Source organism: Pseudonocardia sp. (assembly GCF_035305885.1).
GTDB lineage: Bacteria > Actinomycetota > Actinomycetes > Mycobacteriales > Pseudonocardiaceae > Pseudonocardia.
Genome location: NZ_DATGOP010000068.1, coordinates 1 through 55,301 on the forward strand (window position 1 = coordinate 1; position 55,301 = coordinate 55,301).

The following is a 55,301-nucleotide window of genomic DNA, read 5'->3' on the forward strand; positions in this document are numbered from 1 at the left end:
GTCGGGAAGGCCGAGAGCTACCGGCGGGACGGCAGCAGGCACGGCCTGCCGGACGTGTCGCTGGTGGGGCACAACGCCATCCAGGGTTCGTTCCGGCTCTCGGCCTGACCCGTGTCGGGCATCGCTTCCGCGGCGATGCGCGTCCGCCGCGACCCGGGGGTCGCCCTCTGGGTCGCGGCGGGCGTGTGCTGGGCGGCGACGTTCTGGCTCGTTCTCGGCAGCGGCGGGCCGGGACACCACGCGGCGGTGGGCGGGCAGCCCGCCTGGCCGTGGCCGCTGCGGCTGGGCGCCCCGCTCGGCGCCTGGCTGGTCATGGTCGGCGCGATGATGCTGCCGACCGCCGTGCCGATGGTGCGGATGTTCGCCGTCGTGTCCGCGCGGGCCCCCGGCCCCGCGGTCGCGCGGCTGGTGTTCCTGGCCGGCTACCTCGCCGTGTGGACGGCGTTCGCCGTGGTCGCGCTGCTCGCCGACCGGGCGGTGCACGCCCTCGTGGCGTCGTGGGCGTGGCTCGCGGTCCGGCCGGGCCTGCTGCTCGGCGCGGTGCTCCTGGTGGCGGGCGCGTTCCAGTTCAGCGCGCTCAAGGACGCCTGCCTGACCGCGTGCCGCAACCCGGTCGAGTTCCTCTTCCGGCACTACCGCCGCGGGGGCGCCTGGGGATCGGGTCTGCGCCACGGCGTGTCGTGCCTGGGCTGCTGCTGGGCGCTCATGCTCGTCATGATCGGCGCCGGCATCGCCAGCCTCGCCTGGATGCTCGGGCTCACCGCGGTGATGGTGGTCGAGAAGACCGCGCCGCGCGGGGACCGGCTCGTCGCTCCGGTGGGGGTGCTCCTGCTCGTGGCCGGGGTGTCGTTGACGCTGTCCGCCCTGCTCTCGTGACGGCTCAGCTGGTGACGGCTCAGCTGGTGATGTCCTTGCGCTGGAAGCGCCAGACCGCCGCGGCGCCGAGGACCAGCGCGTAGGCCAGCGCCGAGAACGCGCCCCGGGTCATGTCGCCCCAGTCGACGGGGTCGCCGAGCAGGCCCGCCCACGCGTCGTCGAAGTGCGTGGGCAGGATGTCCCGCAGGCCCTCCAGCGCGGTGATCTGGTCGAGGATCCGCGACACGATCGACACCATGACGGCCCCGCCGACGGCGCCGAGCGGGGCGTCGGTGGAGACCGACAGCAGCAGCGCGAGCGCCGCCACCCAGCTCAGGTGGACCGCGAGGTACACCGCCCCGGACAGGATCCGCACGGTGCCCGGGCCGTAGTCGAGCGAGACGCCGGTGGGGCTCACCATGTCGCCCGCGCCGTAGGCGAGGGTGCCGACGGCGAGCGCGACGACCGGCAGCAGGAGCAGCGCGGCCAGCGACAGCACCGCCGCCACCACCGCCTTCTGCCGCAGCAGGCGGGCCCGCGGCACCGGCGCCGCGAGCAGGTAGCGCAGGCTCGACCACGACGCCTCCGCCGCCACCGTGTCGCCGAAGAACAGCGCGACGACCACGACCAGCAGGAACGACGACGAGGCGAACATCGCGAACACGGCGAAGTTGAGCCCGCTGGTGGTCGCGAGGTCGACGAGCGTGAGCGAGCCGGTGGGCGGCCCGTCGGGCGCGAGCTCGAACGCCACCCACAGCAGCACCGGCAGCAGCACGAGCAGGCCGAACACCACCTGCGTGCGGCGCCTGCGCAGCTGGCGCTCCAGCTCCACCCGCAACGGCAGGGTCCGTTCGGGCCGGAACGCGCGCCGCGTCACCGCCGACGGCGGCGTCCGGCGCGGCTCGGGCTCGGTGGTCGCGACGTCGCTCATGGCGTGCGGTCCTCCCCGACCAGCTGCAGGAACGCGTCCTCGAGGCGACGGCGTGGGCCGGCCGCGAACACCTCGACGCCCGCCGTGACCAGGGCCCGCACGGCCTCCGCCCGCGGCGTGCCGTTGAGCTCGGCGTGGACGCCGCCGTCGACCACCTCCACCGACCGGACGCCCGCGAGGTCGGAGAGCACCGACGCGGCCCGCTCCGGGGCGTCGACGGTGAACGTGGCGCCGCCGCCCGCGATGATCTCCTCGACCGTGCCGTCGGCCACCACCTCGCCGCGGTGCATCACGACGACGTGGGTGCACGTCTGCTCGACCTCGGCGAGCAGGTGGCTCGACACCACCACCGTCCGGCCCTGTGCCGCGTAGCGGCGCAGGACCTCGCGCATGGCCGAGATCTGGGGCGGGTCGAGCCCGTTGGTCGGCTCGTCGAGCACCAGCAGGTCGGGCAGCCCGAGCATGGCCTGCGCGATGGCCAGCCGCTGGCGCATGCCCTGGCTGTAGGTGCCGACCCGGCGGTCGAGCGCCGCGCCGAGCTCGGCGATCTCCAGCGCCTCGTCGAGGTGGGCGTCGGCGGCGGGGCGGCCGGTGGCGGCCCAGTACAGGCGCAGGTTGTCCCGGCCGGACAGGTGCGGCAGGAACCCGGGCCCCTCGACGAACGCCCCGATGCGCGCGAGCACCGGCGACCCCGGCCCGACCGGGCGGCCGAACGCGCTGATCGTGCCCGCGGTCGGGCGCACCAGGCCCATCAGCATGCGCAGCACGGTGGTCTTGCCCGCGCCGTTCGGGCCGAGCAGCCCGAGCACCACGCCCTTCTCCACGGTGAACGAGACGTCCTTCACCGCCTGGAACCCGTTCGAGTAGGTCTTGGCGAGGCCGGAGACGACCAGCGGCGGGCCGTCGGCGTCGGCGGGCTCGGGCTCGGTCGCCGCCCGCCGGCGCAGCCGGGTGACCAGCCAGGCGAGCGCGGCGATCGCGAGCACCACGCCGATCCCGACGAGCGGCGCGAGCGGCACGGTGGAGGCGGTGGCGCTGGCGCCGGGCACCACCGGCACGGTGAGGTCGCCGGTCACCTCGACCCGCCAGACCGCGGGCTCGGTCGGGCCGGCGAAGGCCGAGTCGGTGGTGGCGATCGAGACGACGAGCTCGTTGCCGGACTCCACGGGCGCCACCACACCGGGCAGCGCCACCGTGACCGTTGCGGGCGTGCCGTCGTCGGGGACCCTCACGCGCATCGGCGCGACCGCGCCCCCGAGCAGCGTGCGCCGCCCGTCCGGGGCCAGCTCGGTGATCCGGGCGAACAGCACGGCCTCGGCGGGCGCGGGCTGGCCCGGCACCCGAGCGACGCTCACCTGCACCCGCGGAGCGCCCGCGACCAGCAGCGACGCGGGCAGAGGGCCGGTGCGGAACGCGGCGGTCTGGCCGGGCGGGTCGGCGGCGAACGCGGAGATCCGCCCGGCGGCCGAGCCGAGGGCGCCCCCCATCCCGGGCAGCGAGGTGATCGCGGCCGGCCTGCCGCCCGCCGGGTGGACGACCTCCTGCGCCTCGCCCCGCAGCGGCAGCGGGGTGGTCAGCAGCGGCGCGGTGCCGGGCAGGCCGGGGTAGGCGGGTGCGGAGAGGGTGCGGCTGGTGGGCGTGTTCGCGCCGGCCCGCACCCCGCTCTGCACGACGTAGCTGAAGCCGGTGCCGGGGTCGTCCCCGGTGCCGGCGAGGTGGAAGGCGAACCAGTCGCCGATGCTGTCGCGGACCGCGTCGCCCGGGGCCGCGCCGTCGTGGCCGCCCGCGAACCACTCCACCTTGACGCGCCCGCCGGCCGCCGCGATCTGCCGGGCGGTCGCGTCGGCCTGGTCGAGGCCGAACAGCGTGTCCTGCTCGCCCTGCACGAGCAGGGTCGGTGCGGTGATCCGGTCGGCGACGGTGGCGGGCGACGACCGCCGCAGCAGCTCGGCGGTGGCGGGGGAGAGCTGCCCGGTGGTGGCGACCTCGGCGTAGGCGGCGCACAGCTGCGCGGTGAACCGGCCGCAGGGGGTGGCCCCGGTCGCCGGGGCGTCCGGCGTGTCCGGGGTGGCCGGGTTCTCATCGGACGGGTCGCGCCCCGCGGAGAACAGCAGCCCCGCCCAGCCGCTCTTGAACACCCCGTCCGGGGCGGCGATCCCGGCGGCGGGGGTGTCGGGCGGCGGCGGGTCGGCGGCCGCGGCGTTCGGGAAGAGCGACTGGCCGAGGTCGTTGTAGGTGATCACCGGGGCGAGCGCGTCGACGCGGGGGTCGTACCCGGCGAGCAGCAGCGCGAGCGCCCCGCCGTACGAGGCGCCGGTGACGCCGACCCGCGGGTCGCCCGGCCCGTCCTGCTGCACCTCCGGCAGGGACGCGAGCCGGTCGACGAGCGCCCGCGCGTCGGCGACCTCGTGGTCGGGGGAGTTGAGCGCGATCTGCCCGGTGCTGGCGCCGAACCCGCGCGCCGACCAGGTGAGCACCACGAACCCGCGTGCGGCGAGCGCACGGGCGTCGGCGTCGACCGATGCCTTGCTGCCGCCGAAACCGTGGGCGACGAGCACCGCCGGCGCGGGAGTCGTGGCGGGCAGGTAGAGCGAGGTGTCCAGCTCGACGCCGTCGGCGACGGCGACGCGTTCCTCGCTGACCCGGACGTCGGCCGGGGCTGCCCCCGTCAGCAGGAGCCCGGCCACGACCGCGAGGACGACGCTGAGGGCCACTGAGGACGATCGGGCGCCGCGGGCGGGGTGCACGAGACGACGTTACGGTGTGTGCGTCGGATGTGTCCTCAGTGCGCTCTCAGGGCTCCGCTCAGGGCGCCGCCGGGCCCGGGAGCGTCACCTCGTCGAAGTGCTCCACGCGCGGTTCGCCGTCGAGGAACGGGCCGATGAGGCCGCGCCAGCGCCCGAAGTTCTCCGACTCCCGGAACCCGACGGTGTGGGCCTCCACGCTGTCCCACTCGATCAGCAGCACGAACCGGCCGGGCGATTCGATCCCCCTGGTCAGGCGGGCGTTGCGGAAGCCGGGGGTGTCGGAGACGTAGCGGATGCCCTCGCGGACGGCCGCGGAGAACTCCTCCTGGGTGCCGGGCAGGACCGTGATGTCTGCGACCTCGAGGACCATCGGGGCATCTTCGCACGAGTGGAAACGCCGCGATCCGGGCACAGTTGCGGCATGGAGCACTTCGACATCGCCACCGTCGCGGAGCGCAGCGGCGACTTCCGGCGCGTTCTCTGGACGGGCAAGCACACCCAGCTCGTGATCATGACGATCCCGCCGGGTGGCGAGATCGGCGAGGAGGTCCACGAGGGGATCGACCAGATCCTGTCGTTCGTCTCCGGAACCGGCGAGGCGCGGGTGGGCGGCGAGACGAAGCCCGTCGAGCCGGGTGACCTGGTGGTCGTCCCGGCGGGCACCAAGCACAACTTCGTCAACACGGGCCCGAACCCGCTCGTGCTGTACACGGTCTACGGCCCGCCCGACCACGCCCCCGGTGCGGTGCACCGCACGAAGGAGGAGGCCGACGCCGCGGAGGAGTCCGGCGAGGACGAGCCGCCCACCTCCTGAGGCGGGCCCGTGGCGCCGCGGGGCGTGGTGGCGGCGGGCCACCCCGCGTCGGCGGCCGCGGGCGCCGACGCGCTGCGCGCCGGCGGCAACGCCGTCGACGCCGCGGTCGCTGCGGTCCTCACGTCGTTCGTCGCCGAGCCGCTGCTCACCGGGCTGGGCGCGGGCGGCTACCTGCTCGTCGCGCCGCCCGGGGAGTCGCCGCGGCTGCTCGACTTCTTCGTGGCGACCCCGGGCCGCGGCGCGGCGGGCGGTCCGGCGCCCATGACCGACGTCATCGTGACGTTCGAGGGCACCACCCAGGTGTTCCAGGTCGGCGCCGGCTCGTGCGCCGTGTACGGGACGCCCGCGGGCGTGACCGCCGCAGCCGAGCGGTTCGGCCGGATGCCGCTCGCCGAGCTCACCGCGCCCGCGGCCCGCCTCGCCCGCGCCGGGGTGCGGCTCAACGCGATGCAGGCGTACGTGTTCGAGCTGCTGCACGGCGTCGTCGGCGCGACGCCCGAGGCCGCCGCGCGGTACACCCTGGACGGGCGGCCCCCGCGGGAGGGCGAGCTGCTGCGCGACCCCGAGCTGGCCGACGCGCTCGACCTGCTGGGGGCGGAGGGGGCGGCGCCGTTCTACACCGGCGACGTCGCGGGCGCCGTCGCCGAGGAGGTGGGCGCCCGCGGCGGCGTGCTCACGCGCGCCGACCTCGCCGCCTACCGCGTGGTGGACCGCGCACCGCTGTGCGTCACCCGCGGCGAGCACGAGGTCTTCTCCAACCCGCCGCCCAGCGCGGGCGGGGCCAGGCTGGTGCGCGCGCTCGACCACCTCGGCGCGCCCGGCCGGGAACCCGACGCGGCCGCGATCGCGGCCGCGCTGGCGGCGGGGGCGGGCGACGGCCGCTCGCCGGGGTCCACCACGCACGTCTCGGTGCTCGACGCCGACGGCTGGGCGTGCTCGGTGACCTGCTCCAACGGGACCGGCTCCGGGGTGACCGTCCCGGGCACCGGCATCCACCTCAACAACATGCTCGGCGAGCACGACCTGGCCGTGCCCGCCGCCGTGGGCGAGCGGCTGTCGTCGGCGATGGCCCCGACCCTGGTCCGCCGCGGCGGCGCCACCGAGCTCGTGCTGGGCTCGGCCGGGTCGAGCCGGATCCACGCCGCCGTGCTGCAGGTGCTGGTGAACGTGCTCGACCGGGGCATCGCCCCGCAGGAGGCGGTGGCCGCGCCGCGGATCCACGTGGAACGGGGGAACGCCTACGCCGAGCCGGGGATCGACGTGGCGGCGCTGGAGGCCGCCGGGTACCCGGTCACCCGGTTCGCCGCCCCCAACCTGTTCTTCGGCGGCTGCCAGGTCGTCCGGCGCGACCCCGCCACCGGCGCGCTCGACGGGGGCGCGGACGCGCGCCGCTGCGGCGCGGTGGTCGTGGCCTGACGCGGCCTACTGCCGCTTGGCCCGCGCCCGCCGCTTCCCCTCGTGCATCGCCGCGACCCGCGCGATCGGGATCCCGTGCCCCTCCTGGAGCAGGTCGGCGGGCGGCCGCTGCTTCGCGGGCATCCGGTCCTGCCACGGGTCGGCGCTGCCGAGCAGGTCGACCGCCGTGCGGATCGTGAAGTCGCGGGGCGACACGTCGTCCAGGTCGTCCCAGGCCACCGGGAACGACACCGGCACGCCCGGCCGCACCCGCGGGCTGTAGGCCGCGACGACGGTGGCCCCACCCGACCGGGTGGAGTCGACGAACACCTTCCCGACCCGGTCCTGCTTGAGGTAGGCGGTGGTGGCGACCTCGGGGTCCACGCGCTCGGTGCGGGCGGCGAGCGCGCGGGTGGCCGCGGCGGCGTCCTCGAAGCCCACGTCGTCGGCGAGCGGCACGAACACGTGCAGCCCCTTCGACCCGCTCGTCTTCACGACCCCCTCCAGCCCGCTGTCGGCCAGCGCCTGGTGCACGAGCCGCGCCGCCCGCACGACGTGGGCGAAGTCGTCGCCCTCCGGCGGGTCCAGGTCGAGGATCAGGTACGTGGGGTGGTCCTCACCCACCCGCATCAGCGCGGGGTGGTACTCCACGGAGCGCTGGTTGGCGAACCACAGCAGCGTGCGCCGGTCGTCGGCCAGCGCGTAGCGCACCTCGCGCCGCGACGCCTCGGCCCACATCGTGGTGGTCTCGACCCAGTCGGGGGTGTACTTGGGCACGTTCTTCTGCATGAACGGCTGCTGGCCCGGCCGGATCCGGATCACCGAGAGCGGACGCTGCCGCAGCTCGGGCAGGATGCGGTCGCGCACCGCGTCGAGGTAGTCGACGAGGTCGCGCTTGGTGGCGTCGGCGCCGTCGAAGAGCGGTTGGTCCAGGTTGGTCAGCTCCACCCCGGCCCGCGTCTCGACGGTCTTCGCGCGGCTCACCAGGGCACTCAACCACGCCCGGCCCCGCTCAGCCAGGTGCCAGGTGGTGCAGCTCCACCCGGGCGAGGACCCCGTCGGCGACCTGCGCGGTCATCCAGGTGAACGTCGGCTGCCGCCGCCGGTCGGTGGGGGAGCCGGGGTTGAGCAGGCGCAGCCCGGTGTCCGCGGTGGTGTCCCACGGGATGTGGCTGTGGCCGAACACGAGCACGTCGACGTCCGGGTAGGCCCGGGCGCAGCGCTTCTCGCGGCCCGCGGCGGCGCCGGTCTCGTGCACCACCGCGAACCGGACGCCTTCCAGCTCGACCCGCGCCACCTCGGGCAGGCGGGCCCGCAGCGCGGGGCCGTCGTTGTTGCCGTACACGCCGACCACGCGCCGCGCCCGCGCCTCGAGCGCGTCGAGCAGGCCGACCGAGACCCAGTCGCCCGCGTGGAACACGACGTCGGCGGCGTCGACCGCCGACCACACCGGCGCGGGCAGGTCCTTCGCCCGCACCGGCAGGTGCGTGTCGGAGATCAGCAGCAGGTCCAGCGTGGCCCTCCGGCTCTGCGTTCAGTGCACGCCCACGAGGTCGACGACGAAGACCAGGGTCTCGCCGGGCTTGATCACACCACCCGCACCGCGGTCGCCGTAGCCGAGGTGCGGCGGGATGACCAGCCTGCGCCGGCCGCCGACCCGCATCCCGGCCACGCCGCGGTCCCAGCCCGCGATGACGCGCCCGGCGCCGAGCGGGAACTGGAACGTGGAGCCGCGGTTCCAGGAGGCGTCGAACTCCTCGCCGGTGGAATGTGCCACACCGACGTAGTGCACCTCGACCGTCCGGCCCGGGGTGGCCTCGGCGCCGACGCCGGGGGTGATGTCCTCGACGAGCAGGTCAGCGGGGGCGGGGCCGTCGTACGGGTCGACGTCGGGTCGTTGCAGGGCCACGGTCTTCCTCCTCCGGGAACGGGGCGTGCCAGCGTGCCAGACCGGCTCCTGCGCGGTAGACAGGGCTCCGTGACCAGGTCCGACGCGCCGCGATCGGTCCCCACCGCCGACGACCCCGACCCCAGGCGGTGGCGGGCGCTGTCGGTCACGCTCGTCGCGGGCTTCATGACCCTGCTCGACGTCAGCATCGTGGCGGTCGCCCTGCCGTCGATGCAGCGGAGCCTCGGCGCCGACCCGGCGACCGTGCAGTGGGTCGTGTCCGGTTACGCGCTCACGTTCGGGCTGGCGCTCGTGCCCGCCGGTCGGCTGGGCGACGCGCTGGGGCGGCGGCGGATGTTCCTCGGAGCGCTCACGGGCTTCGTGCTGTGCAGCGGGCTCGCCGGCGCCGCGTCGAACGTCGGGCTGCTCGTGGCGGCGCGGCTCGCGCAGGGGCTCGCCGCCGGCTCGCTGGCGCCGCAGAACTCGGGGCTGATCCAACAGATGTTCAGCGGCGACGAGCGGGGGCGGGCGTTCGGGCTCTTCGGCGCGACCGTGGGGGTCTCCACCGCCATCGGCCCCATCGTCGGCGGGTTCATCCTCGCGCTGGCGGACGGGCCCGACGGGTGGCGGTGGATCTTCTACGTCAACGTGCCGATCGGGGTGGTCGCGCTCGTGCTCGCGGCCCGACTCATCCCCCGCACCGCGCCGGTGGGCACGGGACGCATCGACGTGGTCGGCGGCCTGCTGCTCGGCGGCTGCGTGTTCGCGGTGCTGCTGCCGCTCGCCGAGGCCGACGCGGGTGGCCTCACCCGCCTGTGGTGGCTGTTCGTGGTCGCGGCGGTCATGGCGGTGCTGTTCGTGCGGTGGGAGCGGCGGGTGACCCGCCACCGGGGCGCCCCGCTGCTGGACCTGCGGCTGCTGTCCAGGACGCGCGGGTACGCGACCGGCGCGGCGCTCGGCACGGTCTACTTCCTCGGCTTCTCCGGCATCTGGATCGTGTTCGCCCTGTTCCTGCAGTCGGGGGTCGGCTACACCCCGCTGCAGTCCGGGCTCTCGGTGACCGCGTTCGCCATCGGGTCGGCGGTGTCGGCCGCGGTCGGCGGGCGGTTCGTCGAGCGCTTCGGCCGCCGGTTGACCGTGATCGGGCTGACCGGCGTGCTCAGCGGCCTGGGCGCGACGATCGGGGTCGTGCTCCTCGCGCCGCCCGCGGCGCTGACCGGGGCGCTGGCTGCGCCGTTGCTGGTCGCCGGGCTCGGCGGCGGCCTGGTGATCTCGCCCAACATCACGCTCTCGCTCCGCGAGGTGCCGGTGCGGATGGCCGGCTCGGCGGGTGGCGCCCTGCAGACCGGCCAGCGCGTCGGCGCGGCGATCGGCACGGCCGCGCTGCCCGGCGCGTACTACCTGGTGCTGGGCGCGGACGGGGAGAACCAGCAGGTCGCCGCGGCGGTCGCGCTCAGCGGTGCGGTGCTCTCGGTGTCCGCGGCGCTCGGCATCGCCGTGCGCGACCTGCGCAACGAGCGCCGCGCCCGGCGACGGCGGTGCAGCGAGGAGGAGACGCACAGCTTCGACCACCCCGCCCGCATCTGAGCGGTCACGCCCCGAGGGCCTGGCGCAGGAACTGCACCTGCAGCAGGAGCAGGTTCTCCGCCACGACCTCCTGCGGCGTCATGTGGGTGACCCCCGACAGCGGCAGCACGCTGTGCGGCCTGCCCGCGGCGAGCAGCGCCGAGGACAGCCGCAGCGTGTGGGCGGCCACCACGTTGTCGTCGGCGAGCCCGTGCACCAGCATCAGCGGTCGGGTGAGCGAGGGCGCGTCGGCGATCAGCGACGAGCGGGCGTACGCCTCCGCGTCGCGGTCCGGGAGGCCGAGGTAGCGCTCGGTGTAGTGGGTGTCGTACAGCGCCCAGTCGGTGACCGGCGCCCCGGCCACGGCCGCGTGGAAGACGTCCGGGCGACGCAGCACCGCGAGCGCGGCGAGGTAGCCGCCGAAGGACCAGCCGCGGATCCCGACCCGGGTGAGGTCGAGGTCCGGGTACCGCTCGGCCGCGGCGTGCAGCCCGTCGACCTGATCCTGCAGCACCGGCCCGGCGAGGTCCCCGTGGACCGCCCGCTCGAACTCCGGCCCGCGCCCCGGGGTGCCCCGCCCGTCGACGACCACGACGGCGAAGCCCTGGTCGGCGAACCACTGGCTGGTCAGGTACGAGCCGCGGGTGGCGAGCACGCGCTGGGAGTGCGGGCCGCCGTAGGGGTCCATGAGGACCGGGAGCGTGGTGCCCGGCTCGTGGTCGCGGGGAAGCAGCACCGCCGTGCGCAGTTCGCGCTCGCCGGCGCTGAGCAGCGTGACCCGCGGGACGATGCCGGGCGGGTCGGCGAACGAGGCGATGGTGCGCTCCGCCCCGTTCCGGTGGACGGTGGTGGTCGGGCCGTCGCTGTCGAGGTCCTGCCGGGTCACCACGAGCGTGCCCCCGGCGAGCCTTCCGCCGTGCACGCCGGGCTCGGTCGCGACCGCGGTGAGCCCGCCGGGCCCCCACGTCCACAGGCCGATCGAGGTCGGGTCCTCGCTCGCGCGGAACAGCACCACGTCGCCGTCGACGTCGACGACGTCGCGGACCTGCAGCGTCGGGGGCGTCACCGGTTCGCCGTCCACGACGAGGCGGTAGCCGCCGTCGACGCTGCCGACGGTCACGAGCGCGCCGGAGGCGGTGTGCACCGGCACGCCCGGGACGATGTCGACCCAGGTCGGGTCGGTCTGCTCGTGCACGGGGGTGGTCGCCCCGGTGGTCGGGTCGACGCGCAGCACGCGCAGGGCCCGCTGGTCGCGCGGCTGCACGACGATCAGCAGGCCGTGGCGGTCCCAGACCGCCTCGGCGAGGTACTCGTCGCGTTCGTGATCCCACCGAACCGGCACGGTCGTGCCGTCGAGCGAGATCACCTCGAGCGACACCCGCGCGTTCGGCGTGCCCGCCGCGGGGTAGGCGACGACGGACGGCTCGCGCTCGGGGTTGGCCGGGTCGGCGATGTGCCAGCGCCGCACCGGCGCGTCGTCGACCCGCGCGACCAGCAGGGCGTCGCCGTCGGGCGCCCACCAGTAGCCGCGCATCCGGCCCATCTCCTCGGCGGCGACGAAGTCGGCGAGCCCGTAGGTGACGTGCGGGGCGTCCGGCTCGGCGAGCGCGGTGGTGGCGCGGGAGGTGATGTCGTGGACGTGCAGCGCGCCGCCGCGGACGAACGCGATCTTGCGCCCGTGCGGGTCCGGGCGCGGGTCGATGACCCCGGCGGGGGTGTCGATCCGGCGCGTGGACAGCCCGCCGACGAAGTTGACGACGTAGAGCCGTCCGGACAGGGCGAACGCGGCCATCGTGACCGGCCGGTCGGTGGCGTAGCCGACCACGCCGCCCGCCTGCTCGCGGGTGCGTTCGCGGCGGGCGCGCTCCTCGGGCGGCAGGTCCTCCTCGTTCGCGCCCTCGAGCTCCCGCGGGTCGACGACGAGGCGTTCCTCGCCGGAGGTGAGGTCCAGGGTCCACAGGCAGGTGAGCGGGTCGGTGCCGCCGCGGCTGCGCAGGAACACCACCCGCTCGCCGTCGGGGGAGACGGTGAAGCCGCGTGGGGCGCCGAGGGTGAAGCGCCGGGTGCGGGCCTGCCGGCGCGGGAAGCTGTCGGTCACGGGGGATCAGTGTGGCCTGCGGCCCCGGTCAGTCCACGCAGGGCACGCCCTCGGCGACGATCACCGGGTGCTCGCTGGTCGGCACGGGGGTGCTCGTCTCGGGCGCGTCGGCCGGCCGCACGGTGAGGGGGTCGTCGTCGGTGACCGGGCGGGCCGAGGTGGGTGGCGAGGTGGACGGCACGGCCGACGGCGCCGAGGGGCGGGCGGTGGGCGCCGGTGCCGCCGCCGGGGCGCCCGGGCCGATCAGCCCGAGGACGAACGCGCGCACGGCGTCGCGGTCGATCTCCACGGCGATGCCGTCGACGGGGGTGCGCAGGTCGGGCCGCCCGGTGGGGATCGTGTGGAAGGCGAGTTGCTGGGTGGACAGCAGGCGCATCTGGGAGAGGACCTGGTCGAGGTCCCAGCCGCTGTCGAGCACCACGTAGCGGGTGGCGATGTCGACCAGCCGCTGCAGGCGCGCCGGGTCGGTGATGGTGCTGGGGGCGAGCACCCGCTGCGCCAGCCCGGCGGCGAACGCCTGTTGGCGGGTGATCCGGTCGAGGTCACCGTCCTCGAGCCCGTGCCGCTGCCGCACGAACGCGAGCGCGCCGGGCCCGCTCACCAGGTGGTGGCCCGCCGGCAGGTCGAGGCCGGAGTAGGAGTCGCGGACGGGGTTGTTCAGGCACACCGGCACCCCGCCGAGCGCCTCGGTGAGCTCGACGAACCCGGCCATGCCGATCTCGGCGAAGTGGTCGATCGAGACCCCGGTGAGCTGCTCGACGGTGGCGACCAGCGTGCGCCGCCCCGCCTCGCGGCCGCGCCGGTCGAGCTCGGGGCCCTCGATGCCCTGCGCGCGCAGGGCCTCCTGGGCGTCCTGCATGCCGCGCCGGTACGCCGAGTTGATCTTGTGGGTGCCGCGGCCGCCCGCGATCGGGACGAAGGAGTCGCGCGGGATCGAGATGGCGACGGCGCGGGCGCCCGGGTCGTCGGGCACGTGCAGCAGGATGATCGTGTCGGTGTGCAGCTGGCCCTCGTCCGGGCCCGCGTGCAGCGCGTCGAGCATCGCGGGCGGCAGCGGGTTGCCGTGCGCGTCCGTGCGCGCGTCGAGCCCGACCAGCAGCGCCGTGAACGGCTCACCCGGCCGGGTGGGTCGCGGGGTCGGGATGGCCGCGGTGCTGCTCACGACCCCGGTGTCGACCTGGTGCTGGAGCGACCAGGCGAACCCGGTGGCCACGAGGGCGGCCGCCGACGCCAGCGCGGTGACGGCGCGAACGATCGCGCGCGTCGTTCGTCTGGCGTCCATGTCACTCCGGGTCACTGCGATCGCACGGCGCCTCGACCGGTGCCGCGACCGCCCCGTGCTCCTGCCGCCGAGTGCGGCTGACGTCCACTGTAGTCACGCGAGGTGGGCGGGGACTGCTCCGAACGGTGCACGTCACAGGGGTCCAACGGTGCGCGTCACACGTTCGGTGACCAAATCATGATCAACACGCTATGGTCGCCGCCTACTCCACGTTCCGCCGCTCCCGGGGGGAGACACGTCGATGTCGATGCCGCGGAGGTCGCCGCGCGAAGCGCCGGTGCCGTCCTCGTCCGCGCTGCCGGGACGTGCCCGCCCGTAACGGCTCTCACCCGAAGTCGGATATGAACGGCAAGATCACAGCGCAGAACGGACGTTCCTGATGACCGCTCCCCATCAGTCTCCGCAGAAGACGGCGTTCGCGCAGCGACCGCTCCCGCAGGAGCCCCACCAGCCGCACCAGCCGGTGCGCCCGCCGGTGGTGCCCGGCCACCAGCTGCGCCCGTGGCCGGTGAACCCCGAGCAGCAGGGGCAGCAGCAGCCCGGCTATCCGGAGCAGTCCCACCGGCTCCCGGGCCGGCCGGAGCAGCACTACCCGGCGCCGGGCCGGCAGGAGCCGACGCCCGGCAGGCAGGCCGTCGAGGAGGAGCTCCGTCGGGCCCGCTCGCAGGCGCCCGCGGGCGAGGCCGAGCGGTCGCAGCCGATCTTCGTGCGGAAGAAGCGCTTCGAGGCGCTGGCGTGGACGACGGTGGTCCTCGGCGTCGTCGGCATCGTGGGCGGGGTCGTCGGCGCGCTCGTCGGCTCGCAGGTCCTCGCCCTGGACTACCTGACGATCGGGCTCGGCGTGATCGGCGTGCTGGTCGGGGTGGTCGCCCTGCTCGGCACGCGCAAGGTCGTCGCGGCCATCGGCACCGTGCTGTGCGCGGGCGCGATCGCGGTGGCCATGACCGCCCAGGTCGCGACGCCCGACGCCGAGGCCACCGGCGGCGGTGCGGACGCCGCCGCGCAGGACGTCTCGCTGCGCGACTGCGAGGTCGTCCGCCAGGACGGGGCGGTCGTCGCCCAGGCCACGATCGAGATCACCAACCGCACCGACCAGGCGCAGTCCTACAACATCAACGTGACCGTCAACGACCGGGGCGGGCCGCGCGTCGGCGAGTTCAACGTGGTCGCCACGAGCGTCGCGCCGGGCGAGACGCTGGTCCTGTCGGGGGCGCAGGCGAGCGGGTCGGTCAGCGGGCGCGCGCAGGAAGGGCCGGCCGAGTGCCGGGTCGCGAACGTGAACCGCCTGGGGCTGGGCGGCTGACGGACCCGGTCAGGCCGTCGTCGCCCGCGCGGTGTCGGCGGCCTCCAGCAGCGCCCGGGCGAGCAGGTCGGCTTCGTCCGGGCTGAACGACCAGCGCTCGTTGCGGCCCGCCGGGATGCTGTCGCCCCCGGCGGGCCAGACGACGACCTGGGCCTCCGCCGCGCCGTCGTCGTGCCGTGCCTGCTCCGGGATCGCGATCTCGACCTGGAGGTTCATCGCGAGCGTGGTGTCCTGCTGGATGCGCATCGGCCCACCATGCCCGCTCGCGCGCGTTCGCGCCCGGCCTCACCAGCCGCGGGCGCGCCACTCCCCCAGGTGCGGGCGTTCCGCCCCGAGCGTCGAGTCGTCGCCGTGGCCCGGGTAGAACCACGTCTCGTCCGGCAGCCGGCCGAAGATCCGCTCCTCGAGGTCGTCCATGAGCTGGTTGTGGTCCTCGAGGGTGGTGGTCTTCCCGTGGCCGCCCGGGAAGAGGGAGTCGCCGGTGAACAGGTGCGGGTGCCCGCCGGGGCTCGGGTCGCGGTAGACCAGCGCGATGGACCCGGGCGTGTGGCCGCGCAGGTGCACGACCTCGAGCTCGATCTCCCCGAACCGGATCGTGTCGCCGTTGTCCACCAGCTCGTCCATCGGGATCGGCAGCTCGGGCGCGTCGAGCGGGTGTGCGTACTGGCGGGTCTGGAACATGCCCGCCACCGCGCCGAGCGCCTGCCAGTGGTCGTAGTGGCGGTGGGTGGTGACGAGGTGGTTCAGCTCGGGACGGCCGTCGTCGGCGCCCACGAGGTCGGCGATCCGGTCGGGGTCGTTCGCCGCGTCGATCAGCAGCGCCTCGTTGGTGGCCCGGCACACCAGCAGGTAGGCGTTGTTGTCCATCGGGCCGACCGAGAGCTTGTAGATCGTGAGGGCATCGAGCTCGCGGCGGGCGGCGGGGCCGCCCGGGTCCACGTGACCGGTGTAGCTGTCGAGGACGTCCACCCGGCCAGACTAGTGCCGCCACGGCTCCGTCACGATCGGATCGCGGTGGGAGGCCCGGTTAGCCCGGATCGTTGACAGCGGAACGCGCGCTCGACAACGATCCGTCGACATTGTTCACCCCGGGGCATGACGAGTTCGACGAGGAGCTGTCTGCGATGGACCCCCACCCGCTCACCCGGCGACGTCTGCTCGGCCTCTTCGGTGCGGCGGCCACCGTGCCGGTCCTCTCCGCGTGCGGCAGCAGCGTCGGCGGCTCCGGCGGGGGCGGCGGGAGCGAGGGCGGCGGCACGATCAAGGTCGGGCTCGTCGTGCCCCAGTCCGGCGTCTACGCCGCGCTGGGCACGGACATGCAGCGCGGCTGGCAGCTCTGGCTGGACCAGAACGGCGGCCGGTTCGGCGACCGTGCGGTCGAAACCGTCGTCGCCGACGAGGGGGAGACCCCGCAGACCGGCGTCCCCGCCGTGCAGAAGGTCCTGCAGAGCGACGGCGTCGACGTGGTCGTCGGGCTGGTCAACTCGGCCACCGCGCTCGGCGTCCGGGACGCCATGGCCGAGGCCCGCAAGCTGCTGATCGTGACCAACGCGGGCGCGGAGGACGTCACCGGATCGGGTCGCACCCCCTACATCTGGCGGACCTCGTTCACCAACGGCCAGATCTCCGCCGCCATGGGCACCTACCTCGCCGAGTCCGGCTTCTCGGAGGGGGTCTACGCGATCGCTCCCGACTACGCCGCGGGCACCGAGGTCATCGAACACTTCAAGCGGACGTTCGAGGCCGGTGGCGGGCAGGTCGTCGGCGAGGTGAAGACGCCGTTCGGCACCACGTCGGACTACCAGCCGTTCCTCACCGCGATCCAGGACTCGGGGGCGCGGGCGACGTTCTGCTTCTTCTCCGGGTCGGAGGCCATCACGTTCGTGCGTCAGTACGCGCAGTTCGGGCTGGCCGGCTCGATCCCGCTCTACGGCTCCGGCTTCCTCACCGAGGGCAACGTGCTGCCCGAGCAGGGCGACGCCGCGCTCGGCGTGCAGAACACGCTGCACTACAGCGACCAGCTCGACAACCCGGCCAACCGGGCCTTCGTCGACGCCTACACCACCGCCCACGGCGAGGCGCCGAGCTGCTTCTCGATGGCGACCTACGACGCGGCGAACGTGCTGAACCGGGCCCTGCAGGGCGGGACGGCCCTCGACGGCGACGCCCTGGCGGCCGCGCTCGACGGCATCGGCACCGTGGACGACAGCCCGCGCGGCCCGTGGACGTTCGAGAACCAGACCCCGCGGCAGAACATCTACCTGCGCCGCGTCGAGGACGTGAACGGCCAGCTGGTCAACGCCGTCGTGCAGGACCTCGGTCCGCAGAGCCAACCACCGGCGGTCTGATGCTCGTCTCGGTCCTCAACGGGCTCGCCATCGGGTTCCTGCTGTTCATCCTCGCGGTCGGCCTGTCGATCGTGTTCGGGATGATGGACGTGCTCAACCTCGCCCACGGCGCGCTGTTCCTCGGTGGGGCCTACCTCGGCGCGGCGTTCTCCGGCAGCTGGGGCGGCTTCCTCGCCGCGCTCGGCATCGCGGCCGTGGGCGGCCTGCTCGCCGGGGCGGTGCTGTCGCTGATGACCGCGCCGCTGCGCAGGCGCTCCCACCTGGACCAGGCGCTGCTCACGCTCGGCGTCGCGTTCGTCGTGGCCGAGCTCCTGATCCTCGCGTTCGGCGACGACCCGCTGTCGGCGGCGGCCCCACCGGCCCTCGACGGGTCGGTCACGGTGCTCGGCGCGGTCTACCCGACCTACCGGCTCGTGCTGATCGGCGTCGGCGCGGTGCTGGCGGTCGCGGTCTACCTGGTGGTCGAGCGCACGCGGGTGGGCGCGCTCGTGCGCGCGACCGTCGCCGACCGGGACATGGTGGCGGCCATCGGCATCGACAACCGGCTCGTCACCACGGCCGTGTTCGCCGTCGGGTCGCTGCTGGCCACCACGGCGGGCGTGCTCGGCGGGCCGATCTACGGCGCCCGGCCGGGCCTCGACGCCACCGTGCTGATCCTGGCGCTCGTGGTGGTCGTGATCGGCGGGCTCGGCTCGGTGCGCGGCGCGCTGGTCGGGGCGCTGATCATCGGGCAGGTCGACACGCTCGGCCGGATGCTGCTGCCGGAGCTGGCCTCGTTCGTGCTGTTCGCGGCGCTCGCGCTGGTGCTGGTGCTGCGGCCGCAGGGGCTGTTCGGCGGGCCCGCGGCGGTGGGTGCGCGGTGACGGCGGTGCAGGCGCCCGCCGTCCCGGGTGGCGCGGCCGCGGTCACGCCGCGGGCGCCGCGCGGACGGGCGTGGATCGTCACGGTGGCGGTTGTCGCCGTGCTCGCGGCGGTGCCGCTGTTCCTCGCCCCGTTCGCCACCACCACGCTCACCCGCATCCTCGTGTTCGCGCTGTTCGCGGTGAGCCTCGACCTGCTCGTGGGCGTCACCGGCCTCCCGTCGCTCGGCCACGCGGCCTACTTCGGTGCGGGCGCGTACGCCGCGGGCTGGGTGTCGATCCACCTGACCGCCCAGGCGCCGGTACCGCTGCTGGTCGGGGCGGGCGTCGGGGCGCTGGCCGCCGCGCTCACGGGCTGGATCGCGGTCCGCAGCTCCGGGGTGTTCTTCCTGATGCTCACGCTCGCGATCGGCGAGGTCGTGCAGCAGCTGGGCAACACGTGGGAGTCGGTCACCGGCGGCGCGAACGGCCTCACCGGGATCCCGTCGGTGCGCGTCGCCGGGGCGCCGCTGGCCAACGCCGGGTTCACCTACTGGTACGTGCTCGCGGTGTTCCTGATCGGGTTCGCGCTGGTCTGGCTGGTGGCGCGGTCGCCGTTCGGGGCCGCGCTGCGCGGGATCAGGGACAACGAGCCGCGCATGCGGGCGATCGGCTACCCGACCTCGCTGTACAAGTACGCGGTGTTCGTGCTCGCGGGCGGGGTCGCCGGGGTCGCGGGCTCGCTGCTCGCGGCGCAGGCCCGCTTCGTCGCGCTGCCCGACATGGGCTTCGTGACCGCGGCGTTCGCGCTGCTCGCCGTGGTCATCGGCGGGGCGGGGTCGCTGTGGGGCGCCTGCCTGGGCGCGGCACTGGTGATCCTGGTCAGGGACGCGCTCGGGCCGAGCCTCGGCGGGCACGGCACGCTCGTGCTCGGCGCGGTGTTCGTGCTGGTCGTCTACCTGCTCCCGCGCGGGGCGGCGGGGGTGCGGCTGCCGCGGGGGAGGTCGTCGTGACCGCGCTGCGCTGCACCGGGCTCAGCCGCTCCTTCGGCGCGCTCAGGGCCGTCGACGGGGTGGACCTCACCGTCGAGCCGGGAGCGCGGCACGCGCTGATCGGGCCGAACGGCGCGGGGAAGTCCACGCTGTTCAGGCTGGTCACCGGCACCTTGAAGGCGCACACGGGCAGGGTGGAGCTGGCCGGGCGCGACGTCACCCGGCTCTCGGACGTGGCGCGCTGCCGGCTCGGGATGAGCCAGACCATGCAGCACGCGAGCCTGTTCGGGTCGATGACGGCGGCCGAGACCGTCGCGCTGGCCGTTGCGCGGCACGACGGCGGGCGGATCTCGCCGCTGCCGCGCCGCCGCTGCGCGGTGCGGGCGCGGGCCGACGAGCTGCTCGCCGAGGTCGGGCTCGCCGACCGCGGCGACGTGCCGGTGCCCGCCCTCTCGCACGGCGAGCGCAAGCAGCTGGAGGTGGCGCTCGCGCTGGCCTGCCGCCCGTCCCTGCTGCTGCTCGACGAGCCCGCGGCCGGGATGTCGCCCGCCGAGAGCGCGCGGCTGCTGGCGCTGCTGACCGCGCTGCCGAAGGAGATCACCGTCCTGTTCGTCGAGCACGACCTCGACCTGGTCTTCTCCCTCGCCGACTCGGTCACCGTGCTGCACCTCGGGCGGGTGCTGCTGTCCGGGAAGCCGGACGAGGTGCGCTCGAGCGAGGCGGTCCGCGAGGCCTACCTGGGCGCAGGGCGCCGGGAGGAGCTGTTCCTGCCATGAGCTTCCTCGAGGTGCGCGGGCTCGTCTCCGGCTACGACCGGGGCGTCGTGCTGCACGGCGTCGACCTCGACCTCGCCGCGGGCGCCGTGCTGGGGCTGCTCGGCCGCAACGGGGTGGGCAAGTCGACGCTGGTGATGACGCTGGCCGGCCTGGTGTCGCCGAGCGCGGGCTCGGTGCACCTCGACGGCCGGGAGCTCGCCGGGCTGCGGCCGGACCGGATCGCGCGCGCCGGGGTGGCGCTGGTCCCGCAGGGGCGGCGGGTGTGGGCGACGCTCACCGTGGCCGAGCACCTCGCGCTGGCCTCCCGGGGCCGCGGGGGCACCTGGACCGTCGACGGCGTGCTCGACCTGCTGCCCCGGCTCGGCGAGCGCCGCCGCCACCTCGCGGGCCGGCTGTCGGGCGGCGAGCAGCAGATGCTCGCCGTGGCGCGCGCGCTGCTGACCAACCCGCGGCTGGTCCTGCTCGACGAGCCGTCGGAGGGGCTCGCCCCCGCGATCGTCGACAAGATCGCCGAGGTGGTCGGCACGCTGCGCGCCGAGGGCGTCGCCGTGTTGCTCGTGGAGCAGGACCTGCACCTGGCGTTCGCGGTGGCGGACGAGATCGCGGTCATGGAGAAGGGCACCGTCGTGCACCGGGTGCCGACGCCCGATTTCCGCCGCGACCCGGACACCGCCTACCGCCTGCTCGGGGTGGCATGACCGGCGAGCAGCTCGTGGTGTTCCTCCACGCGCTCGGCGCGTGGCCAGACTCGTGGGAGCACCAGATCCGTTCGCTCCCCGACGGCTTCGCCGGCATCGCGCCCCCGATCCCCGGCGTGGCCGAGGCGGGGCAGGGCCCGTACGACCTCGCGGCGGCCGCCCGCGGCCTGCTCACCGTCCTCGACGAGCACGGCGCCGAGCGGGCCCACCTGTGCGGGCTGTCCCTCGGCGCGATGGTCGCCACCCACCTCGCCCTCGACCACCCGCACCGCGTGGCGTCGCTGGTGCTCTCCGGGAGCCAGGTCGCGCCGAACCCGGCCGTGATGGCCGTCCAGCGGACCGTGGTCCGGCTCCTCCCGCGGCGGGTGGCCACCGGGCTGGGCCTCACCAAGGCGGGGTGGCTCGCCGTGCTCCGCGCCGTCGCCGACACCGACTTCCGCCCCCGGCTCCACGAGATCGCCGTGCCGGCGCTCGTGCTCTGCGGCTCGCGGGACGTCGCCAACCTGCCCGCGGCCCGGCAGCTCGCCGCGGCCATCCCCGGCGCCGAACTGCAGGTCATCAGGGGCGCCGGCCACACGTGGAACGTGCAGATGCCCGACCGGTTCAGCGCCGTCGTCGGCGACTTCTACCGCCGTCTCGCCCGCGCCTGACCGTCAGCGCCCACCCGTGTGCAGCGCGGTGCGGATCGTGACCGCGTCGCGCAGCAGCACCGTGACCGGGGTGCTGTCGATCACCCGGGCGAGCTGTTCGCGCAGGTCCGTGCGCACCTGGCCGTCGACGGTGACGTGCCGGTCCAGCATCGGCGGGACGGTGTCGAGCACCCCGACCCGCACCGAGACCGCGCCCGGGTCGACGTGCCAGCGCTGCAGGAACGTGCGCACCGACATCGCCGTGCACGCCGACAGCGACGCGGCGAGCAGCCCGAACGGCGTGGCGCCCGGCGGCTCCGCGCCCGAGCCGTCCGGGACGGCGCAGCTCAGCTCCATCCCGTTCACGTCCACGTCGACGGCATCGGCGTCCGGGACCGGCAGGCGGGCGGTGGACCACACGCTGGGCTCTCCCACCGCACCAGCCTAGGGCCGGGGAACCCGGTGGCGGTCTCGAACGTCGATCCGGCGTGGGGGATGCGCGTGCGGTGGGAGCGGGCGAGGTGGCGCGGCGGATCGCGGCGTCGCCGGACGGGCACCGGGTGCGGCGGCCGGTGCTGCCGGACGGCGCCGCGGAGCTCGACCTGGTCTACGTGCGCACGGGGCCGCGCGGGGGCACACCCGTGCTGGTGCTGCCCGGCGGGCCCGGGATGGCGTCGGTGCTGCCCTACCGCGCCCTGCGCCGGCTCGCCGCCGCCCGCGGCCTCGACGTGATCATGGTGGAGCACCGCGGGGTCGGGTTGTCGCGGCGCGACTCCTCCGGGCGGGAGCTGCCGGTCGAGGCCGTCACCGTCGAGCAGGTGGTGGCGGACCTGGCCGCCGCGCTCGACGACGCCGGTGTCGAGCGCGCCGTCGTGTACGGCACCTCGTACGGCACGTACCTGGCGCAGGGGTTCGGGCTGCGCCACCCGGAGCGGGTGGCGGGCATGGTGCTCGACTCGCCGACGACGGGCCCGCGCGACCTGCCCGTCGTCCGCGCCCACCTGCGGCGGCTGCTGTGGGACGGGGACACCCCGGACACCGCCCGCGCGGCCGCCCTGCTGCGCGGCCTCGTCGCCGACGGTGTCGTCGCGGGGAACTCGGCGGGCCGCGTCGTGCCCATCGTGTACGAGGCCGCGGGCCCGCATGTGCTGGAGCGGATGCTCGAGCGCCTGCGCGCCGGCCGGGCCCGGCGCACCTGGGGGTGGATCGCGCGCGCCGGGGCGCGCGAGGTCGACGGCGGTGGCGTGCCGTTCATGGTGGAGCCCGACCTCGTCGCCGGCATCGCGTACGGCGAGCTCGGGTGCGGCGCGCCCCCGGACGGCCACCCCCTCGACCCGCAGGTCGTGTTCGCCGCCGCCGCGGCGCGGCACCCGCCGTTCACCGGCGAGCCCTACGACCTGCAGGCGGCGCTGCCGGGGTTCCCCTGGCCGGTGGCGGTGGTCTCCGGCGAGCGCGATCTGCGCACGCCCCGCCCGGTGGCCGAACAGGTGGCCGGCCTCGCCCCGGACGCCGTCCTGGTGCCCCTGCCCGGCCTCGGCCACAGCGCCCTGGACAGCCATCCACTGGCCGCCCTGCACGTCGCGCACGCCGTCGCCTGCGGCGGGCACCGGCGGCTGCCGGATCTCGCCCCGCGCATCGCGCGGTTGCCCCGCCGGGGGCCGCTCCACCACCTGGGGCGGGTCATCGCGGCGTCCCTCGCGGCGGAGCGGTGGGCGCCGCGCCGGTGGGGGCCGGGTGGCGGGCGGAAAGCGGCGAGCGGGTCCAGCGGAACCCTCAGGCGGTGAGCCCTCCGTCCACCGGCAGGACGACGCCCGAGACCTGGCTCGCCCGATCGCTGAGCAACCACGCCGCCGCCTCGGCGACCTCGGTGGTCGTGCCCGCCTTCCGCAGCGGGACGGCGGCGATCCGCCGGGCGACCCCCTCCGGGTCGCCCTCGCGCCACGCGGTCAGCATCGGGGTCTCGGTCGGCCCGGGCGCGATGGCGTTGACCCGGATGCCGAGCGGGCCGTTGTCGTGGGCCGCGGTGCGGGTGAGCCCGATGACCGCGTGCTTGGTGGCCTGGTAGGCGCCGAGCCCGGTGTTGCCGCGGAAGCCGCCGATGCTGCTGGTGTTGACGATGGAGCCGCCGCGCTCGCGCATCGCGCGGATCTCCTCGCGCAGGCACAGCCACGTGCCCTTGACGTTCACGGCCATGATCCGGTCGAAGTCCGCCTCCGGGACCTCGTCGAGGCGGCCGTACTGGTTCATGCCCGCGTTGTTGAACGCGCCGTCGAGGCGGCCGTGGCGGTCGAGCGCGGTGTCGACGAACCGCGCGACGTCGGCCGCCGAGCTCACGTCCCCGGTGACGTGGACGGCGTCGTGGCCGTCGGCGACGAGCTCGTCGGTGAGGTCCGCGAGGGTCTTCTCCGTGCGGGCCGCCAGCACGACCGCCGCGCCCTCCCGGGCGAAGAGCCGGGCGGCGTCGGCGCCGATCCCCGTGCTCGCGCCGACCAGCAGGACCACCTTGCCGGCGAGCAGTCCGTTCGTCATCGGGTCTCCTCTCGTCCACGCAGCCCGAGCAGGGCCCGTGCCTCGTCGGGGGTGGCGATGTCGCGCCCGAGCTCGCGCAGGATGCGCACGACCTTCTCGACCTGCTCGGCGTTGCTCTTCGCGAGGCGGCCGCGCTCGAGGTACAGGCTGTCCTCCAGCCCGACCCGGACGTGCCCGCCCGCCAGCGCAGCCGCGGTCGCGAACGCCATCTGGTGCCTGCCCGCGGCGAAGCAGGACAGCTGGTGGTCGGCGCCGAAGAGGCGCTCGGCGATCATCGCCATGTGCCGGAAGTTGTCCAGGTCGGCTCCGATCCCGCCGAGCACACCGAAGATCGTCTGGACGAGCAGGGGCGGCCGGACCAGCCCGCGGTCGAGGAAGTGGGCGAGCGTGTAGAGGTGCCCGACGTCGTAGCACTCGAACTCGAACCGGATGCCGAGCCCGTCGCCCAGCTCGCGCAGGGTGCGCTCGATCTGGTCGAACGTGTTCGCGAAGATCCGGCCGGTGGAGCCGCGGACGTACGGCCCCTCCCAGTCGTGGCGCCAGGACCTCACCCGGTCGGCGGCCCCGGCGAACACGAAGTTCATCGAGCCCATGTTCAGCGAGGCGAGCTCGGGCACGTGGGTGCGGGCGGCGGCGAGCCGGTCCTCGACGCTCATCTCGGCGCTGCCGCCGGTGGTGATGTTGATGATCGCGTCGGTCTCCGCGGTGATCTTCGGCAGGAACCGGCCGAAGACGGCCGGGTCGGGGCTCGGTCGCCCGGTCCGCGGGTCGCGGGCGTGCAGGTGCAGGATCGCCGCGCCGGCGCGGTGGGCGTCGATCGACTGCTGGGCGATCTCCTCCGGGGTGACCGGGAGCGCGTCGGACATGCTCGGCGTGTGGATGGAGCCGGTCACCGCGCAGCTGATGATCGTCTTGGTGGTCACCGGGCGACCTCCTTCGTAGCGGCCGGGGGAGTGAGGCGGTGCTCGGGGTCGCGCATGTCGACGTCCTTGGTCTCCGGGCCGGCGAGCGCGCCCGCCGTCACCAGCAGGCCGGCGACCGCGACGAGCACCACGGGCCCGAGCGCGGCCGGCAGGACCGCGGAGAGCCCGGCGAGGTAGAAGGCGTAGAACGCGGGGATGATCAGCGCGAGGCTGTAGCCGACGCCGTAGCCGCTCGCCCGCACCGCGGACGGGAACCGCTCGGTGAGGTACGCCGCGATCGGCCCGAACGCCCCGAGCGTGGCGACGCCGACGACGACGGAGAGGGCGAGGGCGGGGCCGAACGCCGGACGGGTCGTGGTGAGCACGGCGTACGCCCCGCCGCCGACCACGACCATCGCGACGCCGAAGCCGGTGTAGAAGCCGCGCCGGCCCACCCGCTGCGACAGCATCCCGTACAGCGGGAACGACGCCGCGACCAGCGCCATCGTGACGAGCATGACCACGCTGACCTGCGTGCTGGAGAGCCCGAGGTCGGAGGCCAGCAGGCCGGGCAGCACCGCGCTGGTCATGTTGTTGACCAGCCAGATGCCGCTCATCAGCACGAACACCTGCAGCAGTGCGCCGCGGTGGCGGCCCGCCACGAGCTCGGCCAGCGGCGACCTGGCGCCCTTGGCGGTGCGCTCGGTCGGGGGCTCGGAGACCTCGCGCAGGTACTGCCGGAAGAGCACCGCGGCGAGCAGCGCGCCCACGACGAACGGGATGCGCCACCCCCACTGCGCGTAGGCGGAGTCCGGCCCGTCCGACGGGATCACCTGCAGCAGCGCGAGCGTGATCGCGGCGATCAGCGCGTAGGCCCCCGGCGAGGTGCACGTGATGATCCCGCCGATGAGCCCGCGCCGGTGCCGCGGGCTCCACTCCATGGCGAGCGGCACCGCGGTGGTGTACTCGCCGCCGAGGAAGAAGCCGTCGACGAACCGCAGCGCGATGAGCAGCCCGACCGACCAGAGCCCGATCGAGGCGTAGCCGGGCAGGCACGCGATCAGCAGCGTGGTGATGCCGAACCCGGCGACCGCCACGAGCGTGGTCTTCTTGCGGCCGGTCGTGTCGGCGAAGTGGCCGAACACGGCCGCGCCGAGCGGCCGGGCGATCAGCGTCGAGGCGAACACCAGCGCGGTGAGGATCGCGGAGGTCTGCGGGTCGAGGTCGGTCGACTGGAAGTACGCCGTCGCCGGGGCGAGCACGACGATCGGCAGGTAGATGTCGAACTGGTCGACGAAGTAGGCGAGCACGCCCGCGCGGACGGCGGCCCGGGCCTTCTCCGGGTCGTCGGCCGGTGCGGGGCGCGACGGGGTGGGTTCGGACATCGTCGTCCTCGGCTTTCGGTGGCTTTCCGGAGCGGCATCGGTCGGCCCGCGCGCCGGCACGCCGGACGCGCGGGGGCGGAGGGGCGCCGGTGGAGCCGGGTTCAGCCCGCCGGGGGCTCGGCGCCCGTCTCCTTGGCGCCCATCTCCTTGGACAGGGCGCGGGCGGTGTCGACGATGGCGCGGACGGTGGACGAGTCCGGGGACGTCGAGACCGTGCGGTCGGTGCCGACGCCCGCGATGGCCGCGCAGATGCCGTGCTCGTCGAACACGGGGGCGCCGACGGCGACGATGCCCGCGCTGTCGACGGCGGCCGCGTAACCGCGCTCGCGCACGCGCTCGAGCTCGGCGGAGAGCTCGTCGCGCTGGGGCGCGGGCAGGTTGCCCAGCAGCCGCCCGATGGACAGCTGGTCGCGGTGGTAGGCGAGGAAGACCTTCGCCTGTGCGGTGTCGAACGACAGCTGGGTGCCGACCCGGACCGTGACGAGCGCCGTGCGGGTGCTGTCCTCCTCGACGCGCGTGACGACGGGCCCGGACGAGCCCCAGAGGCTCAGCACCGCGGTGAGGTGGGTGCGTGCGGACAGCTCGCGCAGGAACGGCGGGGCCAGGTCGACGACCTTGCGCCGACCCAGCGCGAACGCGCCGACCTGCAGGAGCAGGCCACCGGGCACGAACGAGCCCGGGGCCACGCCGCGGTCGAGGAGACCCGCGGCCACGAGGGACGTGCAGTAGCGGTAGGCGGTGGTGCGGTTGAGGCCGAGCCGTTCGGCGGCCTCGCTCGCGGTGATCTCCGGCGTCTCCGGGCCGAAGAGCCGCAGGATCTGCGCGGCCCGGCTCACCGACTGGATCTCCGCCGGTTCCGCCACCGGGTCCGTCGGGTCGGGCCCCACCACGTGATCACCACCTCCTCTTCTGAACGCGACGTTCGCGATACGAACACCTCGGACGGTAGCGATGCGCGTCGCGGCGCACAACCCCGACCACTTATCGCGTCTCGTTCACATCGAGGTCTTGACGTTCGCATTCCGAACTCGCACTGTGGGATGTGAACGCGAGAGCGAGGAGTGCTCATGACCGACACCGCCGTCGCCCGAGCCCTGCACGGCCTGGTGGACCTGCACTGCCACTCCGGGCCCAGCCCGTTCCCCCGCCGGTTCGACCACGTCGAGGCGGCCCGCGACGGGGCGGAACGGCTCGGGATGCGGGCGATGGTCGCCAAGTCCCACCACCACAACACCGTGATGGACCTGCTCGCGATGTCAGGACGGCTCGCCGAGGTGAGCACCCAGGTCTTCGGCGGCGTCGCGCTGAACAGCATGGTGGGCGGGATCAACCCGCACGCCGTGCGCATGTCGCTGTACATGGGCGGGCGGGTGGTGTGGTTCCCGACGATCTCCTCGGGCCGCCACATCGACTGCCACCCCTCGGGCGACCAGTTCCCGAGCGCGACCGTGCCGCTGACCGTCGACCGGGTGGAGATCACCCGCGAGGACGGCGAGCTCCGGCCGGAGGTCCACGAGGTCCTCGACGTCATCCACGAGACCGGCGCGCTGATGTCCGCGGGCCACATGCACCCCGACCGGATCCGCCAGCTGTTCGAGGCGGGCCGGGAGCGCGGCGTGCGGCGCATGGTGATCAGCCACCCGAACTTCGTCATCGGCGCCGACCCCGAGCAGTGCCTCGAGTACGTCCGGCTCGGCGCGTTCATCGAGCACGAGGCGGTGATGTACCACCCGGAGGGCCCCATGAAGTGGGACCCGCGCTCGCTCATGGAGTGGATCGAGAAGATCGGCCCCGAGCACACCGTGCTGGCCTCGGACATGGGGCAGCACAACAACCCGAAGCCGGTCGACGGCTTCCTGCACGTCGCAGGCGCCCTGCTCGACCTCGGCCTGTCGGAGAAGGACCTGCGCCTGATCGTGCGCGACAACCCCAGCTACCTGCTCGGCCTCGACTGATCCCGCGACGACCGACACCGCGAACGAGAAAGGCACCGCCGTGTACGACCCGTCCGACCCGCGCTCCGCGCTGGCCACCGCCACCGCCACCGCCGCTCCGCCGCGCCCCGCCGCGGTGGCGGCGCCCGAGTACCACGACTTCTCCCGGCTCGCGCCCGACGAGGTCAGCGCCGCGGGCAGCCGCAGCTGGATCGTGCGCGCGCAGAACGTCGTGCTGGTCCACGTCCGACCGGTGGCGGGCGACGCCCTGGAGCCCACCGACCTCGACAGCGAGCAGGTGGTGATCCTCGCCCACGACTCGTCCGCGGCGCGGTTCGCCACCGCCGCGGGGGAGGGGGAGCTGCGCGGGCGGGGCGTCGTGATCCTGCCGCCGGGCCGCTGCGAGATCACCGCGCTCGGCGACGGCGACCTGGTGCGGCTGGTCGAGGCCGGCACGCCGTGGGCCGAGCGCGCCCGCAACGCCGCGTCCTACGCCGAGCCGCACCCGAACGTCGCCCCGCTGGAGCCGTGGCCGGAGCCCCCCGCCGGGCCCGCGCTGCGGATCTACCCGCTCGCCGACGTGCCGGACGAGCCCGGGCGGTTCGGGCGCATCTTCCGGTCGCGCTCCTTCATGGTCAACTTCCTGGACCACAACGACGGCCCGCGCGACCGCACGAAGCTCTCCCCGCACCACCACGACGACTTCGAGCAGATCTCGCTCGCCGTCGAGGGCGAGTTCACCCACCACATCCGCACGCCGTGGGGCACCGACGCCACCCAGTGGCGCGACGACGACCACGTCACGGTGGGCAGCCCATCGGTGACGATCATCCCGCCGCCCACCATCCACACCACGGAGGCGGTCGGCAGCGGGCGCAACCAGCTGATCGACATCTTCTCCGGGCCGCGGACCGACTTCTCCGCGCGCCCGGGGTGGGTGCTCAACGCGAGCGAGTACCCGGCCCCCGACGCGCGGTCGTGAGCGCGCTGCTGGCCCTGCCCGGCCGGCCCGCGCCCGCTCAGGCCCCGGTGGGGACGTGGCTGAAGATCCCCGCGGTCGAGCCGGCGGAGATCGCCGCGTTCGCGGGCTTCGACTTCGTCGTCGTCGACCTCGAGCACGCGCCGCTGTCGGTCGAGACCGCCGCCCGGATGGTCACCGTCGCCGCGCTCGCCGGGGTCGCGCCGCTGGTGCGGGTGCCCGACCACGGCGCCGCGACGGTGCAGCGGGTGCTCGACGCCGGGGCGCACGGGGTGCTCGTCCCGCACGTGGACACCGTCGACGAGGCCGCCGCGGTCGCCGGGGCCGCCCGCTTCCCGCCGCGGGGTCGACGGGGCGCGGGCGGCACCAGCCGGGCGGGGCTGTGGGGGATGCGGCCCACCGCGGAGTACGTGGCGTTCGGCGACGAGCAGGCGCTCGTCGTGCCGCAGCTGGAGAGCGAGCGGGCCGTGGCCGCGGCCGCCGACATCCTCGCCGTCGACGGGGTGGACGCGGTGTTCGTCGGCGCGGCCGACCTCGGGCTGTCGGCCGGGCTCGCGCCCGGCGACCCGGCGCTCGCGCAGATGGTCGACCACGTGCTCGCCGCGGCGGCGCGGGCGGGCAAGCCGTGCGGGCTCGCGGTCGGCGCCGACGCGCGGGCCGGGGCCGCGGCCGCCGCGCGCGGGGCCGGCTTCGTCATGCTCGCCAACGACTCGACGCTGCTCGCCCACGCCGCGCGGGAGATCGTGCGGGAATACCGGGGTGCGCCCTCGCGCTGACCGGTCGGGCGCTGACCGGGCGGGCGCTGACCGGTCGGGGGCTGACCGGGCGGGCGCTGACCGGACGGCGCCGGGTGGCCCCCGGTGGGCGGCGGTTCGAACGTGTGTGCGATCCTCCTCCTGGCCGTCCGGCCCCGCCGGGCGGCCGTTCGCCGGGTCGCCGGCCGTCGCACCGGTTCTGTCGGTGGCCGCGCCTAGCATGGATCGAGGGCCGCCCTCGGCTCTCCACCCCGCATCTGGAGGAGGCTCTCCACCGTGGCCGACCGTCTGGTAGTACGCGGCGCCCGCGAGCACAACCTCCGTGGCGTCGACCTCGACCTGCCGCGGGACAGCCTCGTGGTGTTCACCGGCCTGTCCGGGTCGGGCAAGTCGAGCCTCGCGTTCGACACGATCTTCGCCGAGGGCCAGCGCCGCTACGTCGAGTCCCTGTCGGCGTACGCCCGGCAGTTCCTCGGCCAGATGGACAAGCCCGACGTCGACTTCATCGAGGGCCTGTCGCCCGCGGTCTCGATCGACCAGAAGTCCACCAACCGCAACCCGCGGTCCACGGTCGGCACCATCACCGAGGTCTACGACTACCTGCGCCTGCTGTTCGCCCGCGCGGGCGTGCCGCACTGCCCCGTGTGCGGGCACGTGATCGAGAAGCAGACGCCGCAGCAGATCGTCGACCAGGTCCTCGCGATGGAGGAGGGCAGCCGGTTCCAGGTGCTCGCCCCCGTGGTGCGCACCCGCAAGGGCGAGTTCGTCGACCTGTTCGCCAACCTGCAGGCGCAGGGCTACTCCCGCGTGATGGTCGACGGCGCGGTGCACCAGCTCACCGACCCGCCGAAGCTCAAGAAGCAGGAGAAGCACGACATCTCGGTCGTGGTCGACCGGCTCACGGTCAAGCCGTCGGCCAAGCAGCGGCTCACCGACTCGATCGAGACGGCGCTGCGGCTCGCCGACGGGCTCGTCGTGCTCGACTTCGTCGACCTCCCCGACGACCACCCGCAGCGCGAGCGCCGCTTCTCCGAGCGCATGGCCTGCCCCAACGGCCACCCGCTCCAGCTCGACGAGCTCGAGCCGCGCACGTTCTCGTTCAACTCGCCCTACGGCGCGTGCCCCGAGTGCACCGGCATCGGGATCAAGAAGGAGGTCGACCCGGAGCTGGTCGTCCCCGACCCGGACCTCTCGCTCGCCGAGGGCGCGATCGCGCCGTGGGCGGGCGGGCAGTCCGCCGAGTACTTCGGGCGGCTGCTCGAGGGCCTGTCGCGCGCGATCGGGTTCCGCATGGACACCCCGTGGCGCAAGCTGCCCGCCGCGGCGCAGAAGGCGGTGCTGCACGGCACGCAGGAGCAGGTGCACGTCCGCTACCGCAACCGGTACGGCCGGGAGCGCTCCTACTACGCCAACTTCGAGGGCGTCGTCCCGTTCCTCGAGCGGCGCCTCGACCAGACGGAGTCGGAGTCGCAGCGCGAGCGCTACGAGGGCTACATGCGCGACGTGCCGTGCCCCGCCTGCAAGGGCGCGCGGCTCAAGCCGGAGGTCCTCGCGGTCACCCTCTCCCACCGCACGCGGGGCGAGCGCTCCATCGCCGAGGTCGCGGCGATGTCGGTGGCCGAGTGCGCGGAGTTCCTCGACGGCATGGAGCTCGACGAGCGGCAGGCGATGATCGCGGGCCGGGTGCTCAAGGAGGTGCAGGCGCGGCTGGGCTTCCTGCTCGACGTCGGCCTCGACTACCTGTCGCTCGACCGGGCGGCGGGCACCCTGTCCGGCGGCGAGGCCCAGCGCATCCGGCTGGCCACGCAGATCGGCTCCGGCCTGGTCGGCGTGCTCTACGTGCTGGACGAGCCGTCGATCGGGCTGCACCAGCGCGACAACCGCCGCCTCATCGACACCCTCACCCGGCTGCGCGACCTGGGCAACACGCTCATCGTCGTCGAGCACGACGAGGACACCATCCGCGCCGCCGACTGGGCCGTCGACATCGGCCCGGGCGCGGGGGAGCACGGCGGGCAGATCGTGCACAGCGGCCCGGTGGCCGAGCTGGAGGCGCACGACACCTCGCTCACCGGGGCCTACCTGTCCGGGCGGCGCTCGATCCCGGTGCCCGAGATCCGCCGCCCGCGCGACCGCAAGCGCCAGCTCACGATCGTCGGGGCGCGCGAGCACAACCTGCGCGGCATCGACGTCGACATCCCGCTCGGCTGCCTCGTGGCCGTCACCGGCGTGTCCGGCTCGGGCAAGTCCACGCTGGTCAACGACATCCTCGCCACGGTGCTGGCCAACAAGCTCAACGGCGCGCGGCAGGTGCCCGGCCGCCACACCCGGGTCACCGGGCTGGACGGCCTCGACAAGCTGGTGCGGGTCGACCAGTCGCCGATCGGGCGCACCCCGCGGTCCAACCCCGCCACCTACACCGGCGTGTGGGACAAGATCCGCACCCTGTTCGCCTCCACGACCGAGGCCAAGGTGCGCGGCTACCAGGCCGGTCGGTTCTCGTTCAACGTCAAGGGCGGGCGCTGCGAGGCGTGTTCCGGCGACGGCACCATCAAGATCGAGATGAACTTCCTGCCGGACGTCTACGTGCCGTGCGAGGTGTGCAAGGGCGCCCGGTACAACCGCGAGACGCTCGAGGTGCACTACAAGGGCAAGACCGTCGCCGACGTGCTCGACATGCCCATCGAGGAGGCGGCCGAGTTCTTCGCGCCGATCACCTCGATCTCGCGCTACCTGCGCACGCTCGTCGACGTCGGGCTCGGCTACGTCCGGCTCGGGCAGCCGGCGCCCACGCTGTCCGGCGGCGAGGCCCAGCGCGTCAAGCTCGCGTCCGAGCTGCAGAAGCGCTCCAACGGCCGCACGATCTACATCCTCGACGAGCCCACCACCGGCCTGCACTTCGAGGACATCCGCAAGCTCCTCGGCGTGATCAACGGCCTGGTCGACAAGGGCAACTCGGTGATCGTCATCGAGCACAACCTCGACGTGATCAAGACGGCCGACTGGATCATCGACATGGGCCCCGAGGGTGGCTCGGGCGGCGGCATGGTGATCGCCGAGGGCACCCCGGAGCAGGTGGCGGCCAACCCGGCGAGCTACACGGGCCGGTTCCTGCGGAACCTCGTGACGCCGGAGGAGGCCCCCGCCCCGAAGGCGACCCGTCGGAGGAAGGCCGCGGCGGCGAGCTGAGGGTTGCCGCCCGGGGTGGCGCGCGGACCGGCGCCGACCCTGGTACCCTTCGGAATGCGACCACCCTGTCGTGCGTTGTGTAGTACGCCAGGGCGACAAGCGGAGCCCCGCTCCCACCCGACACCCCCAGGGTGCCCGGGTCCTGGTCACCGGCGTGCCGCACGGTTCGTCGGCTCGGCCAACGGGTCTCCGCTTCGTCGCATCCCACGACGTCGATACGAGGAGACCCCATCAGCACAGAGACGCGCATCAACGACCGCATCCGCGTTCCCGAGGTTCGCCTGGTCGGACCGAACGGCGAACAGGTCGGAATCGTGCGCATCGAGGACGCCCTGCGCCTTGCGCAGGAGGCCGAGCTCGACCTCGTCGAGGTCGCGGCGCAGGCCCGCCCGCCGGTCTGCAAGCTCATGGACTACGGCAAGTTCAAGTACGAGAGCGCGCAGAAGGCCAGGGAGTCCCGCCGCAACCAGCAGCTCACCACGATCAAGGAGCAGAAGCTCCGGCCGAAGATCGACACCCACGACTACGAGACCAAGAAGCGCAACGTGGTGCGCTTCCTCGAGGGTGGGAACAAGGTCAAGGTCACGATCATGTTCCGCGGCCGCGAGCAGTCCCGCCCCGAGCTGGGATTCCGGCTGCTCCAGCGCCTCGCAGAGGACGTGGCGGAGCTGGGTACGGTCGAGGCCGCACCCAAGCAGGACGGGCGGAACATGACGATGGTGATCGCTCCGAACAAGAAGCCCAGCGCGCGCAGGTCGGCGGCTCAGCAGCAGGGCTGACGGCGTCCGCGGATACGCGCAGGACAACCCATCGACGCCCCCGGGAACGGGGGCGTCATCGTGAACGGACTAGGCATGCCCAAGAACAAGACGCACAGCGGGACCGCCAAGCGGGTCAGGATCACCGGCAGCGGCAAGCTGCGGCGCCAGCAGACCGGCCTCCGGCACCGCCTCGAGGTCAAGTCCAGCAAGGAGACGCGCGACCTGGCCGGCATCGTGCCGGTGAGCAAGGCGGACGTGAAGCGCGTCAAGAAGCTGCTCGGTCGCTGACCGTCACGCCCTCCCCACCCGCCTGAGCCGGCGCGGACACCCCGCAGCCGGCCCGACACGTAAGGAAGACCCCCATGGCACGCGTGAAGCGCGCGGTCAACGCTCAGAAGAAGCGCCGCACCACCCTCGAGCTGGCCAGCGGCTACCGCGGGCAGCGGTCGCGCCTGTACCGCAAGGCGAAGGAGCAGGTGCTCCACTCGCTCAACTACGCCTACCGCGACCGGCGCGCCAAGAAGGGCGACTTCCGGCAGCTGTGGATCACCCGGATCAACGCTGCCGCCCGCGCCAACGGCATGACCTACAACCGCTTCATCCAGGGCCTCAAGGCCGCGGGTGTCGAGGTCGACCGCAAGAACCTCGCCGAGATCGCCGTGAGCGACTCGGCCGCGTTCACCGCGCTCGTCGAGCTCGCCCGCGCCAACGTGCCCGCCCAGAACGGGAGCGCCGCCTGAGTCCTCGCGCGGCGCACGCCGAACCGCCCGGCACCGAACGCACCCCGCGCGTCGTCGCAGCCCGCAAGCTGCTGCGCCGCTCGGGCCGCGATCGGGCCGGGCGGTTCCTCGTGGAGGGCGCCCAGGCCGTCCGCGAGGCGGTCCGGTACGCCCGGGTGCGCGAGCTGTTCGTCACCGACGCGGCCGCCGACCGGCACCCCGACCTGGTCGCGGCCGCCGCGGACGCGGGCGCCCGGATCAGCCCGGTGACCGAGCGGGCCGCGGCCACCCTGTCGGACACCGTCACCCCGCAGGGCCTGATCGCGGTCTGCGACCTGCTCGACGTGCCCGTCGCGGCGGCGCTCGGCGAGCGCCCGTCGCTCGTCGCCGTGTGCGTCGGGATCGCCGATCCGGGCAACGCCGGCACCGTCATCCGGGTCGCCGACGCCGCGGGCGCCGACGCGGTGCTGCTGGCCGGCGACACCGTGGACCCGCACAACGGCAAGGCGGTGCGCGCCTCCACCGGCAGCGTCTTCCACCTGCCGCTCGCCCGCGACCGCGACCCGGCCGCGGTGCTGGACGCCTGCGCCGCCGCCGGGCTCACGCTGCTCGCCGCCGACGCGCACGGGGAGCTGGACCTGCACGAACCCGCTGCCGGCCCGGTGCTCGCCGGGCGGGTGGCGTGGGTGTTCGGCGGGGAGGCCCACGGCGTGCCCGCCGAGGTCGCGGCCCGCGCCGACCACCGCGTCCGCATCCCCATCCACGGCCGCGCCGAGAGCCTCAACCTGGCCACCGCGGCCGCCGTCTGCCTCTACGCGAGTGCCGCAGCACGTCGCCGATAGGATCGCCTGCACCATGACTGAGAGCACGGACCTCGACGTCCAGAGCCTGCTGGACCCCGACGCGCTGAAAGCGGCGGTCGCGGCCGCCGAGCGGGCGTTCGCCGAGGCGTCCGACCTCGCCGAGCTCGCCGCCGTGCGCCCGGCGCACCTCGGCGACCGCGCGCCCATCCTGCTCGCCCGCCGCGAGCTCGGCTCGCTGCCCGCGTCGGAGCGCGCCGAGGCGGGCAAGCGCGTCAACGCCGCCCGGCAGCAGGTCCAGGAGGCCTACGAGGCCCGCCGCGCGGTGCTCGTCGAGGAGCGCGACGCGCGCGTGCTCGCCGAGGAGGCCGTCGACGTCACGCTGCCGTGGGACCGCATCCCGCGCGGCGCCCGGCACCCGGTCACGCAGATCGCCGACCGCATCGCCGACGTGTTCGTCGCGATGGGCTGGGAGGTGGCCGAGGGGCCCGAGGTCGAGTCGTCGTGGATGAACTTCGACGCGCTCAACTTCGGCAAGGACCACCCCGCGCGCACGATGCAGGACACCTTCTACCTGGGCGAGTCCGAGAGCTCCGGCATGGTGCTGCGCACCCACACCTCCCCGGTGCAGGTCCGCGCCCTGCTGGAGCGGGAGCTGCCCGTCTACGTGGTGTGCCCCGGCCGCACGTTCCGCACCGACGCCCTCGACGCCACCCACACCCCGGTGTTCCACCAGGTGGAGGGGCTCGCGGTCGACCGCGGCATCACGATGGCCCACCTCAAGGGGACCCTCGACGCGTTCGCGCGCGCCATGTTCGGGCCTGCGTCGCGCACCCGGCTGCGGCCCTCGTTCTTCCCGTTCACCGAGCCGTCCGCCGAGGTCGACGTCTGGTTCCCGGAGAAGAAGGGCGGGGCCGGCTGGGTCGAGTGGGGCGGCTGCGGCATGGTCAACCCCAACGTCCTGCGCGCCTGCGGCGTCGACCCCGAGGAGTACTCCGGGTTCGCGTTCGGCATGGGCCTGGAGCGCACGCTCCAGTTCCGCAACGGCATCCCCGACATGCGCGACATGGTCGAGGGCGACGTGCGGTTCAGCCGCGCGTTCGGCGTCTGAGTCTGCCCAGGAGGGCGAAAGAGTGCGTGTTCCGCTGTCCTGGCTCGCCGAGCACATCGGGGAGCTCCCGCCGGTCGACGAGACCGCCGAGGCGTTCGTCCGGGTCGGCCTCGAGATCGAGGACGTCCACCGGCCGCCGGAGCTGACCGGCCCGATCGTCGTCGGCCGGGTCCAGGAGTTCGAGACCCTCGAGGGCCTGAAGAAGCCCATCCGGTGGTGCCAGGTCGACGTCGGCGACCAGGTGCGCGGCATCATCTGCGGCGCCACCAACTTCGCCGTCGGCGACCTGGTCGTCGTCACGCTCCCCGGCGCCGTGCTGCCCGGCGGGTTCACCATCTCCGCGCGCAAGACCTACGGGCACGTCTCCGACGGCATGATCGCCTCGGCCCGCGAGCTCGGGATCGGCTCCGACCACGCCGGGATCCTGGTGCTCCCGCCAGGCACCGCCGAGCCGGGTGACGACGCGTTGCCGCTGCTGGGCCGCGACGACCCGGTCGTCGAGCTCAACATCACCCCCGACCGCGGCTACTGCTTCTCCGTGCGCGGGCTCGCCCGCGAGCTCGCCGGCTCGCTCGACGTCGACTACACCGACCCGGCCACCCGGGTCGAGGTGCCCGCCGCCGAGGGCGACGCCTGGCCGGTGGAGCTGCCCGACCCCGGCTGCGCGCGGTTCGTCGCCCGGCGCGTCGACGGCGTCGACCCCACCAAGCCGTCCCCGTGGTGGATGCAGCGCAGGCTGCTCGCCGCGGGCATGCGCCCGATCTCGCTGGTCGTCGACGTCACCAACTACGTGATGCTCGAGCTCGGCCAGCCGCTGCACGCCTACGACGCGGGCCGGGTGTCCGGCCCGATCGTCGTGCGGCGCGCGAAGCCGGGGGAGAAGCTCGTCACCCTCGACGACGTCGAGCGCACCCTCGATCCCGACGACCTGCTCATCACCGACGACTCGGGGCCCATCGGCCTCGCCGGCGTGATGGGTGGCGCGTCCACCGAGATCGGCGAGCCCGGCGAGGACGGGCGCATCGACGTCCTCATCGAGGCCGCCCACTTCCGGCAGGCCGTGATCGCGCGGGCGGCGCGCCGGCACAAGCTGCCGTCGGAGGCGTCGAAGCGGTTCGAGCGGGTCGTCGACCCGCAGCTGCCGCCGATCGCCGCCGAGCGGGCCGCGCAGCTGCTCGTCGAGCACGGCGGCGGCCGGCTCGCCCCGGGCCGCACCGACGCGGGCGCCGCGCCGCAGCAGGCGCCCGTGCAGATGCCGATCGACCTCCCCGACCAGGTCGCGGGGCTCACCTACCCGCCGGGAGCCACGGTCCGCCGGCTCACCCAGATCGGCTGCGCCGTCGACCTCGTCACCGGCGACGACGGCCGCGCCCGCGTCGTCGCGCAGCCGCCGTCGTGGCGGCCCGACCTGGTGCAGCCCGCCGATCTGGTGGAGGAGGTGCTGCGGCTGGAGGGCTACGACGCGATCCCGTCGGTGCTGCCCGCCGCGCCCGCAGGCCGCGGCCTCACCCCCGGCCAGCAGCGCCGCCGCACCGTCTCCCGCGCCCTCGCCGAGGCCGGCTACGTCGAGGTGGAGCCGTTCCCGTTCGTCGGGCCGTCGGTGTGGGACGCGTTCGGGCTGCCCGCCGACGACGCGCGGCGCCGCACCGTGCACGTGCTGAACCCGCTCGACGCCGAGCGCGCCGAGCTCGCCACCACCCTGCTGCCGGGGCTGCTCGACACGCTCGTGCGCAACCGCTCCCGCGGGGCCACCGACCTCGCGCTGTTCCACGTCGGCCAGGTGGTGCTGCCGCACGCCGAGCCGAAGCCGATGCCCGACCCGGACGTCTCCGGCCGCCCGTCGGACGCCGAGCTGGCCCAGATCGAGGCCGCCTTGCCGGCGCAGCCGCTGCACGTCGCCGTCGTGCTCGCGGGCGAGCGGGAGCGCCGCGGCTGGTGGGGGCCGGGCCGCGCGGCCGGGTGGGCCGACGCGATCCAGGCCGGCCGGCTCGTCGGGCAGGCCGCGGGCGTCGAGCTGCGGGTCACCGCGGCCGAGCTGCCGCCGTTCCACCCGGGCCGGTGCGCCGCCCTGCGCGTCGGCGACTGGGTGGTGGGCCACGCCGGTGAGCTGCATCCGAAGGTCGTCGAGGCGCTCGGGCTGCCGGAGCGCACCTGCGCGATGGAGCTGGACCTCGACGCGATCCCGCTCGCGGACAACCGGCCGGCGCCGAAGGTGTCGCCCTACCCGCCGGTCTCGGTGGACGTCGCGCTGGTGGCCGACACCTCGGTGCCCGCGGCCGACCTCGCCGAGACCCTGCAGGACGGCGGCGGCGACCTGCTCGAGGACGTCCGGCTGTTCGACGTCTACACCGGCGAGCAGGTGGGGGAGGGGCGCCGGTCGCTGGCGTTCACGCTCCGGTTCCGCGCCCCGGATCGCACCCTCACCAGCGAGGAGGCCAACCAGGCCCGCGACGCCGCGGTCGCGCTCGCCGCGCAGCGGCACGCGGCCGAGCTGCGCGGGTAGGGCTCAGGCCGGGAGGCGGGCGAGCGCGGCGCGGGCGGCGGCGCGCCACTCGTCGTCGGTGGGCACGCTGCCCGACACCAGGATCGTGACCAGGTGGCGGTCGCTCGCCAACTGCAGGGTGGGGCCGGCCGCGGTGCCGATCACCGCGGCGCCGGCGCCGACGCCGGGCAGCGCGCGCCGTCCCCCGGTGTCGGCGACCCGGACGTAGTCGGACGGCGTGCCCTCCCGCACCCCGTAGACGTTCACGAGTGCCACCGGGCCGGACTCCGCGCTCACGACGCAGCCCGCGCTGCGGGTGCCGTCGCCGCGCTCGACCGTGCCCTGCTGCGGCGGCCCCACCGGCACGTCGACGAGCTCGGCGAACTCGGCGGCGGTGAGCAGGCACTCGTCGGCCAGCACGTCGGCCACCAGCCCGTCGACGCCGGGGCCCGCCGCGGCGGGGGACCCGGCGACGGTCGTCGTGCAGCCGGCGAGCGCCAGCGCGAGCACCTGCACCGCCCCGCAGACCCGCATCCGCAGCACGGCGCCGACGGTATCCGGCGACCCCCGGTTCCCGGGGCCGTTCCGCGCGATTCGCCGGGCTCAGGCGCCGATGCGGCGCAGCGCCTCGCGGCGCGACAGCGGGGAGAGCCCCGGGTGCTCGGCGACGAACCGGCGGACCCAGTCCGGGTCGGTCCGCGCGTGCTGGCGCAAGGCCCAGCCGATGCCCTTGCGGAGGAAGAAGTCCTGGTCGTCGAGGTTGGCCTCGATGGCCTCGGTGAGCAGCGCGAGGTCGGTGGCGGGGCCGGCCTTGAGCTGGCAGATGACCGAGGTGCGGCGCAGCCAGCGGTCCGGGTCGGTGATCCAGGAGCGGACCACGGGGCGGAGCTCGTCGGGGTGCGCGCGCAGGAGCGGGCCGATCCGGCGGGTCGCGATCTCGTCGGTGAAGTCCCACCAGGCGCCGGTGACGATCCAGTGCCGCAGCAGCGGCAGCCACGACGGGTCGAGCCACGGCTGGTGGCGGCGGTGGCCGGTGAGCGACAGGGCGAGGTAACGCTCCTCCCGGAACCGCGCGCCGTCCCAGAGCTCCCGCACGACGGCCTCGAGCTCGCGCGCGTCCGCGATCGCGTGCGCGGCGACGGCGGCCTTGAGCAGCCGCTCCCGGGCGGGCTTCGGGACGCCGCGGAACGGCATCGCCGATTTCATGTACCGCTGCATCTCCGCGGCGGCGGCCGGGTCGGCGTGCGCGGCGAGGTCGGCGCGCAGCCGCTCGACGATCGGGTGCACGGGCCCAACCTACGGCGCGCTCAGGCGGCCCGTGTCGAACGTGCGGGCCCAGCCGCGCACGTGGTCGAGCAACTCCCGGGGTGACACCACCTCGAACTCCGCGCCGAGCGCCCCGAGCAGCATGGCGGGCCAGTCGAGTGAGTCCACGCGCATCCGCAGCCGGCACCGCCCGCCGCCCGCGTCCTCGGCCGTCCCCCAGCGGCCCACCATCGGCTGGACCCGATCGGCGGGGGCGGAGATCAGCACCTCCACGTCCCAGCCGAGGGCCTGGTCGGTGGACGCCCGCACGAACTCGGCGGCGTCCGCCGCGGGCAGCGTGCGCGGCAGGAAGCGGGCGCCGGTCCGGCGGGGTGCGTCGATCCGGTCGACCCGGAAGCTGCGCCAGTCGTGCCGGGTGAGGTCGTAGGCGACGAGGTACCAGCGGCGGCCCAGCGACACCAGCCGCAGCGGCTCGACGTGCCGGTCGGTGCGCTCACCGGAACGCGCCGTGTAGCCGAACTCGACCCGCTCGGTGTCGCGGCACGCCTGGGCGAGCGCGGTGAGCACGCCCGGGTCGGTGTTCGGTGCCGACCCGCCGAACGTCGCCGGCACCGTCATGGCCCGCAGCGCGTCCACCCGGCGCCGCAGCCGGGGCGGCATCACCTGGACGACCTTGGCGAGCGCCCGCACCGACGACTCGGCGATCCCGGCCACCCCGCCCTGCGCGGCGGCCTGCAGCCCGACGGCCAGCGCCACCGCCTCCTCGTCGTCCAGCACGAGGGGCGGCAGCGCCGCGCCCGCGGCGAGCTGGTAGCCGCCGTCGACGCCGCGGCTGGCCTCCACGGGGTAGCCGAGCTCGCGGAGCCGGTCGATGTCGCGGCGCAGCGTCCGCACCGACACCCCGAGCCGGTCGGCCAGCGCAGGCCCCGGCCAGTGCCGGTGGGTCTGCAGCAGGGACAGCAGCCGCAGCGTTCGCGAGCTCGTGTTCGCCATGCCGTCGAGATTCCCGTGGATTGAGGTCAAGAAGTGGCACTTGTGCTCCGTAACGTAACCCCGGAACCGATCGAGACCGACCCCCGAGGAGGCTCTGATGAGCACAGCCACGCTGACCGGCGAGCGCGCCGACATCCTGGAGACCCTGACCACGCACCGGTGGTTCCTGCGCCACACCGTCCAGGGCATCACCGACGACCAGGCCCGGCAGCGCACCACCGTCAGCGAGCTGACGCTCGGGGGCCTGATCAAGCACGTCGCCGAGACCGAGAAGAGCTGGGCCGACTTCATCCTGGACGGACCCGCCGCGATGGGCGGCGGCACCGACTGGGCCGAGCCGACCCCGGAGCAGATCGCGCAGTACCAAGCGGGCTTCACGCTGCTGCCGGACGAGACCCTCGAGGGCGTGCTGGCCCGCTACGACGAGATCGCCCGGCGCACCGACGAGTTGGTCGCCACGGTCGACCTGGACCTCACCCACCCGCTGCCGGAGGCGCCGTGGTTCCCGAAGGGGGCGACCTGGTCGGCCCGGCGGGTGTTCATGCACATCGTCGCCGAGACCGCCCAGCACGCGGGGCACGCGGACATCATCCGCGAGTCGCTGGACGGGCAGAAGACGATGGGGTAGCGGCTGGGTTCTGCGGGACCTGCCTCTGGCCTCCTGGCGGCGCCGCTTTCAGCGGCGCGAAAGGGTCAGACCCGGGTGTCATCCTCGCCTCACACCCGGTGTGGAGGAGCCCCTGATGTCCGGCGCTGTTGTTCCGTTTCCCACCCCGTTCGAGGCTCTGAGCGATCGCGACGTGGAGGTCGGGTTGCTCGCCCGCACATCGACCACAAGACGATCACACCGAACCGGGACGGCGACTCCCTCTCGGTCGAGCAGTGCGCGACCGCGGCGGGTTCGTCGCGGACCGGCGTCCCCCCCCAAGCCGGGTACGCCGCCCACGCAACCGCGCTTCTCGGTGGTGCACCCGACGCAACCACCCACCCCCCGCGACCTGCCACACCCGCCCGACCACTCGCAGCCGAGGCAGCGCCGAGGCGACCGGACGCGCCAACCGGCAGCCGGGTCAACCGGGGTCGCGCCCCACGGAACCCACCCACGCCGCGAGCCCGCCGCCAGATAACCGGATTGCATTAGCTTGCGCTAGCGTGCATAGTCATGCGCATGGCGCGGGTAGCGGTTGCGGGTGCGAGCGGGTACGCCGGGGGAGAGCTCCTCCGGCTGCTGCTCGGGCATCCGGACGTGGAAATCGGGACGTTGACGGCGGGCGGGAGCGCGGGCACGCGACTGGGGGCGCACCAGCCCCACCTGTTGCCCCTGGCCGACCGAGTGCTGGAGGACACCACCCCCGAGACGCTCGCCGGGCACGACGTCGTCTTCCTCGCGCTCCCGCACGGGAAGTCGGCGGAGCTGGCGGCCCGGATCGGCGACGACACGGTCGTGATCGACTGCGGGGCCGACCACCGGCTCACCGACCCGGCGGCGTGGGAGCGCTGGTACGGCGGCACCCACGCGGGGAGCTGGCCGTACGGGCTGCCCGAGCTGCCCGGTGCGCGCGACGTGCTGCGCGGCGCGAAGCGGGTGGCGGTGCCCGGCTGCTACCCGACGGCGGTGAGCCTCGCGATGGCGCCCGCGTTCGCGGCCGGGATCGTCGAGCCCGAAGTGGTGGTCACGGCGGTCACCGGGACGTCGGGTGCGGGCAAGTCGCTCAAGCCGCACCTGCTGGGCGCCGAGGTGATGGGGTCGCTCTCGGCGTACGGGGTGGGCGGCGTGCACCGGCACACCCCGGAGATGGTGCAGAACCTGTCCGCGGCGGCCGGCGCTCCGGTCTCGGTGAGCTTCACCCCGGTGCTGGCGCCGCTGCCGCGCGGCATCCTCGCCACCTGCACGGCGCGCACGCAGGTGTCGGCGGCCGAGGCGGTCGAGGTCTACGCGAAGGCCTACGCCGACGAGCCGTTCGTGCACCTGCTGCCGGAGGGCACCTGGCCCGCCACGGCGTCGACGCTCGGCGCCAACACGGCGCAGCTGCAGGTCACCGTCGACCCGAACGTCGGACGGCTGGTCGTCGTCGCCGCGATCGACAACCTGACCAAGGGCACCGCGGGCGGCGCGATCCAGTGCATGAACCTCGCGCTCGACCTGCCCGAGACCGCGGGCCTGCCCGTCACGGGGGTGGCCCCGTGACCGTCACGCAGCCGAAGGGGTTCCGGGCGGCCGGGGTCGCCGCGGGCATCCGGAACGGCGAGGGCCCCGACCTCGCGTTCGTCGTCAACGACGGCCCGCAGTTCGCGGCCGCGGGGCTGTTCACCCGCAACAAGGTCAAGGCCGCCCCCGTCCTGTGGTCGCAGCAGGTGCTCACCACGGGGAAACTGCGCGCGGTCGTGCTCAACGCGGGCAACGCCAACGCCTGCACCGGGCCCCAGGGCTTCCAGACCGCCCACGCCACCGCGGAGAAGGCCGCCGAGCTGCTCGGCTGCGGCGCCATCGAGGTCGCGGTGTGCTCCACCGGCCTGATCGGGTCCCAGCTACCGCGCGACAACGTCCTCGACGGGGTCGCGGCCGCGCACGCCGCCCTCGGGGCGGACGCCGCCGCCGGCCGGGCCGCGGCGACCGCCGTGATGACGACCGACACCGTCCCCAAGGAGGTCGCGCACGTCGACGCCGCGGGCTGGAGCATCGGCGGGTTCACCAAGGGCGCCGGCATGATCGCGCCGTCGATGGCCACGATGCTCACGGTCATCACCACCGACGCCGTGCTCGACGCGGCCGCCCTGGACGCGGCCCTGCGCCCCGCGGTGCGGGTGAGCTTCGACCGGCTCGACATCGACGGCTGCATGTCCACCAACGACACGGTCCTGCTGCTCGCGTCCGGCGCATCGGGGGTCGTCCCGGACACCGACGCGTTCGGCGCGGCGCTGACCGACCTGTGCAAGGACATGGCGCGCCAGATGCAGGCCGACGCCGAGGGCGTCACGAAGCGGATCACGGTGCGGGTGGGCGGGGCCGCCTCCGAGGACGACGCGGTCACGATCGCCCGCACGGTGGCCCGCGACAACCTGGTCAAGGCGGCGCTGTTCGGCTCCGACCCGAACTGGGGCCGGATCGCGGCCGCCGTCGGGTACTCCGACGCCGAGGTCGACCCCGACAAGATCGACGTCACGATCAACGGCGTGCTGCTCTGCCGGGGCGGCGCGGCCGCGGGCGACCGGTCCGCGGCCGACCTGAAGGGCACGGACATCCTCGTCGAGATCGGCCTCGGCCTCGGCGACGGCGCCGCGGAGATCCTCACCACCGACCTGTCGTACGGCTACGTCGAGGAGAACAGTGCGTACTCCTCTTGAGGACCGGCTGGCCCGCGCCGGCGAGAAGGCGGCCGTCCTGGCCGAGGCGCTGCCCTGGCTGCAGCGGTTCCACGACCGGATCGTCGTCGTCAAGTACGGCGGCAACGCCATGGTCGACGAGGAGCTCAAGCAGGCCTTCGCCCAGGACATGGTGTTCCTGCGCCTGGCCGGCATCCGCCCCGTCGTGGTGCACGGCGGCGGGCCGCAGATCACCGCGATGCTCGACCGGCTCGGCCTGCCCGCGGAGTTCCGCGGCGGCCTGCGCGTCACCACCCCGGAGACGATCGACGTCGTGCGGATGGTGCTGGTGGGGCAGGTCGGCCGGGAGCTGGTCGGTCTGATCAACAAGCACGGCCCGTACGCGGTCGGGCTGTCCGGCGAGGACGCCCACCTGTTCACCGCGGAGAAGCGCACGGCGCTCGTCGACGGCGAGGAGGTCGACATCGGCCTGGTCGGCGACGTGGTGCACGTCAACCCGGACGCGGTGCTCGACATCGTCAACGCCGGGCGGATCCCGGTGGTCGCGGGCGTCGCCCCGGACGGGGACGGCACCGTCTACAACATCAACGCCGACAGCGCGGCCGCCGCACTGGCCTCGGCGCTCGGCGCGGCCAAGCTCGTCGTGCTCACCGACGTGGCGGGCCTGTTCGCCAACTACCCCGACCCGGAGTCGGTGATCAGCTCGCTCACGGCCGACGAGCTGGAGCCGATGCTGCCCGGGCTGGCGAGCGGGATGGCGCCGAAGATGGAGGCCTGCCTGCGCGCCGTGCGCGGCGGGGTGCCGCAGGCGCACGTGATCGACGGGCGGATCCCGCACTCGGTGCTGCTCGAAGTGTTCACCAGCGAGGGAGTCGGAACGATGGTGGTGCCCGGATGAGCGAGCTCGCGAGCGGCCTGACCCAGCGGTGGCGCACCGCGATGATGGACAACTACGGCACGCCGCCGCTCACCCTCGTGCGCGGCAGCGGCGCCGAGGTGTGGGACGCCGACGGCAACCGCTACCTCGACCTGGTGGCGGGCATCGCGGTCAACGCGCTCGGCCACGCGCACCCGGCCGTGGTCGAGGCGGTCACCACGCAGCTGCAGACGCTGGGCCACACCTCGAACCTCTACATCACCGAGCCGCCGCTCGAGCTGGCCGAGAAGCTGCTCGAGCTCATCGGCCACCCGGGCCGGGTGATCTTCTGCAACTCCGGCGCCGAGGCGAACGAGACGGCGTTCAAGATCGCCCGCCGCACCGGCCGGCCGAAGATCATCGCGTGCGAGAACGCGTTCCACGGCCGCACGATGGGCGCGCTCGCGCTCACCGGCCAGGAGCCGAAGCGGGCACCGTTCCACCCGTTGACGCCGGGGGTCGAGCACGTCCCCTACGGCGACGCGGCCGCGCTGGAGGCGGCGGTCGACTCCGACACCGCCGCGGTGTTCCTCGAGCCGATCCTCGGCGAGGCCGGCGCGGTCAACCCGCCGGAGGGCTACCTGCAGGCGGCGCGGCGGATCACCGCGGAACGCGGGGCGCTGCTCGTGCTCGACGAGGTGCAGACCGGTATCGGCCGCACCGGCTCGTGGTTCGCCTTCCAGCAGGCCGGGATCGAGCCCGACGTCGTCACGCTGGCCAAGGGCCTCGGCGGGGGCCTGCCGATCGGGGCCTGCATCGGGCTCGGCGCCGCGGGCGAGCTGCTCAAGCCGGGCCAGCACGGCACCACGTTCGGCGGCAACCCGGTCGTCGCGGCCGCGGCGCTGGCCGTGCTGCGCACGATCGCCTCCGAGGGCCTGCTGGAGCACGTCACGCAGCTCGGCAAGGAGATCACCACGGCCATCGAGGGGCTGGGCCACCCGCTCGTCGCGGGCGTGAGCGGCGCGGGCCTGCTGATCGGCATCGGGCTGCGCAAGCCGGCGTCGGCCGCGGTGGCGACGGCCGCGCGGGCGGGCGGGTTCCTCATCAACAACGCCGTGCCCGACCGGCTGCGGCTGGTGCCGCCGCTCGTGCTCACCGAGGCGCAGGCCAGGGAGTTCCTCGCGGCCTTCCCGACGTTCCTGGACGCGGACGATGACTAGGCACCTGCTGCGCGACGACGACCTCACCCCCGACGAGCAGCGGGAGATCCTGGACCTGGCCGACGCGATGAAGGCCGACCGGTTCGCCCACCGCCCGCTCGCCGGGCCGAAGGCCGTCGCCGTCCTGTTCGACAAGCCCTCGACCCGCACCCGGATCTCGTTCGAGGTGGGGATCGCCCAGCTCGGCGGCACCCCGCTGATCGTCGACGCGCAGGTGAGCCAGCTCGGGCGCGGCGAGACGATCGCCGACACCGCCCGCGTGCTGTCCCGCTACGTCGACGCGATCGTGTGGCGCACCGGCGACCAGTCGCGCATCGACGAGATGGCCGCGGCGGCGTCGGTCCCGGTCGTCAACGCGCTCACCGACCAGTTCCACCCCTGCCAGGTGCTCGCCGACCTGCAGACGATCCGCGAGCGCTTCGGGCGCCTGGCGGGGCTCACGCTCACCTACCTCGGCGACGGCGCCAACAACATGGCCCACTCGCTGTTGCTGGGCGGCGCCACCGCCGGGCTGCACGTGCGGATCTGCGCCCCGGCCGGGTTCCAGCCCGACGGCGGGGTGGTGCGGGACGCGAAGAGCCGCGCCGCCGACACCGGCGGCGGCGCGGAGCTGATCGCCGACCCGCACGCCGCGGTCGACGGCGCGGACGTGGTGGTCACCGACACCTGGGTGTCGATGGGCCAGGAGAACGACGGCCTCGACCGGGCAGCCCCGTTCCGGCCGCTCCAGGTCAACTCCGCCCTGCTGGAGCGGGCCGCGCCGGGCGCGATCGTGCTGCACTGCCTGCCCGCGCACCGGGGCGACGAGATCACCGACGAGGTGCTCGACGGGCCGGCGAGCGCGGTGTGGGACGAGGCGGAGAACCGGCTCCACGTGCAGAAGGCGCTCCTGACATGGCTCCTCCGACGATGACGCGCGCGGCCCGCCAGGCCCGGATCGTCGAGCTGATCCGGGACCGGGCCGTGCACAGCCAGACCGAGCTGCTCGGCCTGCTGGAGGCGGAGGGCATCGCCACCACGCAGGCCACGCTCTCGCGCGACCTGGACGAGCTGGGCGCGGTGAAGGTGCGCGGCGCGTACGTGGTGCCCGACGACGGCAGCCCCGTCCGCGCGGTCGAGGGCGGAACCGGCCGGCTCGCGAAGCTGCTGGGGGACCTGCTCGTGTCGGCGGACGCGAGTGGGAACCTTGCTGTCCTGCGCACCCCGCCGGGCGCGGCCCACTACCTGGCGAGTGCGCTCGACCGCGCCGCCCTGCACGACGTCGTCGGCACGATCGCAGGTGACGACACCGTCCTGGTGGTGGCCCGCGAGCCGCTCACCGGGGCCCAGCTCGTCGCGCGATTGCGCGAACTGTGACGAACCCCGCGCGGCACGCGCGGGTGAGAAGCAAGGAGATCCCTCTCGTGAGCAAGGTCCTGACCTCCCTCCCCAAGGGCGAGCGCATCGGCATCGCCTTCTCCGGAGGCCTCGACACGTCCGTGGCTGTCGCCTGGATGCGTGACAAGGGCGGGATCCCGTGCACCTACACCGCCGACCTCGGCCAGTACGACGAGCCGGACGTCTCCGGCATCCCGGACCGGGCCAAGCAGTACGGCGCCGAGATCGCCCGCGCGATCGACATCAAGCCGCAGCTGGTCGAGGAGGGCCTCGCGGCGCTCGCCTGCGGTGCGTTCCACATCCGCTCGGCGGGCCGGACCTACTTCAACACCACGCCGCTCGGCCGCGCGGTCACCGGCACGCTGCTGGTGCGGGCCATGCAGGCCGACGGCGTCAACATCTGGGGCGACGGGTCGACGTTCAAGGGCAACGACATCGAGCGGTTCTACCGCTACGGCCTGCTCGCCAACCCCGAGCTGCGCATCTACAAGCCGTGGCTGGACGCCGACTTCGTGCAGGAGCTGGGCGGCCGCCACGAGATGAGCGCGTGGCTCACCGCGCACGGGCTGCCCTACCGGGACGCGGCCGAGAAGGCCTACTCCACCGACGCCAACATCTGGGGCGCCACCCACGAGGCCAAGACCCTCGAGCACCTCGACGTCTCGCTCGAGACGATCGAGCCGATCATGGGCGTGAAGTTCTGGGACCCGTCGGTGCGCATCGACCCCGAGGACGTCTCGATCACGTTCGAGGCCGGGTACCCGGTGGCCATCAACGGACGGCACTTCGACGACAAGGTCGCCCTCGTGCGCGAGGCCAACGCCATCGGCGGGCGGCACGGCCTCGGCATGTCCGACCAGATCGAGAACCGCATCATCGAGGCGAAGTCGCGCGGCATCTACGAGGCGCCCGGGATGGCGCTGCTGTTCATCGCCTACGAGCGGCTGCTCAACGCGATCCACAACGAGGACACCATCGCCAACTACCACCTCGAGGGCCGCAAGCTCGGCAGGCTGCTCTACGAGGGCCGCTGGCTGCACCCCCAGGCGCTGATGCTGCGCGAGTCCATCCAGCGCTGGATCGCCTCGCTGGTGACCGGCACCGTCACGCTGCGCCTGCGCCGCGGCGACGACTACACGATCCTCGACACCACCGGGCCCGGCTTCTCCTACCACCCGGACCGGCTGTCGATGGAGCGCGTCGAGAACGCCGCCTTCGGGCCGACCGACCGGATCGGCCAGCTCACCATGCGCAACCTCGACATCGCCGACTCCCGCGCCAAGCTGGAGGCCTACGCCGGGCAGCCGCACGAGCAGGGGACGGTGCTCGTCGAGCACGGCACGCTGTTCGGGGAGCTGCCCGCGGGCGGCTTCGACCGGATCGCGGCGGCCGACGGCGCCGAGGACCGGGACTACGCCTCCTCGCTCGACGAGGCCGCGCTGGAAGCGGGTACCGACTGATGGCCCTGTGGGGTGGCCGGTTCGCCTCCGGACCCGCCGACGCGCTGGCGGCGCTGTCGAAGTCGACCCAGTTCGACTGGCGCCTCGCGCCGTACGACGTGCGCGCGTCGATGGCGCACGCCCGCGTCCTGCACCGGGCGGGCCTGCTGTCCGACGAGGAGTTGGCCGGGATGCTCGACGCGCTCGCCAAGCTCGCCGCCGACGTCTCCTCCGGCGCGTTCGGGCCCGCGCCCGACGACGAGGACGTGCACTCGGCCCTCGAACGCGGGCTCATCGAGCGGGCCGGGCCGGAGCTCGGCGGCAAGCTGCGCGCCGGGCGGTCCCGCAACGACCAGGTCGCCACGTTGTTCCGGATGTGGCTGCGCGACGCCGCCCGCCGGGTCGGCGCCGGCGTGCTCGACGTCGTCGACGCCCTCGTCGCGCAGGCGGAGGCCCACCCCGACGCGCCGATGCCCGGGCGCACCCACCTGCAGCACGCCCAGCCCGTGCTGCTCGCCCACCACCTCGCCGCGCACGCCCACGCCCTGCTGCGCGACGTCGACCGGCTCCGCGACTGGGACCGGCGCGCCGCCGTCTCCCCGTACGGGTCGGGCGCGCTCGCGGGCTCCTCGCTCGGCCTCGACCCGGAGGCCATCGCGGCCGAGCTGGGCTTCGAATCCTCGGCGGCCAACTCCATCGACGGCACCGCCTCGCGCGACTTCGCCGCGGAGGCCGCGTTCGTGCTCGCGATGATCGCGGTCGACCTGTCGCGGATCGCCGAGGAGGTGATCGTGTGGGCGACCGCCGAGTTCGGCTACGTCACGCTCGACGACGCGTTCTCCACCGGCAGCTCGATCATGCCGCAGAAGAAGAACCCGGACGTCGCCGAGCTCGCGCGCGGCAAGGCGGGCCGGCTCATCGGCAACCTGTCCGGGCTGCTGGCCACGCTCAAGGGGCTGCCGCTCGCCTACAACCGGGACCTGCAGGAGGACAAGGAGCCGCTGTTCGACTCCGTCGAGCAGCTGGAGCTGTTGCTGCCGGCCGTCGCCGGGATGGTCGCCACGCTCACCTTCCACACCGACCGGCTCGCCGAGCTGGCCCCGGCCGGCTTCACCCTGGCCACCGACGTGGCCGAGTGGCTGGTGCGCAAGGGCGTGCCGTTCCGGGTGGCGCACGAGGCGGCCGGAGGCTGCGTCCGCGCGGCCGAGGCCCGCGGCGTCGGCCTGGAGGACCTGACCGACGCCGAGCTGGCCGCCGTCCACCCGGCCCTGACCCCGGACGTGCGCGAGGTGCTGAGCGTGGCAGGCTCGATCGCGTCCCGGGCCGCCCGCGGCGGCACCGCGGGGGAGCGCGTGGCCGAGCAGCTCGCCGAGCTGCGCGCCACCGCGGCGGCCGCGCGCCAGGCCCTCACCGACATTGGAGGATCAGCATGACCACGCCCGGGCGGGAGGACGCCCGCACCGCCTACGAGAAGCTCCAGGCCGAGGGCATGAAGCTCGACCTCACCCGGGGCAAGCCGTCGGCCGCGCAGCTCGACCTCTCCACCCCGATGCTGAGCCTTCCCGGGGCCGAGGACTTCCGCGCCGCCGACGGCACCGACACCCGCAACTACGGCGGCCTGATGGGCCTGCCGGAGCTGCGCGAGATCTTCGCGCCGTTCCTGCAGGTCCCCGTCGAGCAGCTGATCGCGGCCGGCAACTCCAGCCTCGAGCTGATGCACGACCTGCTCGTGCACGCCCTGCTCAGCCCGCTGCCGGGCGGCGAGCGGCGCTGGGCCGACGAGGAGCGGGTCGTGTTCCTCGCCCCGGTGCCCGGCTACGACCGGCACTTCGGGGTGTGCGAGCGGCTCGGCATCGAGCTGGTGCCGGTCCCGATGCTCGACGACGGCCCGGACATGGGCGTCGTCGAGCAGCTGGTGGCGGCCGATCCCACGATCAAGGGGATCTGGTGCGTGCCGAAGTACTCCAACCCCACCGGCGCGGTGTACTCGGACGAGACGGTGCGCAGGCTCGCGTCGATGCCGACCGCGGCGCCCGACTTCCGGATCATCTGGGACAACGCCTACACGGTCCACCACCTCACCGACGACGAGGTGGAGATCGCCGATGTGCTTGCGCTCGCCGCCGAGGCGGGCAACCCGAACCGGCCGTTCGTCGTCGGGTCCACGTCGAAGATCACCCTGGCCGGGGCGGGGGTGGCGTTCCTCGGCGCCTCGCCGGAGAACGTCGACTGGTGGGTCCGGCTCACCTCGAAGCGCACCATCGGGCCGGACAAGGTCAACCACCTGCGGCACGCGCGCTTCCTGCGCGACGCCGACGGGCTGCGCGCGCACATGCGCAAGCACCGGGAGATCATCGCGCCGAAGTTCGCGGCCGTGGACGAGATCCTCACCCGGGAGTTCGCCGACACCCCCGGCGTCGAGTGGTCGAAGCCGTCCGGCGGGTACTTCGTCACGCTGACCGTGCCGGAGGGCACCGCCACCGAGATCGTCCGGCTGGCCAAGGAGGCGGGCCTCGCGCTCACGCCGGCCGGAGCGACGCACCCCTACGGCGAGGACCCGCAGGACAGCGTCATCCGGCTCGCCCCGACGTTCCCGCCGCTGCCGGAGGTGCGCAAGGCGATGGAGGGCGTCGCGGTGTGCGTGCGGCTGGCGCTCGCCGAACGTGACTGAGACGGACGTGACCGAGGGCGCGACCGGGCTCCTCCCCCGGGAGGAGCTGGCCGTCGATGTGATCGAGGCCGCCGTGCGGCTGCTCGGTTGCACGGTCGCCGCGGACACGCCGGAGGGCACGGTCGCGGTCCGCCTCGTCGAGGTGGAGGCCTACCGGGGCGCCGACGACCCCGCGTCGCACAGCTTCCGCGGCCGCACCGCGCGCAACGCGGTGATGTTCGGGCCGGCCGGGCACCTGTACGTCTACTTCGTCTACGGCATGCACTTCTGCGCCAACATCACGGCGCTGGAGGACGGGGTCGCGGGGGCGGTGCTGCTGCGGGCGGGCGAGGTGGTGTCCGACCTCGCCGTGGCGCGGGCGCGCCGCCCGACCGCGCGCCGGGACGCCGACCTCGCCAAGGGGCCCGCGCGGCTCGCCGCGCTGCTCGGGCTGGGCCGCGAGCACAACGGCGTGGACGTGACCGACCCCACGTCACCGGTCCGGCTGCTGGCCGCCCCGCCGGTGGACCCGGCCCTCGTGCGCAGCGGGCCACGGGTGGGCGTGGCCGCGGCCCACGAGCTGCCGTGGCGGTTCTGGATCGACGGCTCGCCCGCGGTGAGCCCGTACCGGCCCGGGCGCGGCGCGCCGGTCACGTCGACTGGACGCCGGGGGTAAGGCCAGCCTAGCCTTCCTGCGTGATCGTCCGCCTGCGCGCCGTCGTGGCGCTGCTCGCCGCTGCCGTCCTGCTCACCGCGTGCGGGGGAGGGGGACCGGCCTCGGCCGGCCCGGCGCCGACCGAGGCGGGCGACGGCGCGTTCCCGATCACGGTGCAGCACGCGCTCGGCACGACGGAGATCCCCGCGGCGCCGCAGCGGGTCGTGTCACTGGGCTACACCGATCAGGACACGATCCTGGCGTTCGGGGTGGTCCCGGTCGGGATCCGCGAGTTCACCGGCAACCGGCCGTCGGCGACCTGGCCGTGGGCGAGCGACCGGCTGCGGGGTGAGCAACCCCGCGTGCTCGTCGGCGAACAGATCGACGTTGAGACGGTGGCGGCGCTGCAGCCCGATCTGATCGTGGCGGTGTCGGCCGGGCTGGACCAGCAGCAGTACGACACGTTCTCCCGGCTCGCGCCGACCATCGCCCACCCCGTCGGCGCCGACCCGTTCCAGGCCGCGTGGCAGGACACCACCCGGCTGATCGGCGCCGCGCTGGGGCGCGCGGAGGAAGCCGAGCGGATGGTCGCCGACCTCGAGGCGCGGTTCGCCGCGGTCCGGGAGCAGTACCCGCAGTTCCAGGGGCGGCGGGCCGCGATCGCCGCCGCCAGCTCGACCGGCACCGGCTACTTCGTCTGGGCCTCCGACGACAACCGGGGGCGGTTCCTGACCTCGCTCGGCTTCACGGTCCCGCCGGTGTTCGACGAGCTCGCCGGGGACAGCTTCTACGCCGACATCAGCCACGAGCGGCTCGACCTGCTCGACGAGAACGACGTCGTCGGCTGGCTCGAGATCCCCGGCAACGACAACGCCGCCCTGGACGCCCAGCCCGGCTACCCGGCGCTGCGGGTCGGCCGGGAAGGACGGGTGGTCGAGCTCACGCAGGAACAGGGCGTCGCGCTGTCGTTCAGCAGCGTGCTCAGCCTGCCGGCGCTGCTCGACGAGCTGCCCGCCGAGTTCGCGGCGCACCTGGGCGGCTGAGGGCGCTCCCGCGGGGTGGGGGAGGATCGGGGCGTGGGAACGAACATCCTCGACGAGCTGGAGTGGCGCGGCCTGATCGCGCAGAGCACCGACCTCGACGCGCTGCGGCGCGACCTGGAGGGCGGGATGCTCACCCTCTATGCCGGGTTCGATCCCACCGCTCCGAGCCTGCACGCGGGCAACCTGATGTTGTTGCTCACACTGCGGCGGTTCCAGCAGGCGGGGGCGCGGCCGATCGTCCTCGCGGGCGGGGCCACCGGGCTCATCGGTGATCCTCGCGACACCGGGGAGCGCACGCTCAACAGCGCCGAGACCGTGAGCGAGTGGGCCGGCCGGATCCGCGGCCAACTGGAGCGGTTCGTCGAGTTCGACGGCCCCAACGGCGCGCTCGTCGTCAACAACCTCGACTGGACCGGCAAGCAGACCACGCTGGAGTTCCTGCGCGACGTCGGGAAGCACTTCTCGATCAACGTGATGCTGAACCGGGAGACGGTCCGGCGCAGGCTCGCGGGCGACGGCATGTCGTACACGGAGTTCAGCTACCTGCTGCTGCAGAGCCAGGACTACCTGCACCTGTACCGCGAGTACGGCTGCAAGCTGCAGATCGGCGGCTCCGACCAATGGGGCAACATCGTCGGCGGCGTCGACCTGATCCGGAAGGTCGAGGGCGCCGCGGTGCACGCCCTCACCACGCCGCTCGTCACCGACTCCGAGGGCCGCAAGATCGGCAAGTCCACCGGGGGCGGGAACGTCTGGCTCGACCCGGAGATGACCACGCCGTACGCCTGGTACCAGTACTTCATCAACGTCGCCGACGCCGACGTGATCCGGTACCTGCGCTACTTCACGTTCCTGTCCCGCGAGGAGATCGACGAGCTGCAGCGGGAGGTCGACGAACGGCCCTTCGCGCGCGCCGCGCAACGCAGGCTCGCCGAGGAGCTCACCACGCTCGTGCACGGGAAACGGGCCACCGAGCAGGTGGTCGCGGCCAGCCAGGCCCTCTTCGGGCGCGGTGACCTGCGCGAGCTCGACGCGGGCACGCTCGACGCGGCGCTGGCCGAGGTGCCGCACGCGGACGTGAAGATCAGCGAACGGCCGACGATCGTCGACCTGCTGCTCGCCACCGGCCTGTCCGAGAGCCGCAGCGCGGCGCGGCGCACCGTGGCCGAGGGCGGGGCGTACGTGAACAACACCAAGGTGCCCGGGGAGGACTGGGCGCTCGGCGAGGAGGACCTCCTCGCCGGGGGCTGGGCCGTGGTGCGCCGGGGCAAGCGGAACCTCGCGGGCGTCCGCGCGAGCTGAGCCCTCGGCGGGGGCGGGTTGCGGCCCGGCCCCGCCCATCCGCCCGAAACCGGCATCTGACCTGCGACAACATCACAAAGGGACCCCCCGGTGAAAGGGCCTCCGACGGGGGTGTGTAACTTTCTCCTCGTCGCCGACGGCGGGCAGCACGACAGACCGGGACGGATCTCCGGCCCAGAGTCAGCCCCCGGGTCACGGCGGCCGCCCCGGAAGGCCCCGGCACCACGGTGCTAGGCTGGACGGGTGTGGGCCTGGCGGAGCGCTTGACTCCGCGAGCAGGACCACGTACCGTGTGAAAGTTGCCCCGGCCCGGTCCGCGAGGACCGAAATGGTGTGCGGGTGTCTCTTGAGAACTCAACAGTGTGTCGAGCTTGTTCATGGACTGGTTTTGTGCCAGTTTGATTTTTTGTCGAGGCCCCGTCCTCGACGTTTTGCCAGGTTTTTGTTGGAGAGTTTGATCCTGGCTCAG

At 74.3% G+C, this 55,301-nt stretch carries 53 protein-coding genes; 35 read left to right on the forward strand and 18 right to left on the reverse strand.

Going from position 1 to position 55,301, the window contains the following annotated elements:
- The first annotated feature begins 135 nt into the window (after window positions 1-135).
- On the forward strand, window positions 136-876 hold the full coding sequence (locus VKZ81_RS14380) for a DUF2182 domain-containing protein (RefSeq protein ID WP_324242042.1): 741 nt from the start codon (window positions 136-138) through the stop codon (window positions 874-876).
- A 19-nt stretch (window positions 877-895) separates the two neighbouring features.
- Here the strand turns inward: VKZ81_RS14380 and VKZ81_RS14385 are convergent, their stop codons facing one another.
- The 3 genes from VKZ81_RS14385 to VKZ81_RS14395 form a co-directional block, all read right to left on the reverse strand.
- Complete coding sequence (locus VKZ81_RS14385) at window positions 896-1,786, reverse strand: ABC transporter permease (RefSeq protein WP_324242043.1); 891 nt, start codon at window positions 1,784-1,786, stop codon at window positions 896-898.
- Window positions 1,783-4,500 carry an alpha/beta fold hydrolase gene (locus tag VKZ81_RS14390; RefSeq protein ID WP_324242044.1) on the reverse strand — a complete coding sequence of 906 codons (2,718 nt, stop codon included), beginning with the start codon at window positions 4,498-4,500 and terminating at the stop codon, window positions 1,783-1,785. Before VKZ81_RS14390 ends, VKZ81_RS14385 begins: the two co-directional genes overlap by 4 nt.
- Before the next feature lie 91 nt (window positions 4,501-4,591).
- On the reverse strand, window positions 4,592-4,903 hold the full coding sequence (locus VKZ81_RS14395; RefSeq protein WP_324242045.1) for an antibiotic biosynthesis monooxygenase family protein: 312 nt from the start codon (window positions 4,901-4,903) through the stop codon (window positions 4,592-4,594).
- 51 nt (window positions 4,904-4,954) lie between these two features.
- On the opposite strand from VKZ81_RS14395, the gene VKZ81_RS14400 reads away from it, so the two are divergent.
- Both VKZ81_RS14400 and VKZ81_RS14405 read left to right on the forward strand, forming a co-directional pair.
- Window positions 4,955-5,347: a cupin domain-containing protein gene (locus tag VKZ81_RS14400; protein WP_324242046.1), complete on the forward strand. Its 393-nt coding sequence runs from the start codon at window positions 4,955-4,957 to the stop codon at window positions 5,345-5,347.
- Window positions 5,348-5,356: 9 nt separating this feature from the next.
- Window positions 5,357-6,763 carry a gamma-glutamyltransferase gene (locus VKZ81_RS14405; protein ID WP_324242047.1) on the forward strand — a complete coding sequence of 469 codons (1,407 nt, stop codon included), beginning with the start codon at window positions 5,357-5,359 and terminating at the stop codon, window positions 6,761-6,763.
- Window positions 6,764-6,769: 6 nt separating this feature from the next.
- Here the strand turns inward: VKZ81_RS14405 and ligD are convergent, their stop codons facing one another.
- Genes ligD through VKZ81_RS14420 form a run of 3 tightly spaced genes read right to left on the reverse strand, consistent with a single transcriptional unit; the run spans window position 6,770 to window position 8,651 of the window.
- Entirely contained in the window at window positions 6,770-7,726 is a 957-nt protein-coding gene (gene ligD, locus VKZ81_RS14410; RefSeq protein ID WP_324242048.1) for a non-homologous end-joining DNA ligase, read from the reverse strand.
- Window positions 7,727-7,754: 28 nt separating this feature from the next.
- Window positions 7,755-8,255, reverse strand: coding sequence for a metallophosphoesterase family protein (locus VKZ81_RS14415; RefSeq protein ID WP_324242091.1), 501 nt, complete (start codon window positions 8,253-8,255; stop codon window positions 7,755-7,757).
- A gap of 21 nt (window positions 8,256-8,276) precedes the next feature.
- Window positions 8,277-8,651: an FKBP-type peptidyl-prolyl cis-trans isomerase gene (locus VKZ81_RS14420; RefSeq protein WP_324242049.1), complete on the reverse strand. Its 375-nt coding sequence runs from the start codon at window positions 8,649-8,651 to the stop codon at window positions 8,277-8,279.
- A 69-nt stretch (window positions 8,652-8,720) separates the two neighbouring features.
- Between VKZ81_RS14420 and VKZ81_RS14425 the strand changes: the two genes are divergently transcribed.
- Window positions 8,721-10,217 carry an MFS transporter gene (locus VKZ81_RS14425; RefSeq protein ID WP_324242050.1) on the forward strand — a complete coding sequence of 499 codons (1,497 nt, stop codon included), beginning with the start codon at window positions 8,721-8,723 and terminating at the stop codon, window positions 10,215-10,217.
- Window positions 10,218-10,221: 4 nt separating this feature from the next.
- Here VKZ81_RS14425 and VKZ81_RS14430 read toward each other — a convergent pair whose 3' ends face one another.
- Window positions 10,222-12,294 carry a S9 family peptidase gene (locus VKZ81_RS14430; RefSeq protein ID WP_324242051.1) on the reverse strand — a complete coding sequence of 691 codons (2,073 nt, stop codon included), beginning with the start codon at window positions 12,292-12,294 and terminating at the stop codon, window positions 10,222-10,224.
- Window positions 12,295-12,322: 28 nt separating this feature from the next.
- A complete protein-coding gene (locus VKZ81_RS14435) occupies window positions 12,323-13,576 on the reverse strand; it encodes an LCP family protein (RefSeq protein WP_324242052.1) in 1,254 nt (417 codons plus the stop codon).
- Window positions 13,577-13,955: 379 nt separating this feature from the next.
- Between VKZ81_RS14435 and VKZ81_RS14440 the strand changes: the two genes are divergently transcribed.
- Complete coding sequence (locus VKZ81_RS14440) at window positions 13,956-14,879, forward strand: hypothetical protein (protein WP_324242053.1); 924 nt, start codon at window positions 13,956-13,958, stop codon at window positions 14,877-14,879.
- Between the two features lie 9 nt (window positions 14,880-14,888).
- On the opposite strand, the gene VKZ81_RS14445 is transcribed toward VKZ81_RS14440, so the two are convergent.
- Window positions 14,889-15,125 (reverse strand): hypothetical protein, encoded by a 237-nt coding sequence (locus VKZ81_RS14445; protein ID WP_324242054.1) that lies wholly within the window; start codon window positions 15,123-15,125, stop codon window positions 14,889-14,891.
- A gap of 39 nt (window positions 15,126-15,164) precedes the next feature.
- On the reverse strand, window positions 15,165-15,848 hold the full coding sequence (locus VKZ81_RS14450; RefSeq protein ID WP_324242055.1) for an MBL fold metallo-hydrolase: 684 nt from the start codon (window positions 15,846-15,848) through the stop codon (window positions 15,165-15,167).
- Between the two features lie 155 nt (window positions 15,849-16,003).
- Between VKZ81_RS14450 and VKZ81_RS14455 the strand changes: the two genes are divergently transcribed.
- Genes VKZ81_RS14455 through VKZ81_RS14480 form a run of 6 tightly spaced genes read left to right on the forward strand, consistent with a single transcriptional unit; the run spans window position 16,004 to window position 21,182 of the window.
- Window positions 16,004-17,227 (forward strand): ABC transporter substrate-binding protein, encoded by a 1,224-nt coding sequence (locus VKZ81_RS14455; protein ID WP_324242056.1) that lies wholly within the window; start codon window positions 16,004-16,006, stop codon window positions 17,225-17,227.
- Entirely contained in the window at window positions 17,227-18,090 is an 864-nt protein-coding gene (locus VKZ81_RS14460; protein WP_324242057.1) for a branched-chain amino acid ABC transporter permease, read from the forward strand. The genes VKZ81_RS14455 and VKZ81_RS14460 overlap by 1 nt, the downstream gene beginning before the upstream one ends.
- Window positions 18,087-19,079, forward strand: a complete 993-nt coding sequence (locus VKZ81_RS14465) for a branched-chain amino acid ABC transporter permease (RefSeq protein WP_324242058.1) — start codon at window positions 18,087-18,089, stop codon at window positions 19,077-19,079. The genes VKZ81_RS14460 and VKZ81_RS14465 overlap by 4 nt, the downstream gene beginning before the upstream one ends.
- The gene (locus VKZ81_RS14470) at window positions 19,076-19,834 is read left to right on the forward strand and encodes an ABC transporter ATP-binding protein (protein WP_324242059.1); all 759 of its coding nucleotides are present in this window, start codon (window positions 19,076-19,078) and stop codon (window positions 19,832-19,834) included. The genes VKZ81_RS14465 and VKZ81_RS14470 overlap by 4 nt, the downstream gene beginning before the upstream one ends.
- The gene (locus VKZ81_RS14475) at window positions 19,831-20,532 is read left to right on the forward strand and encodes an ABC transporter ATP-binding protein (RefSeq protein WP_324242060.1); all 702 of its coding nucleotides are present in this window, start codon (window positions 19,831-19,833) and stop codon (window positions 20,530-20,532) included. Before VKZ81_RS14470 ends, VKZ81_RS14475 begins: the two co-directional genes overlap by 4 nt.
- Window positions 20,529-21,182, forward strand: a complete 654-nt coding sequence (locus VKZ81_RS14480) for an alpha/beta fold hydrolase (RefSeq protein WP_324242061.1) — start codon at window positions 20,529-20,531, stop codon at window positions 21,180-21,182. The genes VKZ81_RS14475 and VKZ81_RS14480 overlap by 4 nt, the downstream gene beginning before the upstream one ends.
- A 3-nt stretch (window positions 21,183-21,185) precedes the next feature.
- On the opposite strand, the gene VKZ81_RS14485 is transcribed toward VKZ81_RS14480, so the two are convergent.
- Window positions 21,186-21,596, reverse strand: coding sequence for an OsmC family protein (locus VKZ81_RS14485; RefSeq protein WP_324242062.1), 411 nt, complete (start codon window positions 21,594-21,596; stop codon window positions 21,186-21,188).
- Window positions 21,597-21,667: 71 nt separating this feature from the next.
- Between VKZ81_RS14485 and VKZ81_RS14490 the strand changes: the two genes are divergently transcribed.
- Complete coding sequence (locus VKZ81_RS14490) at window positions 21,668-22,945, forward strand: alpha/beta hydrolase (protein WP_324242063.1); 1,278 nt, start codon at window positions 21,668-21,670, stop codon at window positions 22,943-22,945.
- On the opposite strand, the gene VKZ81_RS14495 is transcribed toward VKZ81_RS14490, so the two are convergent.
- The 4 genes from VKZ81_RS14495 to VKZ81_RS14510 form a co-directional block, all read right to left on the reverse strand.
- Window positions 22,935-23,690, reverse strand: a complete 756-nt coding sequence (locus VKZ81_RS14495) for an SDR family NAD(P)-dependent oxidoreductase (protein WP_324242064.1) — start codon at window positions 23,688-23,690, stop codon at window positions 22,935-22,937. The genes VKZ81_RS14490 and VKZ81_RS14495 overlap by 11 nt on opposite strands.
- Window positions 23,687-24,613 carry a 3,5-dioxohexanoate:acetyl-CoA acetone transferase gene (gene kce / locus VKZ81_RS14500; RefSeq protein ID WP_324242065.1) on the reverse strand — a complete coding sequence of 309 codons (927 nt, stop codon included), beginning with the start codon at window positions 24,611-24,613 and terminating at the stop codon, window positions 23,687-23,689. Before kce ends, VKZ81_RS14495 begins: the two co-directional genes overlap by 4 nt.
- Window positions 24,610-25,977 carry an MFS transporter gene (locus VKZ81_RS14505; protein ID WP_324242066.1) on the reverse strand — a complete coding sequence of 456 codons (1,368 nt, stop codon included), beginning with the start codon at window positions 25,975-25,977 and terminating at the stop codon, window positions 24,610-24,612. Before VKZ81_RS14505 ends, kce begins: the two co-directional genes overlap by 4 nt.
- Window positions 25,978-26,078: 101 nt before the next feature.
- Window positions 26,079-26,867, reverse strand: coding sequence for an IclR family transcriptional regulator (locus VKZ81_RS14510; protein WP_324242067.1), 789 nt, complete (start codon window positions 26,865-26,867; stop codon window positions 26,079-26,081).
- 177 nt (window positions 26,868-27,044) lie between these two features.
- On the opposite strand from VKZ81_RS14510, the gene VKZ81_RS14515 reads away from it, so the two are divergent.
- The 10 genes from VKZ81_RS14515 to pheT all read left to right on the forward strand — a co-directional run bounded on the left by VKZ81_RS14515 (window position 27,045) and on the right by pheT (window position 38,728).
- Window positions 27,045-27,932 (forward strand): DUF6282 family protein, encoded by an 888-nt coding sequence (locus VKZ81_RS14515; RefSeq protein ID WP_324242068.1) that lies wholly within the window; start codon window positions 27,045-27,047, stop codon window positions 27,930-27,932.
- 40 nt (window positions 27,933-27,972) lie between these two features.
- Window positions 27,973-28,893, forward strand: coding sequence for a cupin domain-containing protein (locus tag VKZ81_RS14520; protein ID WP_324242069.1), 921 nt, complete (start codon window positions 27,973-27,975; stop codon window positions 28,891-28,893).
- A complete protein-coding gene (locus tag VKZ81_RS14525) occupies window positions 28,890-29,666 on the forward strand; it encodes an HpcH/HpaI aldolase family protein (RefSeq protein ID WP_324242070.1) in 777 nt (258 codons plus the stop codon). The genes VKZ81_RS14520 and VKZ81_RS14525 overlap by 4 nt, the downstream gene beginning before the upstream one ends.
- A 255-nt stretch (window positions 29,667-29,921) precedes the next feature.
- Window positions 29,922-32,834 (forward strand): excinuclease ABC subunit UvrA, encoded by a 2,913-nt coding sequence (uvrA, locus tag VKZ81_RS14530; RefSeq protein ID WP_324242071.1) that lies wholly within the window; start codon window positions 29,922-29,924, stop codon window positions 32,832-32,834.
- 215 nt (window positions 32,835-33,049) lie between these two features.
- Window positions 33,050-33,613, forward strand: coding sequence for a translation initiation factor IF-3 (gene infC / locus VKZ81_RS14535; protein ID WP_324242092.1), 564 nt, complete (start codon window positions 33,050-33,052; stop codon window positions 33,611-33,613).
- Between the two features lie 75 nt (window positions 33,614-33,688).
- Complete coding sequence (gene rpmI, locus VKZ81_RS14540; RefSeq protein ID WP_324242072.1) at window positions 33,689-33,883, forward strand: 50S ribosomal protein L35; 195 nt, start codon at window positions 33,689-33,691, stop codon at window positions 33,881-33,883.
- A gap of 74 nt (window positions 33,884-33,957) precedes the next feature.
- Window positions 33,958-34,335, forward strand: a complete 378-nt coding sequence (rplT, locus tag VKZ81_RS14545; RefSeq protein WP_324242073.1) for a 50S ribosomal protein L20 — start codon at window positions 33,958-33,960, stop codon at window positions 34,333-34,335.
- Window positions 34,332-35,156: a TrmH family RNA methyltransferase gene (locus tag VKZ81_RS14550; RefSeq protein ID WP_324242093.1), complete on the forward strand. Its 825-nt coding sequence runs from the start codon at window positions 34,332-34,334 to the stop codon at window positions 35,154-35,156. Before rplT ends, VKZ81_RS14550 begins: the two co-directional genes overlap by 4 nt.
- Window positions 35,157-35,169: 13 nt before the next feature.
- Entirely contained in the window at window positions 35,170-36,225 is a 1,056-nt protein-coding gene (pheS, locus tag VKZ81_RS14555; protein WP_324242074.1) for a phenylalanine--tRNA ligase subunit alpha, read from the forward strand.
- Window positions 36,226-36,247: 22 nt separating this feature from the next.
- Window positions 36,248-38,728: a phenylalanine--tRNA ligase subunit beta gene (gene pheT / locus VKZ81_RS14560; RefSeq protein ID WP_324242075.1), complete on the forward strand. Its 2,481-nt coding sequence runs from the start codon at window positions 36,248-36,250 to the stop codon at window positions 38,726-38,728.
- A gap of 3 nt (window positions 38,729-38,731) precedes the next feature.
- Here the strand turns inward: pheT and VKZ81_RS14565 are convergent, their stop codons facing one another.
- Genes VKZ81_RS14565 through VKZ81_RS14575 form a run of 3 tightly spaced genes read right to left on the reverse strand, consistent with a single transcriptional unit; the run spans window position 38,732 to window position 40,966 of the window.
- Window positions 38,732-39,250, reverse strand: a complete 519-nt coding sequence (locus VKZ81_RS14565; protein WP_324242076.1) for a hypothetical protein — start codon at window positions 39,248-39,250, stop codon at window positions 38,732-38,734.
- Window positions 39,251-39,310: 60 nt separating this feature from the next.
- Window positions 39,311-39,994 (reverse strand): DNA alkylation repair protein, encoded by a 684-nt coding sequence (locus VKZ81_RS14570; protein ID WP_324242077.1) that lies wholly within the window; start codon window positions 39,992-39,994, stop codon window positions 39,311-39,313.
- Between the two features lie 9 nt (window positions 39,995-40,003).
- Window positions 40,004-40,966, reverse strand: coding sequence for a helix-turn-helix transcriptional regulator (locus VKZ81_RS14575; RefSeq protein ID WP_324242078.1), 963 nt, complete (start codon window positions 40,964-40,966; stop codon window positions 40,004-40,006).
- A 97-nt stretch (window positions 40,967-41,063) separates the two neighbouring features.
- Between VKZ81_RS14575 and VKZ81_RS14580 the strand changes: the two genes are divergently transcribed.
- From VKZ81_RS14580 to tyrS, 13 genes are all read left to right on the forward strand, one after another.
- A complete protein-coding gene (locus tag VKZ81_RS14580) occupies window positions 41,064-41,594 on the forward strand; it encodes a DinB family protein (protein ID WP_324242079.1) in 531 nt (176 codons plus the stop codon).
- Between the two features lie 534 nt (window positions 41,595-42,128).
- The gene (gene argC / locus VKZ81_RS14585; protein ID WP_414709378.1) at window positions 42,129-43,154 is read left to right on the forward strand and encodes an N-acetyl-gamma-glutamyl-phosphate reductase; all 1,026 of its coding nucleotides are present in this window, start codon (window positions 42,129-42,131) and stop codon (window positions 43,152-43,154) included.
- A complete protein-coding gene (argJ, locus tag VKZ81_RS14590) occupies window positions 43,151-44,311 on the forward strand; it encodes a bifunctional glutamate N-acetyltransferase/amino-acid acetyltransferase ArgJ (protein WP_324242081.1) in 1,161 nt (386 codons plus the stop codon). The genes argC and argJ overlap by 4 nt, the downstream gene beginning before the upstream one ends.
- A complete protein-coding gene (argB, locus tag VKZ81_RS14595) occupies window positions 44,295-45,188 on the forward strand; it encodes an acetylglutamate kinase (RefSeq protein WP_324242082.1) in 894 nt (297 codons plus the stop codon). The genes argJ and argB overlap by 17 nt, the downstream gene beginning before the upstream one ends.
- A complete protein-coding gene (locus tag VKZ81_RS14600) occupies window positions 45,185-46,366 on the forward strand; it encodes an acetylornithine transaminase (protein WP_324242083.1) in 1,182 nt (393 codons plus the stop codon). The genes argB and VKZ81_RS14600 overlap by 4 nt, the downstream gene beginning before the upstream one ends.
- On the forward strand, window positions 46,359-47,279 hold the full coding sequence (gene argF, locus VKZ81_RS14605) for an ornithine carbamoyltransferase (RefSeq protein WP_324242084.1): 921 nt from the start codon (window positions 46,359-46,361) through the stop codon (window positions 47,277-47,279). The genes VKZ81_RS14600 and argF overlap by 8 nt, the downstream gene beginning before the upstream one ends.
- Complete coding sequence (locus tag VKZ81_RS14610; protein ID WP_324242094.1) at window positions 47,276-47,722, forward strand: arginine repressor; 447 nt, start codon at window positions 47,276-47,278, stop codon at window positions 47,720-47,722. Before argF ends, VKZ81_RS14610 begins: the two co-directional genes overlap by 4 nt.
- Before the next feature lie 47 nt (window positions 47,723-47,769).
- Window positions 47,770-49,203 carry an argininosuccinate synthase gene (gene argG / locus VKZ81_RS14615; protein WP_324242085.1) on the forward strand — a complete coding sequence of 478 codons (1,434 nt, stop codon included), beginning with the start codon at window positions 47,770-47,772 and terminating at the stop codon, window positions 49,201-49,203.
- Window positions 49,203-50,615, forward strand: a complete 1,413-nt coding sequence (gene argH, locus VKZ81_RS14620; RefSeq protein ID WP_324242086.1) for an argininosuccinate lyase — start codon at window positions 49,203-49,205, stop codon at window positions 50,613-50,615. The genes argG and argH overlap by 1 nt, the downstream gene beginning before the upstream one ends.
- On the forward strand, window positions 50,612-51,853 hold the full coding sequence (locus tag VKZ81_RS14625; protein ID WP_324242087.1) for an aspartate aminotransferase type Ic: 1,242 nt from the start codon (window positions 50,612-50,614) through the stop codon (window positions 51,851-51,853). Before argH ends, VKZ81_RS14625 begins: the two co-directional genes overlap by 4 nt.
- Window positions 51,846-52,508: a DNA-3-methyladenine glycosylase gene (locus VKZ81_RS14630; protein ID WP_324242088.1), complete on the forward strand. Its 663-nt coding sequence runs from the start codon at window positions 51,846-51,848 to the stop codon at window positions 52,506-52,508. Before VKZ81_RS14625 ends, VKZ81_RS14630 begins: the two co-directional genes overlap by 8 nt.
- A gap of 20 nt (window positions 52,509-52,528) precedes the next feature.
- Window positions 52,529-53,530: an iron-siderophore ABC transporter substrate-binding protein gene (locus VKZ81_RS14635; RefSeq protein ID WP_324242089.1), complete on the forward strand. Its 1,002-nt coding sequence runs from the start codon at window positions 52,529-52,531 to the stop codon at window positions 53,528-53,530.
- Between the two features lie 33 nt (window positions 53,531-53,563).
- Window positions 53,564-54,832, forward strand: a complete 1,269-nt coding sequence (gene tyrS / locus VKZ81_RS14640) for a tyrosine--tRNA ligase (protein WP_324242090.1) — start codon at window positions 53,564-53,566, stop codon at window positions 54,830-54,832.
- Window positions 54,833-55,301 lie beyond the last annotated feature (469 nt).

What these genes read in the sequence shown, in the direction of transcription:
- VKZ81_RS14575 (WP_324242078.1), bottom strand. Translation starts at nt 40,966, where the DNA reads ATGGCGAACACGAGCTCGCGAACGCTGCGGCTGCTGTCCCTGCTGCAG.
- argH (WP_324242086.1), top strand. Translation starts at nt 49,203, where the DNA reads ATGGCCCTGTGGGGTGGCCGGTTCGCCTCCGGACCCGCCGACGCGCTG.
- VKZ81_RS14400 (WP_324242046.1), top strand. Translation starts at nt 4,955, where the DNA reads ATGGAGCACTTCGACATCGCCACCGTCGCGGAGCGCAGCGGCGACTTC.
- pheS (WP_324242074.1), top strand. Translation starts at nt 35,170, where the DNA reads ATGACTGAGAGCACGGACCTCGACGTCCAGAGCCTGCTGGACCCCGAC.
- VKZ81_RS14445 (WP_324242054.1), bottom strand. Translation starts at nt 15,125, where the DNA reads ATGCGCATCCAGCAGGACACCACGCTCGCGATGAACCTCCAGGTCGAG.
- VKZ81_RS14435 (WP_324242052.1), bottom strand. Translation starts at nt 13,576, where the DNA reads ATGGACGCCAGACGAACGACGCGCGCGATCGTTCGCGCCGTCACCGCG.
- argC (WP_414709378.1), top strand. Translation starts at nt 42,129, where the DNA reads ATGCGCATGGCGCGGGTAGCGGTTGCGGGTGCGAGCGGGTACGCCGGG.
- VKZ81_RS14460 (WP_324242057.1), top strand. Translation starts at nt 17,227, where the DNA reads ATGCTCGTCTCGGTCCTCAACGGGCTCGCCATCGGGTTCCTGCTGTTC.
- VKZ81_RS14580 (WP_324242079.1), top strand. Translation starts at nt 41,064, where the DNA reads ATGAGCACAGCCACGCTGACCGGCGAGCGCGCCGACATCCTGGAGACC.
- VKZ81_RS14380 (WP_324242042.1), top strand. Translation starts at nt 136, where the DNA reads ATGCGCGTCCGCCGCGACCCGGGGGTCGCCCTCTGGGTCGCGGCGGGC.
- VKZ81_RS14395 (WP_324242045.1), bottom strand. Translation starts at nt 4,903, where the DNA reads ATGGTCCTCGAGGTCGCAGACATCACGGTCCTGCCCGGCACCCAGGAG.
- VKZ81_RS14610 (WP_324242094.1), top strand. Translation starts at nt 47,276, where the DNA reads ATGACGCGCGCGGCCCGCCAGGCCCGGATCGTCGAGCTGATCCGGGAC.
- VKZ81_RS14385 (WP_324242043.1), bottom strand. Translation starts at nt 1,786, where the DNA reads ATGAGCGACGTCGCGACCACCGAGCCCGAGCCGCGCCGGACGCCGCCG.
- VKZ81_RS14505 (WP_324242066.1), bottom strand. Translation starts at nt 25,977, where the DNA reads ATGTCCGAACCCACCCCGTCGCGCCCCGCACCGGCCGACGACCCGGAG.
- VKZ81_RS14480 (WP_324242061.1), top strand. Translation starts at nt 20,529, where the DNA reads ATGACCGGCGAGCAGCTCGTGGTGTTCCTCCACGCGCTCGGCGCGTGG.
- VKZ81_RS14625 (WP_324242087.1), top strand. Translation starts at nt 50,612, where the DNA reads ATGACCACGCCCGGGCGGGAGGACGCCCGCACCGCCTACGAGAAGCTC.
- rplT (WP_324242073.1), top strand. Translation starts at nt 33,958, where the DNA reads ATGGCACGCGTGAAGCGCGCGGTCAACGCTCAGAAGAAGCGCCGCACC.
- VKZ81_RS14515 (WP_324242068.1), top strand. Translation starts at nt 27,045, where the DNA reads ATGACCGACACCGCCGTCGCCCGAGCCCTGCACGGCCTGGTGGACCTG.
- VKZ81_RS14495 (WP_324242064.1), bottom strand. Translation starts at nt 23,690, where the DNA reads ATGACGAACGGACTGCTCGCCGGCAAGGTGGTCCTGCTGGTCGGCGCG.
- VKZ81_RS14455 (WP_324242056.1), top strand. Translation starts at nt 16,004, where the DNA reads ATGGACCCCCACCCGCTCACCCGGCGACGTCTGCTCGGCCTCTTCGGT.
- VKZ81_RS14475 (WP_324242060.1), top strand. Translation starts at nt 19,831, where the DNA reads ATGAGCTTCCTCGAGGTGCGCGGGCTCGTCTCCGGCTACGACCGGGGC.
- argF (WP_324242084.1), top strand. Translation starts at nt 46,359, where the DNA reads ATGACTAGGCACCTGCTGCGCGACGACGACCTCACCCCCGACGAGCAG.
- rpmI (WP_324242072.1), top strand. Translation starts at nt 33,689, where the DNA reads ATGCCCAAGAACAAGACGCACAGCGGGACCGCCAAGCGGGTCAGGATC.
- VKZ81_RS14440 (WP_324242053.1), top strand. Translation starts at nt 13,956, where the DNA reads ATGACCGCTCCCCATCAGTCTCCGCAGAAGACGGCGTTCGCGCAGCGA.
- VKZ81_RS14600 (WP_324242083.1), top strand. Translation starts at nt 45,185, where the DNA reads ATGAGCGAGCTCGCGAGCGGCCTGACCCAGCGGTGGCGCACCGCGATG.